Origin of the sequence: Streptomyces atroolivaceus (genome assembly GCF_000717025.1) — a bacterium.
Taxonomy (GTDB): Bacteria; Actinomycetota; Actinomycetes; order Streptomycetales; family Streptomycetaceae; genus Streptomyces; species Streptomyces atroolivaceus.
Genome location: NZ_JNXG01000010.1, coordinates 1 through 54,758, shown reverse-complemented (window position 1 = coordinate 54,758; position 54,758 = coordinate 1). Strand labels below are relative to the sequence as shown.

Annotated in this window: 56 protein-coding genes and 5 pseudogenes; 40 read left to right on the top strand and 21 right to left on the bottom strand. The window is 70.0% G+C overall.

Going from position 1 to position 54,758, the window contains the following annotated elements; all coding sequences use genetic code 11:
• Window positions 1-399: 399 nt before the first annotated feature.
• Window positions 400-1,701: an alpha/beta fold hydrolase gene (locus OO67_RS20170; protein ID WP_033302391.1), complete on the top strand. Its 1,302-nt coding sequence runs from the start codon at window positions 400-402 to the stop codon at window positions 1,699-1,701.
• Between the two features lie 10 nt (window positions 1,702-1,711).
• Here the strand turns inward: OO67_RS20170 and OO67_RS20165 are convergent, their stop codons facing one another.
• Entirely contained in the window at window positions 1,712-2,284 is a 573-nt protein-coding gene (locus tag OO67_RS20165) for a rhodanese-like domain-containing protein (RefSeq protein WP_033302389.1), read from the bottom strand.
• Between the two features lie 212 nt (window positions 2,285-2,496).
• On the opposite strand from OO67_RS20165, the gene OO67_RS20160 reads away from it, so the two are divergent.
• The 8 genes from OO67_RS20160 to OO67_RS20125 all read left to right on the top strand — a co-directional run bounded on the left by OO67_RS20160 (window position 2,497) and on the right by OO67_RS20125 (window position 9,668).
• A complete protein-coding gene (locus OO67_RS20160) occupies window positions 2,497-3,228 on the top strand; it encodes a PIG-L deacetylase family protein (protein ID WP_033302387.1) in 732 nt (243 codons plus the stop codon).
• Between the two features lie 107 nt (window positions 3,229-3,335).
• Entirely contained in the window at window positions 3,336-3,944 is a 609-nt protein-coding gene (locus OO67_RS20155; protein ID WP_382055895.1) for a helix-turn-helix domain-containing protein, read from the top strand.
• 101 nt (window positions 3,945-4,045) lie between these two features.
• Window positions 4,046-5,014: an NADPH:quinone oxidoreductase family protein gene (locus tag OO67_RS20150; protein ID WP_033302385.1), complete on the top strand. Its 969-nt coding sequence runs from the start codon at window positions 4,046-4,048 to the stop codon at window positions 5,012-5,014.
• Entirely contained in the window at window positions 5,011-6,204 is a 1,194-nt protein-coding gene (locus OO67_RS20145; protein WP_033302384.1) for an acyl-CoA dehydrogenase family protein, read from the top strand. The genes OO67_RS20150 and OO67_RS20145 overlap by 4 nt, the downstream gene beginning before the upstream one ends.
• Window positions 6,201-7,322, top strand: coding sequence for an acyl-CoA dehydrogenase family protein (locus OO67_RS20140; RefSeq protein ID WP_033302382.1), 1,122 nt, complete (start codon window positions 6,201-6,203; stop codon window positions 7,320-7,322). The genes OO67_RS20145 and OO67_RS20140 overlap by 4 nt, the downstream gene beginning before the upstream one ends.
• 214 nt (window positions 7,323-7,536) lie before the next feature.
• Entirely contained in the window at window positions 7,537-8,427 is an 891-nt protein-coding gene (locus OO67_RS20135; RefSeq protein WP_033302381.1) for a phosphatidylinositol-specific phospholipase C/glycerophosphodiester phosphodiesterase family protein, read from the top strand.
• A 135-nt stretch (window positions 8,428-8,562) separates the two neighbouring features.
• Window positions 8,563-8,757 carry a hypothetical protein gene (locus OO67_RS20130; protein WP_033302380.1) on the top strand — a complete coding sequence of 65 codons (195 nt, stop codon included), beginning with the start codon at window positions 8,563-8,565 and terminating at the stop codon, window positions 8,755-8,757.
• A 161-nt stretch (window positions 8,758-8,918) separates the two neighbouring features.
• The gene (locus OO67_RS20125; RefSeq protein WP_033302378.1) at window positions 8,919-9,668 is read left to right on the top strand and encodes a hypothetical protein; all 750 of its coding nucleotides are present in this window, start codon (window positions 8,919-8,921) and stop codon (window positions 9,666-9,668) included.
• A gap of 6 nt (window positions 9,669-9,674) precedes the next feature.
• Here OO67_RS20125 and OO67_RS20120 read toward each other — a convergent pair whose 3' ends face one another.
• Window positions 9,675-10,289, bottom strand: coding sequence for a hypothetical protein (locus tag OO67_RS20120; RefSeq protein WP_033302377.1), 615 nt, complete (start codon window positions 10,287-10,289; stop codon window positions 9,675-9,677).
• Window positions 10,286-10,468, bottom strand: coding sequence for a DUF6480 family protein (locus OO67_RS20115; RefSeq protein ID WP_033302375.1), 183 nt, complete (start codon window positions 10,466-10,468; stop codon window positions 10,286-10,288). Before OO67_RS20115 ends, OO67_RS20120 begins: the two co-directional genes overlap by 4 nt.
• A 127-nt stretch (window positions 10,469-10,595) precedes the next feature.
• On the opposite strand from OO67_RS20115, the gene OO67_RS20110 reads away from it, so the two are divergent.
• On the top strand, window positions 10,596-11,834 hold the full coding sequence (locus tag OO67_RS20110; protein ID WP_033302373.1) for an FUSC family protein: 1,239 nt from the start codon (window positions 10,596-10,598) through the stop codon (window positions 11,832-11,834).
• Between the two features lie 6 nt (window positions 11,835-11,840).
• Here the strand turns inward: OO67_RS20110 and OO67_RS20105 are convergent, their stop codons facing one another.
• The 5 genes from OO67_RS20105 to OO67_RS20085 form a co-directional block, all read right to left on the bottom strand.
• On the bottom strand, window positions 11,841-12,068 hold the full coding sequence (locus OO67_RS20105) for a CDGSH iron-sulfur domain-containing protein (protein ID WP_078598120.1): 228 nt from the start codon (window positions 12,066-12,068) through the stop codon (window positions 11,841-11,843).
• Window positions 12,052-12,735, bottom strand: a complete 684-nt coding sequence (locus OO67_RS20100; protein WP_033302539.1) for a HemK2/MTQ2 family protein methyltransferase — start codon at window positions 12,733-12,735, stop codon at window positions 12,052-12,054. The genes OO67_RS20105 and OO67_RS20100 overlap by 17 nt, the downstream gene beginning before the upstream one ends.
• 50 nt (window positions 12,736-12,785) lie before the next feature.
• A complete protein-coding gene (locus OO67_RS20095; RefSeq protein WP_033302369.1) occupies window positions 12,786-13,748 on the bottom strand; it encodes an iron-containing redox enzyme family protein in 963 nt (320 codons plus the stop codon).
• A 109-nt stretch (window positions 13,749-13,857) separates the two neighbouring features.
• On the bottom strand, window positions 13,858-14,865 hold the full coding sequence (locus OO67_RS20090) for a PHP domain-containing protein (protein WP_033302366.1): 1,008 nt from the start codon (window positions 14,863-14,865) through the stop codon (window positions 13,858-13,860).
• A gap of 2 nt (window positions 14,866-14,867) precedes the next feature.
• The gene (locus OO67_RS20085; RefSeq protein WP_033302363.1) at window positions 14,868-15,311 is read right to left on the bottom strand and encodes a hypothetical protein; all 444 of its coding nucleotides are present in this window, start codon (window positions 15,309-15,311) and stop codon (window positions 14,868-14,870) included.
• 123 nt (window positions 15,312-15,434) lie between these two features.
• Between OO67_RS20085 and OO67_RS20080 the strand changes: the two genes are divergently transcribed.
• The 14 genes from OO67_RS20080 to OO67_RS20020 all read left to right on the top strand — a co-directional run bounded on the left by OO67_RS20080 (window position 15,435) and on the right by OO67_RS20020 (window position 26,006).
• On the top strand, window positions 15,435-15,755 hold the full coding sequence (locus OO67_RS20080; RefSeq protein ID WP_033302362.1) for a gas vesicle protein GvpO: 321 nt from the start codon (window positions 15,435-15,437) through the stop codon (window positions 15,753-15,755).
• Window positions 15,756-15,787: 32 nt separating this feature from the next.
• Window positions 15,788-16,240, top strand: coding sequence for a gas vesicle protein GvpJ (gene gvpJ / locus OO67_RS20075; RefSeq protein WP_033302361.1), 453 nt, complete (start codon window positions 15,788-15,790; stop codon window positions 16,238-16,240).
• Window positions 16,241-16,243: 3 nt separating this feature from the next.
• Entirely contained in the window at window positions 16,244-16,993 is a 750-nt protein-coding gene (locus tag OO67_RS20070) for a GvpL/GvpF family gas vesicle protein (RefSeq protein ID WP_033302360.1), read from the top strand.
• A gap of 1 nt (window position 16,994) precedes the next feature.
• Window positions 16,995-17,249, top strand: coding sequence for a gas vesicle protein GvpG (locus OO67_RS20065; protein WP_033302359.1), 255 nt, complete (start codon window positions 16,995-16,997; stop codon window positions 17,247-17,249).
• Between the two features lie 7 nt (window positions 17,250-17,256).
• Entirely contained in the window at window positions 17,257-18,420 is a 1,164-nt protein-coding gene (locus OO67_RS20060) for a hypothetical protein (protein WP_033302358.1), read from the top strand.
• Window positions 18,421-18,426: 6 nt separating this feature from the next.
• Window positions 18,427-19,527: an SRPBCC family protein gene (locus OO67_RS20055; RefSeq protein WP_033302356.1), complete on the top strand. Its 1,101-nt coding sequence runs from the start codon at window positions 18,427-18,429 to the stop codon at window positions 19,525-19,527.
• Entirely contained in the window at window positions 19,524-19,859 is a 336-nt protein-coding gene (locus OO67_RS20050) for a gas vesicle protein (protein ID WP_033302353.1), read from the top strand. Before OO67_RS20055 ends, OO67_RS20050 begins: the two co-directional genes overlap by 4 nt.
• 19 nt (window positions 19,860-19,878) lie before the next feature.
• Complete coding sequence (locus tag OO67_RS20045) at window positions 19,879-20,694, top strand: GvpL/GvpF family gas vesicle protein (RefSeq protein ID WP_033302350.1); 816 nt, start codon at window positions 19,879-19,881, stop codon at window positions 20,692-20,694.
• A gap of 2 nt (window positions 20,695-20,696) precedes the next feature.
• The gene (locus tag OO67_RS20040; RefSeq protein WP_033302348.1) at window positions 20,697-20,924 is read left to right on the top strand and encodes a gas vesicle protein; all 228 of its coding nucleotides are present in this window, start codon (window positions 20,697-20,699) and stop codon (window positions 20,922-20,924) included.
• Complete coding sequence (locus tag OO67_RS20035; RefSeq protein WP_033302347.1) at window positions 20,921-21,199, top strand: gas vesicle protein K; 279 nt, start codon at window positions 20,921-20,923, stop codon at window positions 21,197-21,199. Before OO67_RS20040 ends, OO67_RS20035 begins: the two co-directional genes overlap by 4 nt.
• A 145-nt stretch (window positions 21,200-21,344) precedes the next feature.
• A complete protein-coding gene (locus OO67_RS39050) occupies window positions 21,345-21,500 on the top strand; it encodes a DUF6131 family protein (RefSeq protein WP_167748664.1) in 156 nt (51 codons plus the stop codon).
• Between the two features lie 107 nt (window positions 21,501-21,607).
• The gene (locus tag OO67_RS20030; protein WP_033302343.1) at window positions 21,608-22,276 is read left to right on the top strand and encodes a lytic polysaccharide monooxygenase auxiliary activity family 9 protein; all 669 of its coding nucleotides are present in this window, start codon (window positions 21,608-21,610) and stop codon (window positions 22,274-22,276) included.
• Between the two features lie 183 nt (window positions 22,277-22,459).
• A complete protein-coding gene (locus OO67_RS20025; protein ID WP_033302341.1) occupies window positions 22,460-24,145 on the top strand; it encodes an MFS transporter in 1,686 nt (561 codons plus the stop codon).
• A gap of 43 nt (window positions 24,146-24,188) precedes the next feature.
• Window positions 24,189-26,006 carry a serine/threonine-protein kinase gene (locus OO67_RS20020; protein ID WP_033302340.1) on the top strand — a complete coding sequence of 606 codons (1,818 nt, stop codon included), beginning with the start codon at window positions 24,189-24,191 and terminating at the stop codon, window positions 26,004-26,006.
• Between the two features lie 63 nt (window positions 26,007-26,069).
• On the opposite strand, the gene OO67_RS20015 is transcribed toward OO67_RS20020, so the two are convergent.
• From OO67_RS20015 to OO67_RS20005, 3 genes are all read right to left on the bottom strand, one after another.
• Window positions 26,070-26,651: an N-acetylmuramoyl-L-alanine amidase gene (locus tag OO67_RS20015; RefSeq protein ID WP_033302339.1), complete on the bottom strand. Its 582-nt coding sequence runs from the start codon at window positions 26,649-26,651 to the stop codon at window positions 26,070-26,072.
• Window positions 26,652-26,760: 109 nt separating this feature from the next.
• Window positions 26,761-28,050, bottom strand: coding sequence for an SWIM zinc finger family protein (locus OO67_RS20010; RefSeq protein ID WP_033302338.1), 1,290 nt, complete (start codon window positions 28,048-28,050; stop codon window positions 26,761-26,763).
• Window positions 28,047-30,938 (bottom strand): DEAD/DEAH box helicase, encoded by a 2,892-nt coding sequence (locus OO67_RS20005; RefSeq protein ID WP_033302335.1) that lies wholly within the window; start codon window positions 30,936-30,938, stop codon window positions 28,047-28,049. Before OO67_RS20005 ends, OO67_RS20010 begins: the two co-directional genes overlap by 4 nt.
• A 258-nt stretch (window positions 30,939-31,196) precedes the next feature.
• On the opposite strand from OO67_RS20005, the gene OO67_RS20000 reads away from it, so the two are divergent.
• The 3 genes from OO67_RS20000 (at window position 31,197) to OO67_RS19990 (ending at window position 33,079) form a co-directional block, all read left to right on the top strand.
• Window positions 31,197-32,261 carry an acyl-CoA desaturase gene (locus tag OO67_RS20000; RefSeq protein ID WP_033302333.1) on the top strand — a complete coding sequence of 355 codons (1,065 nt, stop codon included), beginning with the start codon at window positions 31,197-31,199 and terminating at the stop codon, window positions 32,259-32,261.
• A gap of 96 nt (window positions 32,262-32,357) precedes the next feature.
• Window positions 32,358-32,540: a hypothetical protein gene (locus OO67_RS19995; RefSeq protein WP_028442276.1), complete on the top strand. Its 183-nt coding sequence runs from the start codon at window positions 32,358-32,360 to the stop codon at window positions 32,538-32,540.
• Complete coding sequence (locus tag OO67_RS19990) at window positions 32,537-33,079, top strand: MOSC domain-containing protein (RefSeq protein ID WP_051709605.1); 543 nt, start codon at window positions 32,537-32,539, stop codon at window positions 33,077-33,079. Before OO67_RS19995 ends, OO67_RS19990 begins: the two co-directional genes overlap by 4 nt.
• A gap of 50 nt (window positions 33,080-33,129) precedes the next feature.
• On the opposite strand, the gene OO67_RS19985 is transcribed toward OO67_RS19990, so the two are convergent.
• The gene (locus OO67_RS19985) at window positions 33,130-34,002 is read right to left on the bottom strand and encodes a hypothetical protein (RefSeq protein WP_033302538.1); all 873 of its coding nucleotides are present in this window, start codon (window positions 34,000-34,002) and stop codon (window positions 33,130-33,132) included.
• A gap of 205 nt (window positions 34,003-34,207) precedes the next feature.
• On the opposite strand from OO67_RS19985, the gene OO67_RS19980 reads away from it, so the two are divergent.
• Entirely contained in the window at window positions 34,208-35,113 is a 906-nt protein-coding gene (locus OO67_RS19980; protein ID WP_033302328.1) for an oxygenase MpaB family protein, read from the top strand.
• Window positions 35,114-35,185: 72 nt separating this feature from the next.
• Here OO67_RS19980 and OO67_RS19975 read toward each other — a convergent pair whose 3' ends face one another.
• Entirely contained in the window at window positions 35,186-35,785 is a 600-nt protein-coding gene (locus OO67_RS19975; protein WP_033302326.1) for a class I SAM-dependent methyltransferase, read from the bottom strand.
• 228 nt (window positions 35,786-36,013) lie between these two features.
• On the opposite strand from OO67_RS19975, the pseudogene OO67_RS36870 reads away from it, so the two are divergent.
• From OO67_RS36870 to OO67_RS19950, 5 genes and pseudogenes are all read left to right on the top strand, one after another.
• Window positions 36,014-36,196, top strand: a pseudogene (locus tag OO67_RS36870) (ATP-binding protein); the annotation flags it as partial.
• Between the two features lie 200 nt (window positions 36,197-36,396).
• The gene (locus OO67_RS19965) at window positions 36,397-36,807 is read left to right on the top strand and encodes a roadblock/LC7 domain-containing protein (protein WP_033302537.1); all 411 of its coding nucleotides are present in this window, start codon (window positions 36,397-36,399) and stop codon (window positions 36,805-36,807) included.
• A gap of 108 nt (window positions 36,808-36,915) precedes the next feature.
• Window positions 36,916-37,953, top strand: coding sequence for a DUF6397 family protein (locus OO67_RS19960; RefSeq protein ID WP_033302324.1), 1,038 nt, complete (start codon window positions 36,916-36,918; stop codon window positions 37,951-37,953).
• A 40-nt stretch (window positions 37,954-37,993) separates the two neighbouring features.
• Window positions 37,994-38,482: a GNAT family N-acetyltransferase gene (locus OO67_RS19955; protein WP_033302319.1), complete on the top strand. Its 489-nt coding sequence runs from the start codon at window positions 37,994-37,996 to the stop codon at window positions 38,480-38,482.
• A 203-nt stretch (window positions 38,483-38,685) separates the two neighbouring features.
• Complete coding sequence (locus OO67_RS19950) at window positions 38,686-39,339, top strand: LAETG motif-containing sortase-dependent surface protein (RefSeq protein WP_033302317.1); 654 nt, start codon at window positions 38,686-38,688, stop codon at window positions 39,337-39,339.
• A gap of 186 nt (window positions 39,340-39,525) precedes the next feature.
• Here OO67_RS19950 and OO67_RS19945 read toward each other — a convergent pair whose 3' ends face one another.
• Window positions 39,526-41,619, bottom strand: a complete 2,094-nt coding sequence (locus OO67_RS19945; RefSeq protein ID WP_033302315.1) for a SpoIIE family protein phosphatase — start codon at window positions 41,617-41,619, stop codon at window positions 39,526-39,528.
• Window positions 41,620-41,797: 178 nt separating this feature from the next.
• Here OO67_RS19945 and OO67_RS19940 point away from each other — a divergent pair, with 178 nt between their 5' ends.
• On the top strand, window positions 41,798-42,856 hold the full coding sequence (locus OO67_RS19940) for an enoyl-CoA hydratase/isomerase family protein (protein WP_033302313.1): 1,059 nt from the start codon (window positions 41,798-41,800) through the stop codon (window positions 42,854-42,856).
• Window positions 42,857-42,929: 73 nt separating this feature from the next.
• On the opposite strand, the gene OO67_RS19935 is transcribed toward OO67_RS19940, so the two are convergent.
• From OO67_RS19935 to rhaI, 3 genes are all read right to left on the bottom strand, one after another.
• The gene (locus OO67_RS19935; protein ID WP_033302311.1) at window positions 42,930-44,411 is read right to left on the bottom strand and encodes a rhamnulokinase; all 1,482 of its coding nucleotides are present in this window, start codon (window positions 44,409-44,411) and stop codon (window positions 42,930-42,932) included.
• Window positions 44,412-44,492: 81 nt separating this feature from the next.
• On the bottom strand, window positions 44,493-46,538 hold the full coding sequence (locus OO67_RS19930; protein WP_033302309.1) for a bifunctional rhamnulose-1-phosphate aldolase/short-chain dehydrogenase: 2,046 nt from the start codon (window positions 46,536-46,538) through the stop codon (window positions 44,493-44,495).
• A 69-nt stretch (window positions 46,539-46,607) separates the two neighbouring features.
• Window positions 46,608-47,774, bottom strand: a complete 1,167-nt coding sequence (gene rhaI / locus OO67_RS19925) for an L-rhamnose isomerase (protein WP_033302536.1) — start codon at window positions 47,772-47,774, stop codon at window positions 46,608-46,610.
• Between the two features lie 259 nt (window positions 47,775-48,033).
• Here rhaI and OO67_RS19920 point away from each other — a divergent pair, with 259 nt between their 5' ends.
• Window positions 48,034-48,747: an ArsR/SmtB family transcription factor gene (locus OO67_RS19920; protein WP_341864647.1), complete on the top strand. Its 714-nt coding sequence runs from the start codon at window positions 48,034-48,036 to the stop codon at window positions 48,745-48,747.
• Between the two features lie 70 nt (window positions 48,748-48,817).
• Here OO67_RS19920 and OO67_RS19915 read toward each other — a convergent pair whose 3' ends face one another.
• Both OO67_RS19915 and OO67_RS19910 read right to left on the bottom strand, forming a co-directional pair.
• Window positions 48,818-49,045: a hypothetical protein gene (locus tag OO67_RS19915; RefSeq protein ID WP_033302308.1), complete on the bottom strand. Its 228-nt coding sequence runs from the start codon at window positions 49,043-49,045 to the stop codon at window positions 48,818-48,820.
• Between the two features lie 86 nt (window positions 49,046-49,131).
• A complete protein-coding gene (locus OO67_RS19910; protein WP_033302306.1) occupies window positions 49,132-49,611 on the bottom strand; it encodes a hypothetical protein in 480 nt (159 codons plus the stop codon).
• A gap of 395 nt (window positions 49,612-50,006) precedes the next feature.
• On the opposite strand from OO67_RS19910, the gene OO67_RS19905 reads away from it, so the two are divergent.
• Entirely contained in the window at window positions 50,007-50,858 is an 852-nt protein-coding gene (locus tag OO67_RS19905; RefSeq protein WP_033302304.1) for a rhamnogalacturonan acetylesterase, read from the top strand.
• Window positions 50,859-50,990: 132 nt separating this feature from the next.
• On the opposite strand, the gene OO67_RS19900 is transcribed toward OO67_RS19905, so the two are convergent.
• Window positions 50,991-51,536, bottom strand: a complete 546-nt coding sequence (locus OO67_RS19900; protein WP_033302301.1) for an SRPBCC family protein — start codon at window positions 51,534-51,536, stop codon at window positions 50,991-50,993.
• Window positions 51,537-51,689: 153 nt separating this feature from the next.
• Here OO67_RS19900 and OO67_RS40865 point away from each other — a divergent pair.
• A pseudogene (locus OO67_RS40865) lies at window positions 51,690-51,875 on the top strand (radical SAM protein); the annotation flags it as partial.
• Between the two features lie 68 nt (window positions 51,876-51,943).
• Window positions 51,944-52,152: pseudogene (locus OO67_RS39935) on the top strand (radical SAM protein); the annotation flags it as partial.
• 142 nt (window positions 52,153-52,294) lie between these two features.
• Here the strand turns inward: OO67_RS39935 and OO67_RS19895 are convergent.
• A pseudogene (locus tag OO67_RS19895) lies at window positions 52,295-52,969 on the bottom strand (NADPH-dependent F420 reductase); the annotation flags it as partial.
• A 173-nt stretch (window positions 52,970-53,142) separates the two neighbouring features.
• Between OO67_RS19895 and OO67_RS19890 the strand changes: the two are divergent.
• Window positions 53,143-53,694 (top strand): glycoside hydrolase family 25 protein, encoded by a 552-nt coding sequence (locus OO67_RS19890; protein ID WP_033302535.1) that lies wholly within the window; start codon window positions 53,143-53,145, stop codon window positions 53,692-53,694.
• 165 nt (window positions 53,695-53,859) lie between these two features.
• Window positions 53,860-54,758: pseudogene (locus OO67_RS19885) on the top strand (cbb3-type cytochrome c oxidase subunit I); the annotation flags it as partial.

Sequence of the window (54,758 nt, the reverse complement as noted above, 5' to 3'; positions counted from 1 at the left end):
GCAAACGCAGGTCAAATCTGCCGCTCCTTCCGCGTCGGTTCCGTCGGGGCCGGGACGCCGGGGAACCTCGCCCCGCCCCCTACGGCGGTACCCGCGTCGTGCTGCGGGTCGCCGGGAGGCTGCTTCGGCAGAGGTCCGACATGCGCATGTGCGCCGGCCCCGGCACGCGGCGCCGTCCTCCCGGCGCCCCGCACGGCGTGCGCTGCCGGCCGGCCGCGCAGGTGCGCTGGGCGGGCCGGCCCTCGCGTCGTGGCGGCCGGACGGACCTCGGCCGACCTGCTCGAACCGGGTCATGACTGCACCGTAGGAGCTGCCGGGGTGAGGCGCACACGGGCCGCGACCGGCCGGGGCATCGGGATGTGCTGGACTGTCCGGGAAACACCGGACACAGGAGTTCCCTTGCACAGCTATCGCCAGCCCGGCCTCGTCCTCACCGACCGACGGTTCACGGTCCCCCTCGACCACGACGATCCGGGCGGCGAGACGATCGAGATCTTCGGCCGCGAAGCCGTGGCGAGCGGTAAGGCCGCCGAGGGCCTGCCCTGGCTGGTCTACCTCGAAGGAGGCCCCGGCTTCGGAGCCCGCCGCTTCGTCGGCGCGGAGGCCTGGCTGGAGCGGGCGGTGCGGGAGTTCCGTGTGCTGCTCCTGGACCAGCGTGGCACCGGCCTGTCCACCCCCGCCAACCGTCAGACCCTGCCGATGCGCGGCGGTGCGCGCGAGCAGGCCGACTATCTCGCCCACTTCCGCTCCGACAGCATCGTCCGCGACTGCGAACTGATCCGCCCCCGGCTCACGGGCGGCGCGCCCTGGACCGTCCTGGGGCAGTCCTTCGGCGGCTTCTGTGCCGTCCGCTATCTGTCGGCCGCGCCGGAGGGACTCGAAGCCGTCCTGATCACCGGTGGACTGCCCTCGCTGGACGCGCATGCCGACGACGTCTACCGGGCCGGGTACCCGCGGATCGAGCGGAAGGTCGCCGCGCACTACTCCCGCTACCCGCAGGACGTCGCCCGTGCCCGCGCGATCGCGGCGTACCTGGCCGAGCACCGGCCGGACAGTGCGGGGCACACGCTGACAGCCGAGGGGTTCCAGTCCCTCGGCATCATGCTGGGCGCCGGCAACGGCAGTCACCAGCTGCACTACCTTCTGGAGAACGCGTTCGTCGAAGGCCCGCACGGCACCGAGCTGTCCGACGCCTTCCAGGAGGCCATGCGCGCCGCCACCTCGTTCGCCGGCCACCCGCTGTACGCCCTGATGCACGAGGCGATCTACGGCCAGGGCGCGCGGCCCACCGACTGGGCGGCGGAGCGGGTCCGCGCCGAGTTCCCCCAGTTCGACGCCGCAGCCGCGCTGGCGGGCGACGGCCCCGTGCTCTTCACCGGGGAGAGCATCCATCCCTGGCACTTCGACGTCGACCCCGCGTTGCGCCCCCTGCGCGAGACGGCGGAGCTGCTCGCCGCCCGAACCGACTGGCCCGTCCTGTACGACGCCGAGCGGCTCGAGGCGAACGAGGTTCCGGTGGCCGCCGCCGTCTATCGCGACGACATGTACGTGGACACCGCCCACGCGCTGCGCACCGCCTCCGCGATCAGAGGGCTGCGCACCTGGGTGACCAGCGAGTACGAGCACGACGGCGTGCGGGCCGGCGGCCCCCACGTGCTGGACCGGCTGCTCGCTCTCGTACGCGGCGAGAGCGACCGCTAGCGTTTCGCGGTCACCCCTGGAGGGCGTCCAGCGTGGCGTCCAGGCCGGCCGCCGAATGCGACGCGCGGTTGTACGGGAGCTTCGCGAGGACAGCGGCCATGCCGCAGGTGTTGCTCACCGCGGAGTAGACGAGACCGGCACCGACGCCTGCGGACAGCCAGCGTGCCGCCGGGAAGCGTCGGCCGGCCACCAGTCCGGCCACCACCAGCGAACCGGCGGCGAGGCGCACCTGGCGCTCCATCGGCCAGGTCGCGCGGGCGCCCACCGGCCGGTCCAGTTCGTGCCCGTCGCCCTCCCACGCGGAGGTACCGCCGGTCAGGGTGACGGCGGCTATGTCGGCGTCGGCGAGGATCTCGCACGCCCTGGTGGACCGCACGCCGGAGGCGCACACCACCAGCAGTGAGCCTCGTGCGGAGGCGGACTTCAGGGCGGGCACCGCTTGGGGCAGCCGGTCGAGCGGAACGTTCAGAGCACCGGGCACGTGCCCGGAGGCGTATTCGCCGGGGGCCCGCACGTCGATGACCGTGAACTCCTCCAGCCGGGTCGCGGCCTCGGAGGGGGAGAGGGAGGCGGGGCTTATCATGAGCGGTTTTTCCTTTCGGTCGCCGGAGCGGAGGCGGTCGGGGTCGTGCGCACTCCGGCACCCCGGACGGTGATGATACCCCCGGGGGTATGGTCTCCGGTTGGACGTGGCGGGTCTCCGGCACGTCCGACCGGAGCAACTCCTTGCCCCCTGCCCCGAACCGCTTCCGGAATTCACCCGTCCGCCCTCGTCGGCTGGATAGCCTGCCGCGTATGACGCAGCAGCTGGAGCCCATGCCCACGGACTGGCGCCGTGCGCTGGCGGTGGTCGCACACCCCGATGACCTGGAGTACGGCTGTGCCGCGGCCGTGGCCGGCTGGACCGACGAAGGGCGTGAGGTCACCTATCTCCTGGCGAGCCGAGGCGAGGCCGGGATCGACACGATCGCCCCTGAGGAGTGCGCGCCGCTGCGGGAGCGGGAACAGCGGGCGAGCGCGGCGGCCGTAGGCGTCGCCGCCGTGGAGTTCCTCGATCACCGGGACGGTGTCATCGAGTACGGCACGGCCCTGCGACGCGACATCGCCGCCGCCATCCGCCGTCACCGGCCCGAACTGCTCATCACCCTCAACCATCGCGACACCTGGGGCGGCGTGGCGTGGAACACCCCGGACCATCGCGCGGTCGGCCGGGCCACCCTGGACGCCGCGGGCGATGCGGGAAACCGCTGGATCTTCCCCGAGCTGGGTGAGCAGGGACTCGAGCCGTGGGACGGGGTGCGCTGGGTCGCCGTGGCGGGCACGGACCGGCCCACCCACGCGGTCGACGCGACCCCGGGGTTCGAGCGTTCCGTCCGGTCGCTGCTGGCGCACCGTACCTATATCGAGGTGCTGACGGACGAGGACCCGGAGGCGTACTGCCGTACGTTCCTCGCCGGCACCACCGAGGCGGCCGCCGAGCGCTTCGGCGGCCGCCCGGCCGTCACCTTCGAGGTCTTCGCCCGCTGACCGTCCGGAAGCGTAGCCCGGATCCCCGGCCGTCGGCTGCGTCCGGTTGGTGGGTCCAGGCACCTCGGGTGGGCATCCGATTGACAAACAGGATTGCTGATTCTGCAATGGACGGCATGAAGGAACAGAACGAGGGCGCCCCCGCGCTCGACGCCGTACTCACCGGGGTCGGCCCGCGGCTGCGACGGCTGCGCAAGGACCGTGGTGTGACGCTCGCAGGACTCTCCGAGGCCACCGGCATCTCCGTCTCCACCCTCTCCCGCCTGGAATCCGGTGGGAGGCGTCCCAGTCTGGAGCTGCTGCTCCCCATCGCCCGGGCCCATGAGGTGCCGCTCGACGATCTCGTCGGGGCGCCTCCGGTCGGCGACCCGAGGGTCAAGGCGAAGCCGATCGTGCACGGCGCGAAGACCTCTCTGCCGCTCACCGCCCGGCCCGGGGGACTTCAGGCGTACAAGGTCATACAGGAGGCATCCTGCACCGAGGTGCCCGAGCAGCGCACCCACGAGGGGTACGAGTGGCTGTACGTGCTCAACGGCAGGCTGAGGCTCAAGCTCGCCGAGCACGACCTGGTCCTGGCCCCAGGAGAGGCCGCCGAGTTCGACACCAGGCTCCCGCACTGGTTCGGCCCCGCCGACGACGAGCCGGTCGAGTTCCTCAGTCTCTTCGGGCCGCAGGGGGAACGGATGCACGTGAGGGCCAAGCCGAAGCGCTCCTGAACGAGTCCGGGCCGTCCGGCGCGAGGGTTCCCAGACGGGCAAGCGACCGCTTAGTATGCGGCGGAGCAGTGGTAATGCCGACAGTGTTGTGGAGGCCCCTCATGCAGGCATGGCGAGTGCACCGGAACGGCGAGCCCAGCGAGGTGATGGAGCTCGAGGAGACGGATCTGCCGACCCCCGGGGAGGGGCAGGTGCTTCTCAAGGTGCGCGCGGCGAACGTCAACTTCCCCGACGCGCTGCTCTGCCGCGGCCAGTACCAGGTGAGGCCTCCGCTGCCGTTCACCCCCGGAGTGGAGATCTGCGGTGAGACGGAGGACGGACGCCGGGTGCTCGCCACCCCCGCACTTCCGCAGGGCGGTTTCGCCGAGTACGTCGTCGCGGACGAGGCGGCCCTGCTGCCGGCTCCCGACGCCCTGGACGACGCGGAGGCCGCCGCGCTGCACGTCGGTTACCAGACCGGCTGGTTCGGCCTGCACCGCCGTGCCCACCTGCAGGCCGGTGAAACGCTGCTGGTGCACGCGGCCGCGGGCGGCGTCGGCAGTGCGGCCATCCAGCTCGGCAAGGCCGCAGGCGCCACCGTCATCGGGGTCGCCGGCGGCCCCGAGAAGACGGCGATCGCCCGCGAACTGGGCTGCGACGTGGTCATCGACCGCCGGAGCGAGGACATCGTCGCGGCGGTGAAGGAGGCGACGGGCGGACGAGGAGCTGACGTCGTCTACGACCCGGTCGGAGGTGACGCCTACGCCAAGTCCGTCAAGTGCATCGCCTTCGAGGGCCGTGTGCTCGTCGTCGGCTTCGCGAGCGGCGACATCCCCGCGCCCGGCCTCAACCACGCCCTGGTGAAGAACTACTCGATCGTCGGACTCCACTGGGGTCTGTACAACACCAAGGACCCCGCCGCTGTCAGGGCCTGTCACGACGAGCTCACGAAGCTGGCGGCACAAGGAGTGGTCAAGCCGCTGATCAGCGAGCGGGTCCCCATGGCCGACGCGGCGCGAGCCGTCCAGCGCGTCGCCGACGGCACCAGCACCGGCCGAATCGTCGTCCTGCCGTCAGGGGGCGCCCGATGAGCACCGCCATCGACGCGGCGCAGATCCGCCGCCGGACCCAGGAACTGCTGGCCGCTCACCCGCCGGCCACCACCGGCCGCACCGACTTCCTCCAGGCGCGTTTCGACGCCGGCCTGGCATGGGTCCACTACCCCGTCGGCCTCGGCGGACTGGACGCGTCGCGTTCCCTGCAGCCCGTCGTCGACGCCGAACTCGCCGCCGCCGGGGCCCCCGACAACGATCCACGCCGCATCGGCATCGGCCTCGGCATGGCCGCCCCCACGATCCTGGGTTACGGCACCGAGGAGCAGAAGCAGCGCTTCCTGCGGCCCCTGTGGGTGGGCGAGGAGGTGTGGTGCCAGCTCTTCAGCGAGCCCGGCGCCGGATCCGACCTGGCCGCGCTCGGTACGCGTGCCGTCAGGGACGAGGGGGGCGACTGGGTCGTCGACGGGCAGAAGGTCTGGACGTCCAGCGCCCACGTGGCCCGCTGGGCGATCCTGATCGCCCGCACCGACCCTGACGTCCCCAAGCACCAGGGCATCAGCTACTTCATCTGCGACATGACCGATCCCGGTGTCGAGGTGCGGCCGCTGCGCCAGATCACCGGTGAGGCCGAGTTCAACGAGGTCTTCCTCACCGGCGTACGCATCCCGGACAGCAGGCGCCTCGGTCCGGTGGGCGACGGCTGGAAGGTCGCCCAGACCACCTTGATGAACGAACGCGTCTCCATCGGCGGAGCCCGCATTCCCCGCGAGGGCGGAATGATCGGCACCGTGGCCAGGACCTGGCGCGAACAGCCGGCGCTGCGCACCCACGACCTCCACCAGCGGCTGCTCACGTTGTGGGTGGAGGCCGAGGTCGCCAGGCTCACGGGTGAGCGGCTGCGCCAGCAGCTCGTCGCCGGACAGCCCGGCCCCGAGGGCTCCGGCATGAAGCTCGCCTTCGCCCGCCTCAATCAGGAGATCAGCGGGCTCGAGGTCGAACTTCTGGGTGACGAAGGCCTGTTGTACAGCGACTGGACCATGCGCCGCCCGGAGATCGTCGACTTCACCGGCCGCGACGCCGGCTACCGGTATCTGCGGTCCAAGGGCAATTCCATCGAGGGCGGTACGAGCGAGGTCCTGCTCAACATCGTCGCCGAGCGCGTCCTCGGTCTGCCCGTCGAGCCGCGTAACGACAAGGACGTCGCCTGGAAGGATCTTGCCCGATGACCGCACAGACCGAAGCCGCCCAGGCACCCGACCTGCTCTACTCGGAAGCCGAGGAGGACCTGCGGTCCGCCGTGCGTTCACTGCTGGCCGGCCGGGCGGACGCGCCGGCGGTGATCGCCGGGATCGAGTCCGACACGCCGTACGACCTGCGCCTGTGGGAATCGCTCGCCGCAGGGATAGGAGCAGCCGGACTGCTGGTCCCGGAGAAGCTCGGCGGCCAGGGGGCCACCCACCGGGAGGCCGCCGTGGTCCTGGAGGAGCTCGGCCGCAGTGTCGCCCCGGCGCCGTACCTGACGAGCGCCGTCGTCGCGACCGAGATCCTCCTCGCCCTGGGCGCCGGTGACGGCCCGGTCGCCGGGCTCCTCGCCGAGCTGGCGGCGGGCCGCAAGGTCGCCGTACTCGCCCTGCCGTTCTCCACGCCCCCCGCCGACGGAGCCGCGGCGATGACCGGCACCCTGGAGCGGACCGTGACCGGCGTCGCCGAGGCGGAGGCGGCGGACGTCCTGCTGGTGCCCACCGCGGACGGCCTGTACGCGGTGGAGACCGGCGGGGACGGTGTCGCCGTACAGGCGCTCGTCCCGCTGGACCTGACCCGCCCGCTCGCCACGGTCACCCTGAGCGGAGCCGCCGGTACCCTGCTCGCGGACGCCGGTCCCGCTGCCGCGGCCGTGAGCAAGGGCCTGCTGGCCGGTGCCGGACTGCTCGCGTCCGAGCAGCTCGGGCTGGCCGAGTGGTGCCTGACCGAGACCGTCCGGCACACCCGCGAACGCCACCAGTTCAACAGGCCGGTGGGCTCGTTCCAGTCGCTCAAGCACCGGATGGCCCAGCTCTGGCTGGAGGTCGTGTCGGCGCGTGCGGCCGCCCGGAACGCCGCGGACGCGCTCGCGACGGGCAGCCCGGACGCCCCCCTCGCGGTGGCCGTGGCGCAGGCCTACTGCTCCAGGGTCGCGGTGAACGCGGCGGAGGAATGTGTCCAGCTGCACGGCGGGATCGGAATGACCTGGGAGCACCCCGCGCACCTGTATCTGAAGCGGGCCAAGGCCGACTCGATCGCGTACGGCACCGCGGGACGCCACCGCGAGACCGTGGCCGGGCTGGTGGAGCTCCCCGCTCCGTGAGGCACCTGCGGGGGCGCGTGAGAACGCGCCCCCGCACGTCGTGTCCGGCTCTCCGGAGCGGTGGGCGGGGGAACAGCAGACGCAGCGCAGCCGACGCGCGGACGACAGCCGTTCCAACTCTTGGCAGGTACCTGCCTTTCTGTGGATCAGCGCCTCCATAATCGTCGCGTCCCCCCGCCCGCTCTGCCCGTCCGACCGCTTCAGGGAGACCCCCATGGCACACCTGACCCGTCGCAGAGTCGTCACCACCGCCCTCGCCACCGCCGCCGCAGGCGCTCTCATCCCCGCCCAGGCAGCCGCCGCGGGACCCACCGCGACCGGTCGCCCCAGCGGCCCTCGCCCGCTGGCCAGGGCCCACGCGCACAACGACTACCTGCATCCGCGTCCTCTGCGCGATGCGCTCGGGCACGGCTTCACCAGCGTCGAGGCGGACATCTTCCTCGTCGACGGCGAACTGCTCGTCGCCCATGAGGCCGAGACCCTCGACCCCACCCGCACCCTCGTCTCGCTGTACCTCGACCCCTTGCTCGCCCGGGTCCGCGCCAACCACGGCTCCGTCCACGGCGGACACCCCGCGCCGCTGCAACTACTGATCGACATCAAGGCCGACGGCGCCGCCGCCTACCTCGCGCTCGACCGGGTACTCCGCCGCTACCGCCACATCCTCACCCGCTCCGTCCACGGCCGGGTCCGTACCGGCGCGGTCACCCCGGTCATCTCGGGAGACCGGGCCGCCCGCGTCCCGATGGAGGCGCAGACCACTCGGTACGCCTTCTACGACGGACGGCCGGAGGACCTCGGCACCGCGGCTCCCGCCTCCTTCATCCCGCTCGTCAGCGCCAACTGGGCCACGAACTTCAGCTGGAGGGGGGCCGGGCCCTTCCCCGCAGCCGAGAGGGACAGACTGCGCACCCTGGTCTCGGCCGCCCACGCGGGCGGACAACGGGTCCGCTTCTGGGGCACGCCCGACGTCGCGGGCCCGGAACGCGACGCCGTCTGGAACGAGCTCGTCGCCGCGGACGTCGACCACCTCAACACCGACGATCTGGCGGGGCTCGAGACATTCCTCCGCCGACGCGGCCCCAGGAGCCGCCGAAGCGGCTGACCGGCGTCCGCACCGTCTCCGGTCACCGTGCGTGAACACCCGTTCGGCGGACACGCCAGTGCGCCGAACGGCCTTCCCGCTGCGCCACACTGGCGGCCGAATGCCGCAAATCCGGCGCGGCGGAGGAGGTTGGCCATGGCCATTTCGATCTCAGTGGTGCTGCTCCTGCTGATCCTGGCAACGATCTTCCTGCGGAACGGCGGACTCAAGATCTCGCACGCGATTGTCTGCGCCCTGCTGGGATTCCTTCTCGCGAGTACGAGCATGGCTCCCACCATCCACGAAGGGATCACGGCCACCGCCGACGTCGTCAGCGGCCTGAGGCCCTGATCCCACCCACCCTCCGGGTGCGGGACAATGTCGACCCGAACGTGGCAGAGCGCCGCATGGGCCCGCACGAGGCGATACCGTCGTGCGAGGGCCCTTGCGCGCGCTTCGTCGACATGGCTCGGACCTCACCGGCCCCGGCCACGCACCTGGAGAACGCACCAATGTCATTCCCGCCCCCCGGACGACACTCGGGCGCCGCTCACCACGAGTACTGCAACAACTCCCTGTGCTGCCGCTGCCAGCAGCGGCAGTGGACGACGAAGCTCGGCGACGAGCGGCTCTGCGGCCCCTGCGCCGCCTGCTGCCGTGACTGCGGCCGGGCCCCCGCACCCCACGTGGACGGGCTCGACGACGGGCTCTGCGCGGAATGCCGGGGCCGGTGCGGCCGCTGTCAGCGGGCGCTGCCGGCCGAGGGCCCCTGCCCCTGCCGCAGGTGGCGCGAGCGCGCGGGCGGCGACCCGGTCTCGTACATCCTTCAGGCCCTTCCGCAGCCGCTGGTCCAGGCACTCGGTCACCGCCACCCCCGCACGGTGCACGACCTGATCCACCGGGAACTCGTCCGCCGCACCCCCGACCAGCTCCTGGAGCGTCTCGAACGCCGGTGGAACGTCCGCTGGTCGCACGCTCTCCACGAGAAGGACGAGGACGGCCGGCGCCGCTGGGCGCCCCAGGAGATCGCCGAAGCGCTCGTGAGCCCCGGCCACTGCGCGAACCCCCAGTGCGAGGACGGCTACCTGATCACCACGGACACGCCGTGCGGCCAGTGTCTGCGCCCGACCCACCGCTTCGTCACGTCGGTGGCCGACCGTACGGCGACCTCGGGTCACGCCCGAGCCGCCGCGGCACAGATCAGGCGCGCGCTCGTGGAAGGCCGCTCCGTCAAGCCGGGCAAGCGCCGGCCCACCGGCTGAGCGGGCTCAGCCCTTGTCCAGCGCACCCCGGACCAGGGCCGCGGCGAGCACGGCCGGGTCCAGGTCCTCCGCCAGCCGGGAGAGTGCGTCCGGCGTGGTGGGGAGGCCGAGCCGCTCGGCGCCCTGCAGCGCTTTGGCGTCGAGGTACGGCGCCGTTTCGGGCCACACCGTCTGCACCTCGCGGAGGAAGATGTCGGCGCCCGCCGGCCCTATCCCGGGAAACCGGCGAAGCCCCGCGCGGATGGACTCCGTATCACCGTCGGCCTCTCCCCGCAGGCGTCGCAGGTCCCCGCCGAACGCGTCGAGCAGCAGCAGGGCGCCATCACCCAGCTGGGTCGCCGTCCGCTCGTCGTACCGGCGGTAGCCGCCCTCGCCCAGCGCGTCGACGCGTTCCTGCCACGTGGCGTCGGCCATACGGCGCGGAGTGCGCAGCCCGTGCGAGAAGAGAGCCCGCGCCGCGGCCACCGCCACCTGCGCGCGGATCCGCGCGCTCAGAAGATGGCTCAGGACGAGGAGCTGGTACAAGGGCTGGGGAGTGTCGCGCAGCCGGATGCCCGCCTCGGCCGCGAACGTGCTGCCGTGCCGCTCAAGCAACGAGTCCAGGGTTTTGCGCGCGCTCACGTGAATCCGAAGATGCGCGCGATGAAGTACCCGGCGACGACAAGTGAACCGAGCAGGATCATGGCCGCCCAGAAGACGGGGTGTTCCCAGATCCCCCCGTCGGCGCGCTCGACGTGTGCTTCGCTTATGCAGCCCTCGGCGGGAGGCGTCTCCCCAGGGGGCGTAAGTGAGATAGCCATGACTCCACCTTCTCTCCAACCGGCCGGGACCGCGAGACCGATGCCCATGGGCGCACGCGTACGTCCGTAAGGAGTCCGGCCGGTCCTCGAAGCGCTGAGGGACCGATATTCGGGGCACCGTCAAGGAATGCCTGCAGTTTCCACGCCCGAGCCCGTCGTCAAACTCGTCCAGCGCACCACCGAGCCGGCCGCGGCCCAGACGCTGCGGTCGACGGCGGCGGCGGTCATCGCGTTCGCTGTGGCCCAGACGGTCCTGCCCGCACCACACCCCGCCCCCCTCACGGCCCCCCTCACCGCTCTTCTCGTGGTGCAGGTGACGCTCTACGCCACGCTCACCACCGGCATCCGGCGTGTGAACGCCGTCGTCGTCGGGGTCCTGATCGCCAGCGGATTCAGCTCGCTGGTAGGTCTGAGCTGGTGGAGCCTCGGGCTCACGATCTTCACCTCCCTGTTGATCGGACGGCTGGTACGGGTCAACGAATTCGTGCCCGAGGTGGCCATCAGCGCGATGCTGGTCCTCGGCGTCGCGCAGGTCGCCACCACCGCCTGGGAGCGAGTGCTGGAAACCCTGATCGGTGCGGGGGTGGGCCTGCTCTTCAACCTCCTGCTGGCACCGCCCGTCTGGGTCGAGTCGGCGGGCGCTTCCATCGGCGGCCTGGGAGACCGGATGGGCAAGATGTTCCGGGCCCTGGGCGAGGAGATCGGCGGAAACCACCCCGTACGGGAGGCCGCCGCGCGCCTCCACGAGGCCCGCCGCCTTGACCACGACATCGTGGAGGTCGACGCGTCCCTGCGGCAGGCCGAGGAGAGCCTGATGCTCAACCCCCGCGTCAGGCAGGGGCTGCTCCACCGTGTCGTCCTGCGGACCGGGCTCGACACGCTGGAGATCTGTGCCGTGGTGCTGCGGGTCCTGACCCGGACCCTCACCGACCTTGCCAAGGCGCGCACCGAGGAAACACTCTTCCCCGAGGACGTGGCCACGGATCTCAGAGAACTGTTCGGACACATGTCCGACGCCATCGAGGGCTTCGCGCTGATGATCACCACACCGATGGCCGAGAGCGGCGAGGAGGCGGAGGAGCGCCTGGCCGACGCACTCGCCCGCAGCCGCACCACGCGCGACCGGGTGGCGGATCTCCTGCTCGAAGACGTCCAGGAACATCCCAGACAGTGGCAGTTGCACGGTGCACTGCTCGCGGAGGTGGACCGCATCCTCGACGAACTCGACATCGACAAGCGCACGGAGCGCCTGGCCGAAGAGCTGGACCGCAGTTCGGCCGAGGCCCACGAACGCCACCCCCGGCTGCGGGCCATGGCCCGCCGACTGCGCGGGGCGACGCCGACGCGGCTCCGGGACGGCGGGTGAACGGCATCATTCCGCCGAGCGGCGGGGCTCCTCGCCGGGCCGCGTACGGCGTCGGTGGCTGGTGTCGCACCACGGATACATCCGGCTGCGCCGGCACATGCAGACGGCTACGACGAACCGGTCGGAGACCGCCACGCTGCCGTCCGCGCAGGTGACTTCCACGGGCCCTTCGACCAGAAGGGGGCCCTCGTCTCCGAGGGTGATCCTGCAAGGCTGCTCAGGCATGTTCGGCACGGATGACCACCAGCTCCTCCGTCATGTCTCCCTCGTCCAACAGCCCCGTCTCACGCAGCCAGCGCAGTCTGGACCGCATGACAGGCCCGAGTGGCACGAAGGCGCGGTCGGTGACACGGGCCTGCAGCCCGGCGTCCGAGAGCCGCCGCACGGTTACGTCGCTGTCGCACAGGCCGGAGTGCACCAGGAGGAGACGGCCCCCGGGCCGCAGCGCGGCCGGGGCGGTCCCACAGACCCGGTCGAGGACCGCCCTGCCGTCCCGCCCGGCCTCCCAGGCCCGGGCGGCACCACGCACGGGGAGTCCGGCCACGGGCGACGGCACATAGGGCGGGTTGCAGATCACCAGGTCGTAGGACCGGCCCGGCAGCGCGGAGAGCAGATCGCTCCGCTGCACGGTGATGCGCCGGCGGTGCAGCAGCGCGTTGAGCTGGGCGGTCATCAGGGCCCGCCACGCGACGTCCACGGCCGTGACCCGTGCACCCAGCTGCGCCGCGTGCAGAGCGAGGGCGCCGCTGCCCGTGCCGACATCCAGGACCTCGGTGCCCGGGCCGATGGCCTCCCGGTTCAGCGCGGCCATGAGCAGGCGGGTGTCGTGTTGGGGGGCGTACACCCCGGGAAGGGTCATCAAACGGGCGGTGCGGGTGTTTTCGGCCATGTCTGCGGACATCTGCGACTCCATTTCGTTGCTGCGCCGGCGGTGCGGACGAGGACGGCGCCTCAGGCCCGCCAGTCCGCCAGCAGCCGGTCTCCGAGCCGGTCCTCGAGACACGAGGTAGCCGTGATGCCGAACGCGATGTCGGCCGCCAGTTCCGGTTCGTCCTCGAGCAGACCGCCGATCACGTCGCGGCGCACCACCTGCTCGTGCACCGCGTCCGCTTCGACGTGCTCGGTGTAGAAGAACTCCGCCGCGGGACCCGCGCCGGTTCGCTTCATGGCCTGGGCGAGGCGCCGCGAAGCGGGGGAGGACGTGATCTCGACTGCGGCGAAGTGACCCACCAGCGCTCCGCGCAGCCGACGGTGCAGGCCGAAAAGGGACATCTGGTTCACCAGGGCCAGCATGGGCGCACAGCCCTCGTCCAGATACCGGCCGTACGTGGTGTCGAGGCCCAGATCGGTCATGAGGTCGGCGAACAGCTGGGCGTGGACACGGTCCGCGCGTCCCGCACCGAACTCGTCGTACTCGATCGCCGCCATGCCGGCCTTGGCGCGCCCGCTGAGCCGGGGGAGCACCCAGGCATGAGGGTCGGCCTCCTTGAGGTGGTACAGCGAACGCTGCACGGCGTAGTCGCGCAGGTGACGGAGCTCGCCCCGGTCCTGCAGGAACCAGGAGAGGCCGGTACCGCGCACCGGTTCCAGGAGGAGTCCGTCCAGGATGTCGTCCAGGCTCGCCGTCTCCGTGGCCTCGTCCCGGAGAGCCGAGAGGAAGCGGTCCTCGAGCGCGGCGCGGACGGCCAGCAGGGGGGGATCCCACTCCAGTTCGGGGCGTACACCCGCGAATCCCCGGTAGTGAAGCTCGTAGCAGACGTACAGGGCGAGCTGCAGATCGTCGCCGTGGGGCTCGGCAGCCCGGGCGGCGCCCGGATCCGGCAGCGCGCCGTGGCCCTGCAGATAATCGATCACCCCTGCGGAGAGCGCTCCGCGGGCTCGCGGAAGAGAGGGGTCTGTGCGGTGACGTGACATGGATTTCCTCCTGCCCCGGCATGCCCCGGAGTCACATGGACAACCGTGATCGACTGTACGCCGAACGCTCGCGACCGGCCCGTCCTCGCCGACGGCCCCCGGTCCGGGCCTACTCGCCCGTCCAGTCCAGGAGCCGCTCGACCGGCCATGTGGTGACCACCCGATCCGCGGGGACACCGCATTCCTCGGCCCGTGCGCAGCCGTAGGGCTGCCAGTCCAGCTGCCCCGGCGCGTGCGCGTCGGTGTCGATCGAGAGCAGAGCACCCGACGCGACCGCCCGCCGCAGCAGATCGCGTGGCGGATCGAGCCGCTCCGGGCGGCAGTTGATCTCCACCGCCGTCCCTGCCTCGGCACACGCCGCGAAGACCCGATCGGCGTCGAACTGTGACTCCGGCCGCTTCTTTCCGCCGAGGAGCCGTCCGGTGCAGTGCCCGAGGACATCCGCATGCGGATTGCGAACGGCGGCGAGCATCCGCTCCGTCATCGTCGCGGCGTCCATGCGCAGCTTCGAATGGACCGAGACGACCACCACGTCGAGCCGCTCCAGCACGTCTGGGTCCTGGTCCAGCGACCCGTCGGCGAGAATGTCGCACTCGATTCCGGTGAGGAGACGGAAGGGCGCCCACCTCTCGTTGAGTTCCGCCACGACGGACAGCTGATCGAGAAGGCGCTCGGTCGAGAGACCGTTGGCCACGGTCAGCCTGGGGGAGTGGTCCGTGAGCACCGCCCACTCGTGGCCCAGCTCGATCGCGGTCCGGCCCATCTCCGCGATCGGGCTGCCGCCGTCGGACCAGTCCGAGTGCATGTGGCAGTCCCCCCGGAGGGCGGCGAGAAGGGACTCACCGCCCGAGGCCAACGGGCCCGAGGCCTCTTCCTCCAGCACTTCGAGATAGCCGGGCGTCGCGCCTTCCACGGCCTCACGGATCACCTTCGCCGTCTTCGGCCCGATCCCGCGCACCGTCTCCAGCGAACCGCGGGCCACCCGCTCGGCGAGCTCCTTCCCCTCCATGGAACTGATCGCGTCCGCCGCCGTGCGGAAGGCCTTCACCCGGTATGTGGCTGCCTGGGACCGCTCCAGCAGGAAGGCGATCCTTCGCAGGGCGTCTGCCGGATCCATCGTCAGGGCCGCGCGGTGTGATGAGGATGCCCGTGCGTACGGCGGGCTTCCTTCATCTCCGCCTCGAAGAGGTGCCGTCGGCCTCCCACGAGTTCCTGGCGCACCCGCTCCTCGACCGCGACGAACGGCCGGTAGTACGTGTCGTCGTACGCCTCGACGACCTGGAAGGTCCAGCAGCCGGGAATGACGTTGCGGCCGAGGATCTCACGCTGGACCAGATCGGCCTGCTCCGGATGGCCACCCATCCGGAGCAGCTCGACCGCCCGGTCCAGCGTCAGGTCCGCGCCGCCCGTGAGCTGGTGGAATCCGTAGAGCTGCCCACGGGCACGCTCCACCTTCTCCAGCGCCTCCGTCAGCGCTCCGAGTGCCTCGACGGTGGTGTCGCCGGCCCCGGACGGCCGTACGTGCTCTTCATCGGGCCTGCGGGGGTCATGGCTCTCACTCATGCCTACGACTCTGCACGCGTCCGGTGCGATGCGTCCCGCCGGAACGCCGAAAGGGTGAGTGCCTCCGATCGCCTTTCGATCCGTCGAGATGCGCCGAAGCCGATCCTGATGAGACTGAGTTCCATGGCAGAGACTCGTCGAGCCCGATCCGGGCAGACAACGAAAACGGCAGCCCCCCGCTCCTCGTCCCGACGCGGCCCCGAGGATGCTGCGCGTGCTGCCTGCGAGAGCCTCGAAAGACTGATCTGCCACCCCGCGGAGGGGGTGTCGGCCGTGCGGCGCAAAGACGACGGATGGTGCGTCGTCGTCGACGTACTCGAAGTGCCCCGCATCCCGGACACCACGAGCCTGTTGGCCTCCTACGAGGTGCAGATCGATGAGCGGGGCGAACTCAAGGAGTACAGCAGGGTCCGCCGCTACCGGCGCGGCTCCGCCGACGAATGAACCGCTTCGCCTCACACCCGGAAGGACGCTCCATGACCACAACCATGTACGCCGACGAAGTCGCCCCGTGCCCGCCCAGGGCCGGCACGCTCTACGACGTTCTGGAACTCATCCTCGACCGGGGCATGGTCATCGACGTGTTCGTCCGTGTGTCGCTCGTGGGCATCGAGATCCTCAAGATAGACGCGCGCATCGTCATCGCGAGTGTGGACACCTACCTGCGCTTCGCCGAGGCGTGCAACCGGCTGGACCTCGAACGTGACTCGGGCAGCACCACCATCCCCGAGCTGCTCGGCGGGCGCGCCGCCAAGTCGGTCGGCAAGCGCAAGGTGCGCAAGGCGGCGGAGTCCGTCGGCGACAGCGTCCGCAAGGCGGTGGGCGGCGGCGACGACGAGAACGACGACGAGGAGCAGGAAGAGCGTCCGAAGAAGCGCCGTGCGCCCGCGCGCGACGGGGCGAGCCGGCGCCGGCACGCGGAGGCGTGAGCCGTGACCGAGAGCGGTGTGTACGTGTACGCGATCATTCCTGAGGGCGGGGCGCTGCCGGCCGGCGCGGTCGGCGTGGGAAGTCCTCCGGCGGCCCTGAGACTGGTCGGCGACGGGCAGGTCACCGCCGTCGTGAGCGACGCCCCACTACAACTACGGGCACGACGCCGCGATTTGATGGCGCACCAGGAGCTGCTCCTGAGCCTCTCCGACCGGGGGCCCGTGCTGCCCATGCGGTTCGGAGTGGTCGCATCGGACGAGGCGTCGGTATGTGCACAGCTTGCCGGATCACAGGCCGAGCACCTGGCAACTCTCCGCCACCTCGACCGGGGGGTCGAGATCAACGTCAAGGCACTCCCCGCCCAGGACGCGCTCGCGGCCGTGGTCGCCGAGGAGAAGGACGTACGACGACTGCGCGAGGCGGTCCGCAGGCGTCCTGATTACGAAGCCAACGTCCGGCTCGGAGAGGCCGTGGCCACAGCTCTGTCCCGCAGAGCGGCCGAGGCCGGGAAGAAACTGCTGCACAAACTGACGCCCTTGGCTCGTGCGGTGGCTGCCGGGCCGGAGGTCCAGGGGTGCGCGCTCAATGTGTCGTTCCTCGTCGACAGGAGCGAGAGCGACGCCTTCCGGGCCACGGCGCGCCGGTTCGCCGACGCGCACCGGGAACGCGCCGAGCTTCGCGTCGCAGGTCCACTGCCCTGCTACAGCTTCGTCTCCTCCCGTGGTCTGCGGCCGACCGTCGCAGGCGTCTGACATGGGACTGTTCACCGGCCTGCTCCTGCTGCCCCTCGCGCCGGTCCGCGGCGTGATCTGGGTCGCCGACAAGGTGAACGAAGCGGCTGATCGTGAGCTGCACGACCCAGGCGTGATCAGGGCCCAGCTCGCAGCTCTGAATCAGGAGCTCGAGGACGGCAACGTCAGCCTGGAGGAGTTCGAACGGGAAGAGGAGGAGCTGCTCGACCGGCTCTACGCCGCCCGAGTACGCCCCGCGCCGAACCATCGAAGGTGACTCACTCATGGAAGATCAGACAAAGGCCACGCTCGCAGCAGCTCTGGTGGGCGGATACGTACTCGGCCGCACCAAGAAGGGCCGGCTGGCGCTCTCTGTCGCCACTTATCTCGCGGGCAGGCGCTTCGGCCTGGAACCGCGCCAGCTCGCCGCCGAAGGCGTGCGCAGACTGGGTGAAATGCCGCAATTCGCGGAACTCCAGAACCAACTGAAGGGCGAGGTCCTCGAATCCGGCAAGAAAGCTCTGACGGCTGCCGCGGACCGCGGCATGAATTCACTGGCCGACGCGATCAGTAGCCGGACGGCGCGGCTGAGCGAGTCCGACGAGAAAGACGATGAAGACGGAGAAGACGAGGAGTACGAGGGCGAACACGACGAGGGCGAGGAAGTAGAGGACGAGGAAGAGGAGCCGGAGGAGGAGGAAGAGCCGGACGAGGAAGAGGAGCCGGAGGAAGAGGAAGAGCCGGACGAGGAAGAGGAGCCGGACGAGGAGGAAGAGCCGGACGAGGAAGAGGAGCCGGACGAGGAAGAGGAGCCGGACGAGGAAGAGGAGCCGGACGAGGAGGAAGAGCCGGACGAGGAAGAGGAGCCGGACGAGGAGGAAGAGCCGGACGAGGAAGAGGAGCCGGAGGAAGAGGACGAGCCGGAAGAGGAAGAGCCGGACGAGGAGGAAGAGCCGGACGAGGAAGAGGACGAGCCGGAGGAGCCGCGGCCGAGTGCTCGGCGGGGCAAGTCCTCCGACGAAGATGCAGGGAGCAGGGCCGGCAAGAAGGCGGCGGCGAGGAACCGGCCGCCGGCGAAGAAGCAGCCGGCTGCGAAGAAGGCTGCCGCCAAGAAGGCACCTGAGAAGAAGCCCGCAGCGAAGAAGACCACGGCCAAAAAGGCCGCAGCGAAGAAGCCGGCTCCGGCCAAGAAGGCGGCTGCGAAGAAGTCGGCTCCGGCCAAGAAGAGTGCTTCAGCCAAGAAGTCGGCACCGGCCAGGAAGGCGGCTGCGAAGAAGTCGGCTCCGGCCAAGAAGAGTGCTTCAGCCAAAAAGTCGGCACCGGCGAAGAAGTCCGCGGCCCGGAAGGCGCCTGCCAAGAAATCGGCTCCGGCCAAGAAGAGTGCTTCAGCCAAGAAGACGACGTCATCGAAGCGAGCCGCGTCCAAGCGCGGCGAACGGCGGAGGTAGGCAGTCATGGCCAAGACGGACAAGGACGAGCCCGAGGCGAAAAGCTCGGGTATGGACCGCATCCGCGAGGAGCTTTCGAACTTCGTCGGTGCACAGACCGGGAAGCTCGCACAGAAGGCCGGCGACAAGCTGACCGGCCTCACGGGACAGCTCACCGACATCGCCGACAACGGCGGTTCGTTGCCGTCGATCGCTTCTCGCGTCATGCAGGGCGACTCCCCGGTGAAGGCCTTCGTCTCGGAGAAGGCCGGGAACGTCAAGGACAAGGTCGTGGACAAGGCCAAGGAGGCGTTCGGGGGCGGGAAGGGAAAGAGCAAGTCCGGCGGCGGCAAGTCCATGAACATCATCGAAGTTCTCGATGTAGGCGTGCCCCTGCGTGACGCGTACGACCACTGGACGCGCTACGACAAGTTCGGCAGCTTCGCGAAGGGCGTGCAGAGCGTCTCGATGGACGAGGAGATGTCGAGCGACTGGAAGGTCAAGATCGGCCCCTCCTCGCGTAGTTTCAAAGCGACGGTCCAGGAGCAGGTGCCCGACGACCGAATCGTGTGGACCTCCGAGGGGGCCAAAGGCTCAACACGTGGTTGCGTCAGCTTCCACGAACTGGCGCCGAGCCTCACCCGGGTCGTCCTGGTGATCGAGTACTTCCCTTCCGGATTCTTCGAGAAGACGGGCAACCTGTGGCGGGTGCAGGGTCGCCGCATGCGACTCGACTTCAAACTGTTCCAGAAGTTCGTCACGCTCACCGACGAAGAGGCCGAGGGCTGGCGCGGTGAAATCCGCGACGGTGAAGTGGTCCTGAGTCACGAAGACGCTATGGAGAAGGAGGAAGCCGAGGGCGAGGAGTCAGAGGACTCCGAGGACTCCGAGGACTCCGACTACGAGGACGAAGAGGAGCCGGAGGGCGAGGAGGACGAGGAGGACGAAGGGGAGCCCGAGGAGGAGTACGAGGACGAAGAGGAACCGGAAGACGGAGAAGAGGAGGAAGAGGAGGAGCCCGAAGAGGAAGAGGAGGAAGAGGAAGAGGAAGAGGAAGAGGAGGAGCCCGAAGAGGAGGAAGAGGAACCCGCCCCGAAGAAGCGACGCGGGCGGAGGGCCTCAAGGTGACGGAGCTCGACCTGGGGCAGGACACGTATCCCATCCCAGGGCCGCAGAACACCAACCTCGCCGACATTCTCGAACGTGTTCTCGACAAGGGGATCGTCATCGCGGGTGACATCAAGATCGACCTCCTCGACATCGAACTGCTCACCATCCGGCTGCGCCTGTTCGTAGCATCCGTGGACACTGCGAAAAAGGCCGGCATCGACTGGTGGGAGACGGATCCCGCGCTGAGTTCGCGCGCCGCACGTAATTCCCTCCAGGACGAGAACCGTGAACTGCGCGAGCGCATTGACGCGCTTGAGTCGAAGACGGACCAGATGTCGGACGACCGATGAGCGAGGAGAATCCAGCCACATGACGGAGCGGGGACTCGAACAGGATGCGGGTGGAAGCGCCCTATACGTATTCGCCGTGTGCAATGCACCGGATCCGGCGGTGTTCGCCCGCCTGCCGGGTGTCGCGGCGGGCGTACCGTTGCGCCGGCTGCGGTTCGGTGAGCTGACCGCGATCGTTCAGACCGTCCGAGCGGCGGACTTCACGGATGAGGTGTTGCAGATCCGTATGTCCGACCGGGACGAGCTCGAACGCTATGCGCGGGCGCACCACGACGTGGTGTCGGCAGCCGCGTGGTCGTGCCCCACCGTGCCTCTGCCGCTCGCCACTCTGTACCACGGCGAGGAGCGGGCCCGGCAGGCGCTGCTCGAGGAGACCGGACGGTTCGTCGCCGCCCTCCGGCGCACCGCGGGGCACTCCGAATGGGGCGTGAAGGTCTACGCGGCCGAATCCCGGGTGCCGGAGCCGAGCCCCGAGCCCCCGTCGGGGACGCAGGCCGTGCGCTCGAGGCCGGCTCCCGGAGCCGGCCTCGCCTACCTGGAGCGCAAGCGAGGGGTGCAGGCGCAACGCGAGCGGCGCCACGAAGACGCCCTCCAGCTCGCCGAAACGGTGGACGCCGCGTTCCAGAACCTCGCCGCCGCAGGGCGCAGGCTGCGGCTGCACGCTCCGGAGCGCGGAGGCAAGGGCCACGTACAAGTGCTCAACGCCACCTATCTGGTGGCAGACCGTCGCGCAACCGAGTTCGAGGCGCTCGCCCGGAGGCTACGGGACGCGACCGGTGCCCGGATCGACATGTCGGGGCCCTGGGTGCCGTACTCCTTCGTCGGGGAGGTGTAGCGATGGAGCGCGAGGTGGTGCCCTGGGACAACCCCGAGCCACTGAGCGGCCCCATCGGGGTGCCGTTGGTCGACCTGCTGGACCGGGTCCTTGCGACGGGCGTGGTGATCAGTGGTGATCTGGTGATCGCGATCGCGGACGTTCCGCTGGTGCGCCTGTCCCTCCACGCTCTGCTCTCCTCCGTCAACGAACGCGTGCCGGCGCCCTGGGCGGACGGAGGCCCGCTGTGACGACCTCACGACTCGACGTCGACTCGGACCAGCTGGGGCGCGACCTCGTGGCCCTCGTGCTGACAGTGGTGGAACTGCTGCGGCAGCTGATGGAGCGGCAGGCCATTCGCCGCATCGATCAGGGAGACCTCACCGACAGCCAGGTGGACGAGATCGGGACGACGCTCATGCTGCTCGACCAGCGGATGACGGAACTCTGCGAACAGCACGGGGTGCGTCCCGAGGACCTCAATCTGGACCTCGGCCCGCTGGGAACCCTTCTGCCCCGCGATTGACCTGCCCCGGTCCCGGATTGACCTGACCCGGTCCTCCCGGACGTTCGCACCAGCACAGGGCCACTGCTCTGGGCATGGCGACTCGTGAGTCATATGCTCATATATACACACGCTCTTCGTGCGGGTGCTGTGACCGGAGGCAGTCATGATCATCATCGGAGCCATCCTTCTGATTCTGGGCCTCGTGACGGGTGTCGGCGTTCTGTGGACCATCGGGATCATCCTGCTCGTGATCGGGCTCGCTCTGTGGCTCCTGGGAGCTGTGGGGCACGCGGTCGGAGGGCGCCGCCACTACTGGTGATGTCGCCCGAGAATGTTTGAGGGGAGGGTGGCGGGGCAGAGCGCAAGTGGCGCGGGAGCGCTCCCACGCCGGTGGATCCCCCCACCTCCCTGAATGGAGATCGCACCATGACATGTCATGATCGCGTCAACTTAGGCGGCTGGGTACTGCGGCTCGGCGGCGTATTCGTCGCTGCCGTCCTCTGTCTTCTCCCATGGACAGGCACTGCGAGCGCCCACGGCTCCGTCGTCGACCCGGCCTCCCGCAACTACGGCTGCTGGCTGCGCTGGGGCGGCGACTTCCAGAACCCCGCCATGGCGCAGGAAGACCCCATGTGCTGGCAGGCGTGGCAGGCCGATCCCAACGCCATGTGGAACTGGAACGGGCTGTACCGCAACGGCTCCGGCGGCAATTTCCCTGCCGTCGTACCCGACGGCCAGCTGTGCAGCGGCGGTCGGGCCGAGAGCGGGCGGTACAACTCGCTGGACACGGTGGGTGCGTGGAAGACCACGGACGTCACGGATGACTTCACGGTGAAGCTGTACGACCAGGCCAGCCACGGTGCCGACTACTTCAAGGTCTATGTCTCGCGGCAGGGTTTCGACCCCGCCACCGAGGCTCTGACCTGGGGTGACCTCCAGCTGGTCGCCGAGACCGGCGGTTACGCCCCCAGCCAGAACTACGAGATCCCGGTGAGCACCTCGGGCCTCAGCGGCCGGCATGTGGTCTACACGATCTGGCAGGCCTCGCACATGGACCAGACGTACTTCCTGTGCAGTGACGTGAACTTCACCTGACCCCGGCCCTTCCCTCCCCCCACGGCCCCGCCGGCCATGCGTGTCCGGCGGGGTCCTCGGACGAGCGTGCGGACGAGCGTCCGTGCGTCTGCCGCGTGATCGATTGGCGGTCCCGTTCGGCCCGTCCTAACGTCGATGAGTGAACGTTTCCGTTCACTGCCGACTCGCATGGCACGTATCGCAATGACCGATTCCCGAGCGAAGTCCTCGCCGATTGCCGAAGCCCCGGAGCGGGGCCGCGGCAAGGGGATCGCTCTGCTCATCATCGCCTCGTGCCAGCTGATGGTGGTTCTCGACATCACCATCGTGAACATCGCCCTGCCGCACATCCAGACCTCCCTCGGCTTCTCGACCGAGAGTCTGTCGTGGGTGATCAACGCCTACACCCTGACCTTCGGCGGGCTGCTTCTGCTCGGCGGGCGGCTGGGTGACATTCTCGGGCGTCGCAGGGTCTTCGTCTTCGGCGTGCTGCTCTTCGTGCTGGCCTCGCTGCTGGGCGGCCTCTCGCAGGAGTCCTGGCAACTCCTCGCAGCGCGTGCCCTGCAGGGCGTCGGCGGTGCCATCGCCTCACCGACCGCGCTCTCGCTCATCACCACGACCTTCCGCGAAGGACCCGAGCGCAACCGGGCGTTCGGCGTGTTCGCCGCGGTGTCCGCGGGCGGAAGCGCGATCGGACTGCTCGCGGGCGGCCTCCTGGTCGAGTGGCTCGACTGGCGATGGGTGCTCTTCGTCAACGTGCCGATCGGCCTGCTGATCGCCCTCGCGACGCCCCGTTACATCAGGGAATCCGAACGCCACCCCGGCCACTTCGACCTTCTCGGCGCGCTCACCTCCACGCTCGGCATGGTGCTGCTCGTCTACGGTTTCATCCGGGCCTCCGAGGACGGCTGGACCGACGCCCTGACCGTCGGGGCGTTCGTGGGCGCCGTGGTCTTCCTCGCGCTCTTCCTGGCCGTCGAACGCCGGTCGCGGCAGCCCATCACGCCCCTGCGCATGTTCCGGGACCGCAATCGTGCCGGCGCCTACGGGATGATGCTGAGCCTGGCCGCGGCGATGTTCGGCATGTTCTTCTTCCTGACCCTCTTCGTGCAGAACATCCTCGACTTCAGCCCGTTGCGGGCCGGCCTGGCCTTCCTGCCGGTGAGCGCGATCATCGCGGTCAGTGCGGGACTCGCCTCGCAGCTGCTGCCCAGGTGGGGCCCCAAACCCTTCATGGTGGTGGGCGCGATCCTGGCGGCGGCGGGACTCGGCTGGCTCACACTGACCGATGTCAACAGCACCTACCTGGGCAGTATTCTCGGGCCCATCCTGGTCTTCGGCTTCGGCATGGGCATGCAGTTCGTGTCCTTGACGCTGATGGCGGTGTCGGGCGTGGCTCCCAGAGAGGCGGGAGCCGCCTCCGGAGTCCTCAACGCCACCCAGCAGGTCGGGGGCTCGCTGGGACTGTCCATCCTGGTCACGGTGTTCGGCACGGCCAGCCGCGACGAGGCGACAAGCCAGGTGCCCCGCTTCCTCGCCGAGGCGACCCCCGCCCAGCAGTCGGAGTTCCGCAGGACGGGTGAACTCCCCGCACCGTGGGGTGATCAGGTGCTCGCGTCGGGTGTCTCCAGCGCTTTCGTCGTAGCCGCCGTGTTCTCCGTCGTCGCGGCGCTGATCGCTCTGCTGGTCGTCCAGGTCCGGTCCTCCGACCTGGAACGCCTGCGCGGCGGAGGCGCCATGGGGCCCTCGACGGTGGACGAGGAGAGCACTGCGGAGGGAACCGACTCACAGGAACGCCCGGGTGAGGACGGCCGCGGGGCGGACACGCACGACGCCGGGGTTCGGATACGGAAACCAGGCGGAGGCGAAGGTTCCCCTCCACTTGGATAGGGTGCCGTTCGCCATCAGCGTCCTTCGGGGGAGTACCAAGTCAATGAGCGGTCAGCAGCAGGACCCGGGCAGCAGTTCCCAGATCTTCCAGCCCCTGGCGGGGGACGACCCGGCCACGATCGCCGGGTACCGGATCGCCGCCAAGCTCGGCGCGGGCGGGATGGGCAAGGTCTATCTGTCGTACACACCGGGCGGGCGGCCCGTGGCGATCAAGGTGATCCGCCCCGAGTTCGGTGAGGACCCGGAATTCCGGCGCCGCTTCGCCCAGGAGGTGCAGTCGGCCCAGCGGGTGCAGGGTCTGTTCACCGCCCCCGTGATCGACGCCGACGCCGACGGTTCCCAGCCGTGGCTGGCGACCGCCTATGTACCCGGCCCCTCGCTCGCGGACGCGGTGGTCGCGCACGGAGCGCTGCCCGTGCAGGCCGTGCTGCTGCTGATCGCCGGCATGGCGGAGGCGCTCCACGTCATTCACGGCGCGGGCATCGTCCACCGGGACCTGAAGCCGTCCAACGTGCTGCTCGCCGCCGACGGCCCGCGGGTCATCGACTTCGGGATCGCCTACGCGGCCGACGCGACCTCTCTCACCGGCAGTGGCGTGACCATCGGCACGCCCTCGTTCATGGCACCCGAACAGGCCGCCGGGCGCAAGGTGACACCGGCTACCGACATCTTCGCCCTGGGGCAGGTGGCGGCGTACGCGGCCACGGGCGCCCCGGCTTTCGGCGAGGGTACGTCCCATGGAGTGCTCTACCGGATCGTGCACGAAGAGCCCGACCTCACGGCGGTTCCGGCCCGGCTGACGGATCTCGTCACCCGCTGCCTCACGAAGGATCCCGCGGGCAGGCCGTCGATCGCCGAGATCATCGAACTGTGCCGGACGGCGAACGCGGAGACGGTACTGCGCCGCCCCGAGGACTGGCTTCCCGCCCCGGTGGCCGCCGACATCACCGTACGCGCGGCGGCCCCCGCTCCCGTCCGGACGCCGCCGCCCCCGGCCGCTGCCCCCGCCAGCGCCCCGAGCGCGGGTTACTCAGCCACCGCGCCCGTCTCCCCGGCCCCGACCTCCCAGGCTCCGGCCACTCCGCCCCCGGGATTCGGCCCGCCGCAGCCCTACCGCCCCCACCAGCCGCATCACCCCACACAGCCGGCGGGCGCTCGGAGTCGTGCCTACGGGCCCACGCAATACCCCGCGCAGGCCTATCCCGGGGCCGGGCACCCCATGCCCGCCACCATGAACCAGCCTCCCGTGCCGAAGGAGAGTGCGGGGCGGCGCGGCCTGTTCATCGTTCTCGCGGCCGCCTTGGTCTTCGGAATCGCGGGCGGCGCCACGGCGTACCTGCTCGGCAAGGACGACGAGAAGCAGACGCAGGGCGGCAGTGCGCCCCAGGGCGGGCAGGAGAAGGGCACGGGCGGGACGCCGGAGCCGGACGCGAAGCCTGCGGACACCTCGGTCGACGAGGCGGGGGACAAGCCCGCCCCGGAGCCCGCCGAGTACAACGGCATCAACCTCACCGCGGGCTACCACCTGACGCTCGCGGATGAGGACGTACGCCCTCAGGAAGGCGAGGACGCCGGGTACGAACTCTCCTACGACACGGGTGGTTACCTCGACGCGGAGAGCACGGACGGAAAGCTCGTGCTGCTCGACCCGTCGCAGGTGGGGTCGCTCGAGGCGTGCCGTGCGGACACCAGGTTCGCGGAGAACATCGCCACCGAGAAGCTGTCGAAGGGCCGCCAGGTCTGCGTGTTCACGGGCACGGGCCACATCGGCCTCGTGACGGTCCAGGGCTTCTCGGCCGAGGACTCGCCGAGCAAGTACATGACCCTGGACCTGACGGTCTGGCGCAACGCGGCGGGCTGACCGATCTCACCAGGCCCGGCGGGTGGCGGGGGAATCGCTCCACCGCCACCCGCCGGCCGGGTATCAGGCCAGGTTGACGAGGCGGATGTAGCGCACCCAGTCCCAGTGGACCCCGGGGTCGGTGTGGTCGCTGCCCGGGACCTCGTGATGGCCGATGATGTGCGCGCGGTCCTTGGGCACGCCGTAGCGGTCACAGATGTCCGCCGTCAGCTTCGCCGACCGCGCGTACATCGTGTGGGTGAAGTACGACGGCTGGTCGACCCAGCCTTCGTGCTCGATGCCGATGCTCCGGGTGTTGTTGTCCCAGTTCCCCGCGTGCCAGGCGATGTCCTGTTCCCGCACGCACTGGGCCACGAAGCCGTCGCCCGAACGCACCACGTAGTGGGCGGACACCTGCTTGGCCGGATTCTGGAAGATGCCGATCGTCTGGGTGAACGTCTGCTGTGCGACATGGATGATGACCTGGTCCACCCGGTGTGCCGAAGGGCGGCTCGAGGGCGTGTAGTTGGACGCGGAAGCCGGATGCCATTGCGCTCGGGGGTGATCCGTCTCAGCCGTGGGGGCGGCCACGGCCCGGACGGACGCCGGAAGGAGCGCCGCGGCGGCCGTGACCGCGGCCCCCTGAAGAATCCGTCTGCGCTGCATCAGCACTCCTGTGCGTGGTACGTGGTTCCGGTCTACGGCTCTACACGCGCCGCCCCACCGTACGGTTCCGCCCGGACGGAGACCGTACGCGACGAGCAACCCCCGGGCCTCAGGGGCCCGACAGCACCCCGGCCAGGGCGGCCGCCGGATCGTCCTCCGCCGGGCCGGCCGGCACCCACCGGCCCCGCTCCTTGGCATACGGCCACCATCGCCCGTCGCGCCCGTACCGCAGCTGGACACCCGAACCGACCACGGTCCAGCGGTTCCCGGCCGCACGGAGCTGCGGGCTCTCGCCCTCGTCCCAAGCCGCGGCGAGCTGCGCCCGGGCGCGGGCGAGCTCTTCCTGGCCCGGTAGCCACTCCTCGTCGTACACCGTCAGCGCGGCCGGCCCGCCGTAACGCCAGGCCCGCACCGCGGCATCGAGCCCGGCCGGCCCGCGTCCCGCCACCGTGCCGAGGCGCGCCGTGATCCGGTCGTCGGGCCTGCCGTCGGCAGCCAGCCGCACCGCATCCTGTTCCGCGGTCAAGCCGGCCTCCAGGGGCTGCTGTTCGTGACCCACGGCCAGAGCTTCCGCCAGCATCGCGAACGCCCGTGCGGCGCTGTCCGCCGCCAGGAACTCCAGAGCCGCGGAGTCGATGCCCGTATGCGGTTCCGCCTCCACGTCGAGCGAAGGCGGCACGCCCGGTTCCGCAGGCAGGGGCGGGGGAGGAGGCAGCGGCGGCAGGATGTCGCGCGCCGCGTACGCCTCGTCGGCCCGTACTCCCTGCGACCCCGGCCCGCCGGCCGGATCCTCCGCCGGCGGCCCACCACCCGTCCGGACCGCACGCGCGGCGCTGCGGTCCTGCAACTCGTCGAGCAGCCGTCGCTCGTCGCGCCCCCGCAACAACAGCAGCACGAAGGGGTCCTGGTCGAGCAACCGTGCCACCTGGTAGCACAAGGCCCCCGAATGCGGGCAGTGGTCCCACGCCTCGCAGCTGCACTCGGGCTCCAGGTCGCCGATCCCCGGCAGCAGATCGAGGCCGGCGGCAGCCGCGTCCTCCACCAGATGCGGTGGCATCTCACGGTCGAGCAGTGCGGCGATGTGCCCCGACCGTTCGGACGCCATGTCCAGGAAACGGTCCCACTCCTCCTCGCTCAGCTCCTGGAGCAGCACGTCACTGCGGTACGCCGTCGAGTCGCGGTCCTGCACGACCGCGGTGAGCCGGCCGGGCCGGACGGACACCGCGCCGACCCTGCCCTCGCGGGCCAGCTTCCGTCCCCTCTTGAGCTGTGCACCGTCGAGTGCCGTGTCCTCCAGTGCCTTCAGCCACGCCCGCCCCCACCAGGAGGAGGCGAATCCGAGGCCCTGAGTGGGCGGAAGTGCGGCGAAGGTACGTTCCGGCTCGTGACTGTCATTCATCGTGCGCCCCCTCGCAGTTGGACCAGGTCGGCCAGCTCGGCATCGCTCAGTTCAGTGAGTGCGGCCTCGCCGCTGCCCAGTACCGCGTCCGCGAGCCCCTGTTTCCGGGCCAGCATCGCGGCGATCCGGTCCTCGATGGTGCCCTCGGCGATCAGCCGGTGCACCTGCACCGGCTGCGTCTGCCCGATCCGGTAGGCACGGTCCGTGGCCTGTGCCTCCACGGCCGGATTCCACCAGCGGTCGAAGTGCACGACATGACCGGCCCGGGTGAGGTTGAGTCCCGTGCCCGCGGCCTTGAGCGACAGCAGGAACACCGGAGCCTCGCCCTCCTGGAAGCGGTTCACCATGGCCTCCCGCTCGGCGACCGGGGTGCCCCCGTGCAGGAACTGGGTGAGGACGCCGCGCGCCGCCAGATGCTGTTCCAGCAGCCGAGCCATCCGCACGTACTGGGTGAACACCAGCACGCTCGCGCCTTCGGCGAGGATCGTGTCGAGGAGTTCGTCCAGCAGCTCCACCTTCCCCGAACGGTCCACGATCCGCGGCCGCTCCTCCTTGAGGTACTGCGCCGGGTGGTTGCAGATCTGCTTGAGCGCCGTCAGCAGCTTCATCACCAGCCCGCGTCGTGCGAAACCGTCGGCGCCGGCGATCTCGTCGAGCGTCTCGCGCACCACCGCCTCGTACAGACCGGTCTGCTCCGCCGTGAGCGACACGGCGCGGTCGGTCTCCGTCTTCGGCGGCAGTTCCGGTGCGATGCCGGGGTCGGACTTGCGGCGCCGCAGAAGGAACGGCCGGACCAGGGAGGCGAGCCGCTCTGCCGCCGCGGGATCGTTGCCTCCCTCCACCGCGCTCGCGTAGCGGGTACGGAACGTGCCGAGCCGCCCGAGCAGCCCCGGGGTCGTCCAGTCGAGGATCGCCCACAGCTCGGAGAGGTTGTTCTCCACCGGGGTGCCGGTGAGGGCGACACGTGCCCGCCCGCCGATGGTGCGCAGTTGCCTGGCGGTCGCCGAGTGCGGGTTCTTGACGTGCTGAGCCTCATCGGCGACGACCATGCCCCAGGACACCTGCGCCAGTCGTGCCGTGTCGAGACGCATCGTGCCGTAGGTGGTGAGTACGAACTCGCCGTCCGCCAGGTCGTCGAGCGAGCGCGTCCCCCCGTGGAAGCGGCACACCGGCGTGCCGGGGGCGAACTTCTCGATCTCCCGCTGCCAGTTGCCCATCAGTGAGGTCGGGCACACCACGAGCGTGGGCCCAGCGGCCGACTCGATGCCCTGCCGGTGCAGATGGAGAGCGATGAGCGTGATCGTCTTGCCCAGACCCATGTCGTCGGCGAGGCAGCAGCCGAGACCGAGCGAGGTCATGGTGTGCAGCCAGTTCAGACCGCGCAACTGGTAGTCGCGCAGACTCGCGTCGAGCGAGCCCGGCTGTCCGACCGCCCGGCGGTCCTCCGACTGCGGGTCGGCGATCCGGGCGCGCAGCTGCTCGAGCCAGCCGGTCGCGGCCACCGCCACCCGGCGGCCGTCGACCTCGGTGGTGCCGGTCAGTACCGCCCGCAGGGCGTCGATGGGGGTGACCTTGCGGTCCCGCGTCTCGCGGGCCCGCCGGGCGTCTTCAGGGTCGATGAGCACCCACTGGTCACGCAGTCTGACCAGCGGTCTGCCCGCCTCGGCCAGCCGGTCGAGTTCCGCCCGGCTCAGTTTCCTGTCGCCGAGAGCGAACAGCCAGTCGAACGTGAGCAGGGCGTCGGCCGACAGGAAGGAGGGTGTGTCCGATCCGCTCCGAGGATCCTGCCCCTCCCCGCCGTCCTGCGGGCCGATCACCGCCTTCGCGGTGAGCTTCCTCGCCAGTTCCCTGGGCCAGTGCACCTGGACGCCCGTCGCGGCGAGCGCCGTGGACGCCGGGCCGAGCAGTTCCGCGATCTCCTCGTCGGCAGGCTCGACCGCGTCCGGCACCGCAGCCGACAGAAGGGGCGTCAGCGGGGGCCAGGCGCGGGCGGCGCGCCGCAGAGCGAGCAGGGCGTCCATGCGCGCGCGGGGACCGAACAGCGACGCGGCGGGGGAGCGGTCGGCCCATACATCCGCCGCGTCGGCGACCACGGCAGGGTCCTGGACGCTGTGGATCTGCAGGACCGCACGGAACGAGGGTGCACGGCCGGCCTTGTCCGCCCCCTCTGTCTCCTCCAAGCCCTCTGCGTCACCGAGCCCCGAGACCTCGATGCGCAGGGAGAGCCGCACGCCCGCGTCGTGACCGGCCGCCACATCGGCCGCCCATGGCCGAAGACCGGGCAGGTGCTGCGCCACCGGGGCGGCGAACGCGGGTGCGCCCGTGACCGACGCGGCCGCCGGTGTGCGTGGCAGTCCGTCCGCCACCGCGTCGAGGAACGAGCGCAGCAACGACTCGGGTTCGGCCAGCAGCACAGGAGAGGCCGCGGCGTCGAGCGGTACGGCGTGTGCATCGGGCGGCATGGAGGCCGCCAGCGTCCGGATCCGCTGGAGGTCGTCCGCGGACAGCGGTCCGGCACGCCAGGCGTCGTGGTCCGCCGGGCTCAGTCCGGGCAGCAGCAGTCCGCGCGCGACGAACTGCAGCGCGAGGACTCCGGCGGCGCCCCAGAAGGCGGCGGAGGGGGAGGCGTGAGCGTTCGTCCGCGCACGTGTCAGGACCGGTAGCGCGTCCCGCACGGGCATCAGCAACGCCGGGACCGCGTACGGTTCGAGGTCGCTTCCGACGACCGTCACCTCCGTCTGACTGCCTGGATCGACGGGAGGGGTGCTACCGTCCGCATTCCAGAACGCGATCAGGCCGGTACGGGCCGGATCCGCGGGGAGGAAGACTGCGGAGCAGCGGGACAGTTCAGAGATCTCGTTGAGCGTTGCCGCAGGGAGCCTGTGCACAGCGATGTCAGATTCCTCAAATTTGACTAGTGAGCCCGGGGTCGCCGAGGGTACTCCATCCACGGCCCGCTCCGGGAGAAATGCCCAGTGATCCACCTCACTCATTTCTGCCTTCTGAAGCTTGGGGTGCAGCCCGCACCACCACCGGACCCGGGGGATTCCCCCCGCACGGCCGGGGTGATGGCGCCATGGCTGCCGCAGGCCCGCTCTCCGTACGTTTGACGAGGTCAGCGCAGATGCCCAGAAACCGGAGACGTCATGCCCCAGGCGGTAGCAGCCACCGTTGCGCAACACCCCCGCGACGGATCGGAGAGTCCGGCGGCCCCTCAGGCCCCCGGAAGTGATTTCGCACCGCTCCTGAAGACCGTCAAGGGCCAAGGTCTCCTGGAGCGGCGCACCGGATGGTACGCGGCGGGGATCGCCGCCAACCTGGCCGCCCTCGGTGCCGTCATCACCGGCATGGTGCTCATCGGCGACACCTGGTGGAACCTGTTCCTCGCTCTGCCGCTTGCCATCCTGTGGACCCGCACGGCCTTCTACGGGCACGACGCCGGCCACGCCCAGATAACCGGCGACCGCAAGGCCGGCCGGGCCGTCGGCTTCGTGCACGCCAACCTGCTCCTCGGTATGAACGAGGCCTGGTGGAACGACAAGCACGTACGCCACCACGCCAACCCGAACCACATAGACAAGGACCCCGACGTCGGTGTCGGCGCCCTCGTGTGGACCCAGAAGCAGGCTGCACAGCGCGAGGGCTTCGCCCGGTGGCTCACCCGCAACCAGGCGCGGCTCTTCTTCCCGATGCTGCTCCTCGAAGGCATAGCCCTCAAGATCTACGGTTTCCAGTTCCTGCGTCGCCAGCCCGTCCGCGAGCGCGCCCTCTCCGGCTTCCTGCTGGTAGGCCACCTCGCGCTGTACGCGACGCTGCTGCTGACCGTCATGTCCCCGGGCAAGGCAGTCGTCTTCGCCCTCCTGCACCACGCGCTGTTCGGTCTTCACCTGGGCATGGCCTTCGCGCCGAACCACAAGGGCATGGAGATGCCCGACCCCGACGGTGACCGCTGGAGTCATCTGCAGCGCCAGGTCCTCACCTCGCGCAACGTTCGCGGCGCCGTCCTCACCGACTGGCTCCTGGGCGGCCTCAACTACCAGATCGAGCACCACCTCTTCCCGAGCATGCCCCGGCCTCACCTGCGGCTGGCACAGCCGCTGGTCAAGGCACACTGCGCGGCGATCGGGATGTCCTACGCGGAGACAGGCATCGTGGAGTCCTACCGGCAGGCGCTGCGTCACATGCACGAGGTCGGCGAGCCGCTCCGGTAGGCCTCTGCGGGGCCTGTGCCGCTCGGCAGGAACCGACAGGGACGCACAGGCGTTCTCTCATCAGGAGCGGCCCCGGCCGCGGAGGAGGCACGGATTATGTCGAACGGTGCAAAGATCGCCATCGGGGGAGTCGTCGCGGCAGTCGTCCTGATTCCGTTCATCGGATTCTGGTGGTCGCTGCTGGTCCTCATCGGCGTACCCACGGTGGGATACCTGATGCTCGATCCGTCACAGAGGCGCAGGCTCCGCAGGATCAGCCGCAAGGAGATAGGGCGCTGAACAGCACGGTCACCGCGGTGAGCCGCAACGCCGTCCATTCCTTCACCAAGCCGAACAGGGAAAGCGTCACGCTGCTGGCCGGACTGGGCGTGGAGGGCGACGCCCATGCCGGGGTCACGGTGAAACACCGCTCCCGGGTCGCCCAGGACCCGACGCAGCCCAATCTGCGTCAGGTCCACCTCATCCACCAGGAGCTCTTCACCGAGCTCCGTGACGCGGGATTCGAGGTCGGTCCGGGCGACCTCGGGGAGAACGTCACCACCAGCGGGATCGATCTTCTCTCCCTCCCCGTGGGCACCCTGCTCCACCTCGGCGACGAGGCCGTCGTCGCGGTGACCGGCCTCCGGAACCCGTGCCTGCAGATCGACGTCTTCCAGGACGGGCTGCTCAAGCAGGTCGTCGGCCGCGCGGGCGACGGCACCGTCATCCGCAAGGCCGGAGTCATGGGAGTCGTCACGGCGGGCGGAGTCGTACGGCCTGGTGACGCGGTCAAGGCCGAGCTGCCGGCCGAGCCCCACCAGCCGCTGGAGCGCGTGTAGCAGGCGGTCGGCTCCGGCCGGGCGGAACGGCCCGCGCGCACCGCACGCGGTCAGGTCGGCCGGACAGCAAGCTCATCGAGCGCCTTCAGCAGTCCCGGCAGTTCACGCCCGCGGCCGACCGTCATGATCTCGCCCGGCTCCTCGTCCAGCAGGATGAAGGCGATGTCGTCGGTCCGGGCAACCAGGGACCAGCCGGGGCCGTCGGCCCGCAGCGTACGGGCCCCGCCAGGGGCGAAGGCGGAACGGATCCTGCCGGGCGGGGGCGGACAGCCGACATACGCGCGGGCCGCTTCGAGCGCCCTCCGCACGCCGGGGTGCTGTCCGGACCCCGACGGCTCCGTCGAGCTCTTCCCGTCCCCGGCCCGAGCCTCGTCGGTCCGGGGCGTGTCGGCCGGAGCGGATTCCCCGGGCCTGCCGAACGCGGTCTCATCGTCCACCTGCTCGCGCCACACGGCCCACTGCAGGGCGATCTCGTCCGCGCCGAGCCGTCGCTGTGGAGGCCCCCAGACCTCGGTGTCCGGCGGCGTCAGCGGGGCAGGGCCCTCACCGTCCGGGTCGGGCGCCGGGTCGTGCGGCTCAGGGACGCCGGGCGCGGCGACCGCCAGTGCGAGCGGCCATCCCGGGAGCGCGCAGACCACCGAGCGGTCGTCGGGAGAGAGGTCGTACTCCATCCCGCAGTCCCAGGAGGCGATGGCGACGGCCACCAGCGAGACGTCCTCGACGACCACCGTCCAGCGGGCGCCGCCGCTGTCCTGGCCGAGCACGAGGCCGTAGCCCTCGGCGAACGGTTCGAGGCCGAGCGCGGCGCACGCGGCCACGTAGTCGTCGCCGAGCACGCTGGGGAACTGCGCGGGGGTGAGCAGCACCGCGGTCAGCACGAACAGCGCGTCCTCGTCGACGGCAGTGTCATCCGTACCGGCCACGGCACCCACCCCTCATCCTCATCGCTTGTTCCGTCGGCGCACCTTAACTACTCGGTAACCCTGTCGTCGAGGCCCTGACAAGGGACGACGGACACGTACCCGAGGGTTCGGCGGCCGCCGGCGCGTGTCAAGGCGTCCCTCGTACCGTGGTGCCGGTCTGCCCGGCGCACGTAGTGTTGTGCCTCCGGCCGACGAGGGGGACAGCATGGTGAAGCGGTTCGAGCGCCTGAAGGAGATCCAGCGCCTGGACCCGGAGCGGGACTTCCTGGAGATCTACCGGCTCACCGTGTCGTACGAATTCCCCTGGGACATCACCCGCGCCCTGGAACTCGCCCTGTACCGCACCTACGCGGTCCCCAGTATCGGCCGGCTGCTGGCGGAGACGGGGGAACTGACGGAACGTGCACAGAAGAGGTACGACGACACCGCACTCCTCCTCGACGCGGTCGTCGAGCACGGCTTCGACAGTGAGGAGGGCCGTACGGCCGTCCGGCGGATCAACCGCATGCACCGCAGCTACGACATCAGCAACGACGACATGCGCTACGTGCTGTGCACGTTCGTCGTCACCCCCAAGCGCTGGCTCGACATGTACGGCTGGCGCAAGCTGTCCGGCCATGAGGCGCGCGCCTTCGCCGCCTACTACCGGGCCCTCGGCGCTCGCATGGGCATCCAGGACGTGCCTCGGACGTACGAGGACTTCGAGCGCGCGCTCGACTCCTACGAGGAGGAGCACTTCGCCTGGGACGAGGGCGCACGCGCGGTCTCCGACGCCACTCTGGCCCTGATGGGCTCCTGGTATCCCCGCCCGCTTGCTCCCATGGTCCGTAAGGCGAGCCTGGCCCTGCTGGACGACACACTGCTGCGGGCGTTCCGGTACGAGCGGCCCGGAGCCGTCGTCCGCGGGCTGACCCACGGTGCTCTGCGCCTGAGGGCCCGTGCCGTACGGCTGCTGCCGCCGCGCTCCACACCTCATTACGCGCGACAGAACCCGGAGATCAAGGGCTACCCGGACGGTTACGAGGTGGCCCGGCTCGGCACGTTCCCCACGCCGGGCGTGCGTGGCTGCCCCGTGCCGCACGTGCGGACGTCGGACGCGCGGGCCGAGTGAAGGGGAGACGGCCGTCCGGGGCGACAGCGGCCGTTCACCGAGGGGGTGGCGGGCCGGCGCGACGGCGGCCGTTCAGCCGGTTCGTACGGCCAGTGCCAGAAAGCGGCTGTCCTCGTCGGTGTAGGTCTCCAGCCGCCAGCCCGCGTCTGCCAGCAGCGGCGCGAGTCGGGGCTCGGCCCTCAGGTCGTCGTCCGAGAGGGACCGGCCGTGCCGCGCGGCCAGTGCGGCCCGCCCGATGGGGTGGAACAGCGCAAGCCGCCCACCCGTGCGCACCACCCGCGCCAGTTCCGACAGCCCTTGCTCCGGGTGCGGGAGATGCGAGATCAGCCCTGCGGCGAAGACGCCGTCGAGAGCCCCCGCGCGCAGCGGAAGACGTGCGACGTCCGCCAGGAGCAGTGCGCCGCTCGCGCCTCTTCCCGCTCGCAGGGCCGCATCCAGCATCGCGGGCGTCAGGTCGGCCCCGAGCACGGTCCCGCCGGGTCCGACGGCTGTGCGCAGGGCCGGCAGCGCCCGTCCCGTACCGCAGCCGGCGTCGAGCACCGCACCGCCCGCCCGCAGGCCGAGCTCGCCTACGGCGGCGGCATAGGCCGGGCCGTCATCGGGGAAACGGCTGTCCCACGCCGCCGCTCGTACCGAGAAGAAATCCTGGACGTGTGTGTGGTCATCGGCCATGCGGACATGATCGCGCAGCAGGCGCCTGGGCGAAACGACACGAAGCTGTGCCCAGGTTCGAACGGTGCCTGATCACTCGGGAACGTCTCTCTGCCATAGCCCAGCACCTACGGAACGACCCCGGTGGTGCTGTTGCCGACCGCGTTGCTCCGGAACGGACCTCCGCAGGGGACACCACCCCGGCGGGGGCTGCCGAGGCCCGCACGGGGACGGTGGCGAGGGCGACGAGGGACCGGAGCCCGTGACGTGCCCCGCAACCCGGACGACGTCTCGCGCGCACTGGATCTGGACCGGGGTACGCCCGTCGTCCTGTGCGACGCGCGTGACCGTGCTTCCCGAAAGGAAGTCCTCATCCGCATGGTCGAGGACGCCGGGCGCATGCGTACCGCACGGCTCCTCGACTCGGTGGGCCATGCGGCCGACCCGGCGCGAGGCGCGGGTCCCGGCATGGTCATCCGTACCCAGGCGGGGCTCCGGAAGCCAGTCTTCCGCAGCGGGTGGACCGTGGCGCGAAGCAACGCCTCCGGAGTAGGGAGGCGCTTGCCCGCGGGGGAGCCGTACGCAAGGCTTGCGCGGGACGCGGGGAACGAATGAACGGGGAGGACGAGCACATGGCGCTGGACCGGGGACTTGACTGGCTCCTTGACGAGCTCACAGGCCGGGTGGAGCACATCCAGCACGCGCTCGTGCTGTCGAACGACGGGCTCGTGACCGGCGCCAGCACGAGCCTGGCCCGGGAGGACGCCGAGCACCTGGCGGCGGTCTCGTCCGGCCTGCAGAGCCTGGCGCGTGGGTCGGGGCGCCACTTCGGGGCGGGGAGAGCACGCCAGACCATGGTCGAGTTCGACGAGGCGCTGCTCTTCGTGACCGCGGCGGGGGACGGCAGTTGCCTGTGCGTCCTCACCGCCGCCGAGGCGGACGTCGGCCAGGTCGCCTACGAGATGACCCTGCTGGTGAATCGGGTGGGCGAACACCTCGGCGTGACGGCACGACAGGGTGCGGAGAGTATCGACCGTCTCTGAGCTGCACCTTCGCGGCCCGCAGTGAAGTTGTCCACAGGCTCAGCGAGTGAGCCTCCCCCGGTCTACCGTGGTCACACAGAGTATTCGACCTCACGGGGGAGGAAGGCCATGACCCTTACGGAGACCACCGGCAGGCATGCCGCTGTCTCGGCGGTACCGGTGTGCGTATCCGCTGGGCGTGCTGCTCAGGAACTGACGTTGAAGCGCGGCGAATTCGACCTAGCCGTGCACCTGGGGCTGATCGGTACGGAGCCGGCTTCGGGAGGGGCCAGGCCGCGGATCCGTCAGCAGGAGATCGACCGGTTGCGCGCTCTGCCCGGCTTCCCCGAATCGGTTCGGGGTCAGGTCCGTACGGCGGGCACGGCGGAAGGGGCCACGCTGCTCGGCGTCAGCACCGTGCGTTTCACCGGCCTGGCCCGCATCGGGTGCATCTCTCCGGTCGCCTTCTACCTGAACCGCTACCGCGCGGTGGTCTGGCTCTATCTGGTGGACGAGCTACTCGCCTTCGCCGCGAGGGAACCCGACCTGATCGCTGGGAAGAGCCCGGTCGGGATGCGGGTCATGCTGGAGGCCGGGACCGACTGGCGTGCGCGCAACTGGCGTTCACGCAGGATCGACCGGCTGCTGGGCCGCACCGAGGATCCGTGGGCACGCGCGGCTCTGCAGGCGTCCGCTCTGGACCCGGTCCAGCTCGCCGAGGTGGTGGAGGATCCGTACGAGCGCGCCTACCTGGCTCGGGTGCGGCCGGATTCCGCCTTCGGGCGCCCGGGCTCCGTGTCGGGGAGGGAAGTCATGATGAGGCTGATGCTGGCGGACGATCCGGATGAAATCCTCTGGCGCCGGGTTAATCTGACGCTGGAGCTGGATCAGGCGCGTGAGATCCGCCCTGCTCCGCGCCCCGGATACGATCCCGCGTTGCGCGTGGCCCCCGACCGGTTGGCCTCTGACCGCCTGAGCCGCGAACACATGGTCCCCGAGCGACCGATGGCGGTCCGGACGGCGCCGCACCGGACGATGCCGCCCGGTCCGGGACAGAGGGCCGGGCAGACCGGCCGGGCGTCCCGCCGCCCTGCTGGGCGGCCCGGTGCCGGGCAGGGACTGCTCGTCCGGGTCGGACTGCGCAAGCCGTGGCGCAGAGATCGCTAAAGCGATTGTGCGGGGCTGGCCGTCCAGGCATCTTGGCCCCATGTTGATCAGACAAGCCACCAGCAACGACTGGCCCTCGATCTGGCCGTTCTTCCACGCCATCGTCGCAGCGGGCGAGACTTTCACCTACCCTGTGGATCTTGGTGAGGACACGGCCCGGGACTGGTGGCTCCTCTCGGACCCGGACCGCACGGTTGTCGCGGTCGATGACGCAGGGGCCGTCCTCGGTACAGCCAAGATGAACAGAAACCAGATGGGCAACGGCTCGCACGTCGCCAGTGCCAGTTACATGGTCGCCCCGGAGTGCTCCGGCCGCGGCGTGGGCAGAGCCCTGTGTGAATACACCGTGGACTGGGCGCGTACGGCGGGTTATCGCGCCATGCAGTTCAACGCCGTGGTGGAGACGAATACTCACGCCGTGCGGTTGTACCGCTCCCTCGGCTTCGAGGTCATCGGGACCCTGCCGGAAGGATTCAAGCACCCCGAACAAGGCTATGTGGGCCTGCACATCATGTACAAGCCCCTCTGAAACCACCCTCACAGGCCGCCGGATCGTGTGTGAGCACAGCGTCTTCCGGCCATCCTGACGTGTCCGTCATGTCCCAACTAGCGTCGATATGAGCATGGTTGACGCGTCGTTGAGGCATGGGGCGGGTGCGCCCCCTGCGGCAGGGGGCAGTACTGTGCGCCCCACCGCCATCTCAGCGGTGTACTCATATGGAGGAAGAATCCATGACCATACCCAGGAGATCGTGGCGTGGCGCGGGAGCATTCGCGGCCGCTGCGGTAGTCGGCCTGGCGGGCGGGGTCATCACCGCCGGCCCGGCCGCAGCTCACACCCCCACCTGGGCCGTGACCTGCTCCGAAGTCACGCTCAACCTGACGGCCTACTCGGGTGACGCCACCAACGAGGTGACGGTCTCCGTCGTGGGCGGTGAGCAGCTGCTTGCCCCGACCAAGTTCGGCCGGGACTTCAGCACGAAGACGCCGCTGCAGCTCCCGAAGCACGACAAGGAGCTCACGGTTCGCCTCGTCGTCAAGGCCGGGGACGACGACAAGTACTCCGTCGACCAGACGAAGACCGCTCCGGTCTGCGAGGGTGAGACTCCGGAGACACCGTCGCCCACCCCGACCGAGGTGACCCCTTCGGAGGCCCCGAGCACGGAGCCGCCGGCTTCGGAGACGCCCGAGCCCAGCGCGACGCCTAGCGAGACCGCCACCGAGGCCGCGCCTGCGCCGGCTGAGCCGAGCAGCAGCGCACCGGACCTCGCCGAGACCGGTTCGTCGTCCGCCACGCCCGTCATCGGCGGAGCCGCGCTCGCGGTTCTGCTCGCGGGCGGCGGAATCCTGTGGTCCGTCCGCAAGCGCCGCAGCGCGCAGCACTGACGCGTCCTAGCCACCCCGGTCCGACGGTGGGAAATCACCGGCGAGCCGGGCGGGGGCGTATCGCATCACTCCGATGCGATACGCCCTCGCGGTGTTCCATCGCCGAAACATCCGCAGGAGCAGCAGAGGGGTGCAGCGTCAGGAAAGCAGAGGGGTGCGGCGTCACGAAAGCAGAGGGGTGCGGCGTCAGGAAATGGGGCCGATCTCGCACCAGACGGCCTTGCCCTCCCCCCGAGGCTCGATTCCCCAGCGTTCGGCGACCGCGTCGAGAAGCAGCAACCCCCGTCCGGACGTTGACGTCTCTCCCGGGGTGCGCCGCCGCGGCCAGACACTCGAGCGGTCCTGAACCGACAGTCTGATGCGCCGAACGGGCTCCGGCAGTACCTCCAGGGTCAGGACCGCCCCGCCCTCCGTGTGCAGCAGCACGTTCACCAGCAGTTCCCCGGTCACCAGCTCGGCGTCGTCCGCCAGACCGGCGAGGTCCCATTCGGTCAGTGCCTGCCGCACGATCGACCTGGCCTCCGAGAGTCCCTGCGGATCCGCCTGATGGATGTACTGGTGCAGCCGGGGAGCACGCGGAGACCCGAGATCCGGGCTGCGCCGCAGGACAAGCAGCGCCACGTCGTCGCCCGAGCCCCACCGCTCCCACAACCGGTCCGACAGATGGTCGGCCAAAGCCTCGGCACCGTCGGGCCCGCCGCTCACCTCATGGATCAGTGCCGCGACACCCGCGTCGACATCCGCACCCGGTTCCTCGACCAGCCCGTCGGTGTACAGGACGAGGGTCTCGCCCGGGACCAGGTCGAGGCGGGTCTCCGGATACTCCTCGTCATGGAAGTCCGTGGAGATTCCCAGCGGCAGGCCTCCGCGCACCTGAGGAACCCCCACCCGCCCGTCGGTATGCCTGATCAGTGGTCCGAAGTGGCCTGCGCGCGCCACGCGCACCGCTCCCGTGGCCAGGTCCACCTGCGCGTACGTCGACGTCGCGAACCGGTCGGTGTCCAGCTCGGCCAGGAAGCGGGAGGCCCGTGCCAGCACGGTCGCCGGCGGGTGCCCCTCGGCGGCGTACGCGCGCAGGGCGATTCGCAGTTGGCCCATGATCGCCGCGGCGTGAGTGTCGTGTCCCTGCACATCTCCCACCACCACACCGATGCGGCCCCTGGGAAGCGTGATCACGTCGTACCAGTCGCCGCCGACCTCGCGCCCGCTCCACGCCGCGTGATAGCGGACCGCGATCTCGCCCCCCTCGATCTCCTGGATCCGGCGAGGGAGCATGGCCGACTGGAGTCCCGTGGCGAATTCGCGTTCCTCGTCGAAGAGGATCGCCCGCTGCAACGACTGGGCCACGATGGCGGCCAGCCCCAGACACAGGATCCTCTCGTCCGCGCTGAACACCGTCCGCTCGCGGTAGAAGAGAGCGAGCCCGCCCAGGGAGCGGGCCTGTGCTATCAGCGGAAGGTACGCGACGGCGTGGAAGTTCAGTTCGCCGATGTGCGGTTCCAGCACCGGATAACGCCGGATCAGTGATCCGAGTGAGGTGATGAAGCGGGGGCGCCCGCTGAGGATCGTGTCGCCCAGGGGAAGTGTCGCGTCGAGCTCTCCGGAACCCAGACCTTCGAGGACCTCCACCGAGTCACCGCTCAGCGCGATGATCTTGAGCGCGGAGTTCTCCACCAGCCCGAGGGCCAGCCCGTCGGCACCGATCCCTACCAGGCCGCCAGGGCCGGTGAGCGCTGCTGTGACGTCGTCCACGGTCACCGCGCGTGACATCGCGGCAGTGGTGCGTTCGACGATGCTCGTCTGGCGGCGGCGGCGTTTTTCCAGATCCAGCACGAAGGCCGAATGGGTGACCTCGGCCGTCGCGTCCCGCACCACACCGATGACGCGGTGTGCCCGGCCGTCCTCGGACCGCAGGATCCGAGCCTGGACGTGCGTCCACTGGCGGCTCCCGTCCTCCATGGGCACCTGGAAATGGACACTGTAGGAGCTGCTCCCGCCGGAGATCGCCTCATCGATGGTGGTCTCCAGGCGTGCCCGATCAGTCGCATCCAGCCGGTCGATCACGGCCGCCGGCGACGCCTCGAAGGTGGCGGCGTCCAGGCCGAAGACCATCAGCCCGGCCTCGTCGACGTCCACGGTCCGGGCGTCGAGGTCCCACTCGAAGCTGCCGGTCCGGTTCAGGGCGAGGCGCTCATCGGTCCCGGTCTCACCGGCGCGCCGGCGTTCGAGCCGGAGCCGCGACGCTGCTTCGTCGTCTGGTCGCCGTGAAGGGTCGGTCATGCCTCCTCCGGAGGTCGTCCGGCGGGGCTGCTGGACGTCGCGGCCCGTAGGTCTCAATTGTCGAGCCCGCGATGCGGGAGTGCCACAGCGGTTCCGCGGCAGACCCGGCACCTGGCTCCCGCGGTGGCCGTCGCAGAATGGCGGGCAGAGATCGTCCACGGCTGACCGGAGCGCACACATGAACGACGACGAGCCCGTCCTGCTGCACACCGAGGGCCACGTCCTGCACATCACACTCAATCGCCCCCGTGCCCTGAACGCCCTCACGCACAGCATGGTGAGAGGCATCGGCGAAGCGCTCACCCTCGCCGCGGAGGACGACACGGTCACCGCCGTGGTCATCGGCGGGGCAGGTGGGCGGGGCCTCTGTGCGGGCGGCGACATCCGGTCGATCTACGAGGACGCCCGCGCGGGCCGTCGTGCCTCCGTGGACTTCTGGCGTGACGAGTACCGCCTCAACGCCAGGATCGCCAGGTTCCGGAAACCGTATGTAGCCCTCATGGACGGCATCGTCATGGGCGGCGGGGTGGGCATCTCGGCGCACGGTGACGTGCGCATCGTCACCGAGCGCTCTCGCGTGGCGATGCCGGAGACCGGGATCGGCTTCATTCCGGATGTGGGAGGCACCTACCTGCTGGCCGGTGCACCGGGCGAGCTCGGCACCCACCTCGCACTCACCGGCCGGGCCGTCCAGGCGGCCGACGCCATCCTGTGCGGACTGGCCGACCACTTCGTCCCGTCGCAGCACCTCGCCGACCTGACCTCCGCACTCGCCCGGTGCGCCACACCCGGCGAGGTGGTGGACACCGTACGGCGGTACGCGACCGACGCTCCGGAAGGGGAACTCGCGGCGCACCGAGCGTGGATCGACGACTGCTACGCCGCCGAGACCGTCGAGGAGATCATCGGACGGCTGGAGAAGAGCGGGCTGCCCGCCGCGAAGGAGGCCGCCGCCGCGCTCCTCACGGCATCACCCACCGCGCTCAAGGTCACTCTGGCCGCCGTACGCCGTGCCGCGCACCTCAGCAGCCTCGAAGCCGCCCTCGACCAGGAATTCCGTGTCTCCTGCAGGGCCTTCACGGGACATGACCTGGTGGAGGGGGTGCGCGCCCGGATCATCGACAAGGACCGCACCCCGCGATGGCGCCCCGCCGAGCCCGGCGACGTCACCGCTGCGGAGGTCGCCCGCTACTTCGCACCGCTGGGTGACCAGGAACTCGGCCTGGCGGCGACCTGACTCCTCGGCCCACCGCCCGTACGCGATCTCTCCGGACCCGCCGCACGTCGGCGGAGCGGGTCCGGAGAGCCGCTCATCCGACTACCGCCGCCAGGTCCGCGGCCCGGTCCCATGCCCCCGGGTCCCCCCGCGGGGTGTAGTGGCGCAGTTCCTGGGTGCGCGCGACGAGCCTGCGCATGTCCGTCAGCCCGCCCACCAGCCCGTGGGCCCGTGCCTGCAGCAGTACGTTGCCGAGCGCGGTGGCCTCGGCGGGGCCTGCGGTGACCGGCAGGCCGGTTGCGTCGGCGGTCCACTGGCAGAGCAGTTCGTTGCGCGAACCGCCGCCGACGAGGTGGACCCGTGTCAGCTCCCGGCCCGCCAGCTCGGCGGCCTCGCGCAGTGTCCTGCGATGAGCCAGTGCCAGGCTCTCCAGCACGCACCGAACGTAACCGCCAGGGCCGTCCGGTGTCCTCTGTCCGCTCCTGGTGAGAGCGGCGTCGATCCGTGACGGCATGTCACCCGGTGCCAGGAACGCCGGATCATCCGGGTCGATCACGGCGGCGAACGGCCGGGCACGCGCAGCATCCGCGAGGAGACTCGCGAGGCTCGTCGACGTCCCGTCGCGTTCCCACGTGCGACGGCATTCCTCCAGCAGCCACATCCCCATGATGTTGCGGAGATAGCGAACGGTGCCGTCCACTCCGCGTTCGTTGGTGAAATTCGCCGCCCTCGACTGCTCGGTCAGCACCGGTGCGTCCAGTTCGAGGCCCGCCAACGACCACGTACCGCAGGACACATAGGCGAATCCCGGTTCCGTTGCGGGGACCGCGGCCACGGCCGACGCGGTGTCGTGCGAGGCGACGGTCGTCACCGGTGTGTCCGCCGGCAGCCCGGTGAACCCCGCGACATGAGGAAGCAGGGTACCCGCTCGCTCGCCGGGTTCACGCAGGGCCGGGAACAGGGAGGATTCCAGTCCCAGCCGTCCGATCAGAGCATGGGACCAGCCGCCTGAGCGCGCGTCGAACAGTCCGGTCGTCGACGCGTTGGTCACCTCGGCACCCACCGACCCCGTCAGCCAGTACACCAGCAGATCGGGCATCAGCAGCAGTGTCCGGGCGGCCTGCCACTGGGCTGTCGAGCGGTGGGCGGCCAGTTGGAAGACCGTGTTGAACGGCAGATGCTGCAGCCCGCCGACGCCGTACAGCTCCTGCGCGCCGAAGTGTGCCAGGACCTCCTCGGCAGCTGCTGCGTTACGCGTGTCGCGGTAGTGGAACGGAAGGCCGAGGAGCGACCCGTCGGAGTCCAGGAGACCGTAGTCCACGGCCCAGGTGTCGATGCCCACCGAGGCGACGGGGCCACCGCGTGCAGCCACGCGCAGTCCGTCCAGGATGCCCTGGTACAGGGCGAGTACGTCCCAGCGGAGGCCGTCGGGGAGCCGGACCGGCGTGTTGGCGAAGCGGTGCGCCTCGGTCAGTACCAGTTCGTCGGGGCCGACCCTGCCGGTGATCACCCGGCCGCTGGTGGCGCCCAGGTCCACCGCGGCGAACACCGGGTCATGTCGTGAAGTCGCAGGCATGGAGAATCTCATCCGATCCGGACAGCGCCGCGCCCCGGGTGTTCACGGAACATGTCCGGGGCGCGGCGGGGCGGCACATGATCAGCGCAGGAACGCCGCCGCCACACCGGCGTCGACGGGAATGTGGAGGCCGGTGGTGTGGGTGAGGTCCCCGCCGGTCAGGGCGAACACGGCGTTGGCGACATGCTCCGGGAGCACCTCGCGCTTGAGGATCGTGCGCTGGGCGTAGAACTCGCCCAGCTTCTCCTCCTCGATTCCGTAGGTCGCCGCGCGCTGGGCTCCCCAGCCCGCGGCGAAGATGCCGGAGCCACGTACCACCCCGTCCGGGTTGACCCCGTTGACCCGGATGCCGTGCTCGCCGAGCTCGGCCGCCAGCAGCCGAACCTGGTGCGCCTGGTCGGCCTTGGTGGCCGAGTACGCGATGTTGTTGGGGCCCGCGAACACGGCGTTCTTGGACGCGATGTAGACGATGTCGCCGCCGAGCCCCTGCGCGCGCATCACCCGCGCTGCCTCGCGGGACACCAGGAACGAACCGCGGGCCATGATGTCGTGCTGCAGGTCCCAGTCCTGGGCCGTGGTCTCCAGCAGCGGCTTGGAGATGGAGATTCCGGCGTTGTTCACGACCAGGTCCACACCGCCGAAGGCCAGTGCGGCGGCCTTGAACGCGTCGGCGATCTGCTCCTCGGAGGTGACATCCACCGTCACGGCGACGGCCTTGTCCGGGCCGCCGAGCTCCTCGGCGACAGCCGCCGCGTTCACGGCGTTCAGGTCCGCGACGACGACACACGCGCCCTCTGCGACGAGCCGGTGTGCGATGGCCTTGCCGATGCCGGACCCGGCTCCCGTGACCAGCGCGACCCGCGTGGCCAGAGCCTTCGCCTTCGGCATCCGGCGGAGCTTCGCCTCCTCGAGTTCCCAGTACTCGATGCGGAACTTCTCGGACTCCTCGATCGGTGCGTACGCCGAGACGGCTTCCGCGCCGCGCATCACATTGACGGCGTTGAGGTAGAACTCCCCGGCGACCCGGGCGGTCTGCTTGTCCTTGCCGAACGAGAACATGCCGACGCCGGGCACCAGCACGATCGCCGGGTCCGCCCCCCGCATCGCGGGCGAGTCGGGCGCCGCGTGGCGCTCGTAGTACGCGCGGTACGCCTCCCGGTACTCGGCATGGAGCACCCGGAGGCGGGCCACCGCCTCTTCCAGAGGCGCGTCGGCCGGCAGGTCGAGGACCAGCGGGCTGACCTTCGTACGGAGGAAGTGGTCCGGACAGGACGTGCCGAGAGCGGCGAGACGGGGGTGCTCGGCGCGTGAGAGGAAGTCCAGCAGGGGCGGCGTGTCGGTGAAGTGCCCCACCTGGGGCCGGTCGGTGGACGCCAGCCCGCGGAGCACCGGAGCCAGGACCGCGGCCCGCTCCCGTCGCGCTTCCTCGTCCAGGGCCGCCCGGCCCGGGAGTACGGGGCCGAAGGGCTCGGCCTTGCCGTGTTCCTCGAGGAACGTCTCGGCGGTACGGATCATCCAGAGGGCGTTTCGTTCACATTCCTCGGAGGTCTCGCCCCATGCCGTGATGCCGTGACCCCCCAGGATCACACCGACCGCCTGCGGATTGGCCTCCTTGACGGCCGCGATGTCAAGACCCAGCTGGAAGCCGGGCCGACGCCAGTCCACCCAGGCGACCTTGTCACCGAAGCACTCGGCGGTCAGCTTCTCGCCGTCGGCCGCACACGCCAGTGCGATCCCGGAGTCCGGGTGCAGATGGTCGACGTGCGCGGCCTCGACGAGCGCGTGCATCGCGGTGTCGATCGAAGGGGCGGCGCCCCCCTTGCCGTGCAGGCAGTAGTCGAACGCCGATACCATCTCGTCCTCGCGCTCAACCCCCGGGTACACGTCCTTGAGCGCTCGCACCCGGTCCAGCCGGAGCACGGCGAGGCCGGCCTCGGTCAGGGTGCCGAGGTCGCCGCCCGAGCCCTTGACCCAGAGCAGTTCGGCCTCGCCACCGGTGACCGGGTCGGTCTCCGTCGCCTTGGCCGAGGCGTTGCCACCGGCGTAGTTGGTGTTGCGGGGGTCGGAGCCGATCCGGTGGGCGCGCTCCAGGAGCGCGGCGACTTCGGCATGCGTCGCGGACGTCATGAGGGTTCCTTCGGGAAGAGAGGGGGAGGGGCGGTTGCTGCAGGACGTTCCAAGGCGGGGGAGCAGGGCTCAGGCGCCCCAGCCCGCCTGCTCTCCGCCGACGCGGTCGGCGGCGATGCGCTCCTGGTTGCCGGAGGCGAGGTAGGCCGCGAACGGGTCGCGCGCCAGGCCGAGCTCCTCGCGTACCTCGGCGAGCAGCGGCCGTACGTCGGTGTTGAACGCGTCCATCAGCACTCCGTTGGAGGCAAGGACGTCACCGGAGCGCTGAGCCTCGGACAGAGCCTCGGCGTCGATCAGCAGTGCCTTCGCGGTCGCTTCCTGGACATTGGTGACGGAGCGGATGACGGCGGGGATCTTGGCCTCGATGTTGTGGCACTGGTCGAGCATGAAGTTGACGTTGGTCCCGGCCTCGAGACCGCCGTTCTTGACCACCTCGTGCATGATGCGGAACAGCTGGAACGGGTCGGCGGCGCCGGCCATCAGGTCGTCGTCCGCGTAGAAGCGCGAGTTGAAGTCGAATGCGCCGAGCTTCCCCTCGCGCAGCAGGAACGCCACGATGAACTCGATGTTGGTGCCGGGGGCGTGGTGTCCGGTGTCGACGACCACCTGGGCCTTGGGCCCGAGCTTGAGGCAGTGGGCGTACGAGGTGCCCCAGTCCGGCACGTCGGTGGTGTAGAAGGCGGGCTCGAAGAGCTTGTACTCCAGGAGCATCCGCTGGTCGTCGCCGAGCCGCTCGTAGACCTCGGCGAGGGCCTCGGCCAGTCGGTCCTGTCGGCCCGCGATGTCGTCCTGGCCCGGGTAGTTGGTGCCGTCCGAGAACCAAAGTTTGAGGTCGGGTGAGCCCGTGGCGTCCATGATGTCCACGCATTCGAGCAGATGATCGGTGGCCTTGCGGCGGACCTTCGGGTCCGGATGGGTGACCGATCCCAGCTTGAAGTCGTCGTCCTGGAAGACGTTGGAGTTGATTGCGCCGATCCGCAGGCCGAGGTCCCCCGCGTACCGGGTCAGCGCCGCGTAGTCCTCGACCCTGTCCCACGGAATGTGCAGCGACACCTTGGGGGCGACCCCGGTGTGGGCATGTACCTGCGACGCGTCGGCCAGTTTCTCGAACGGGTCGCGGGGGACACCTGGCTGGGCGAAGACCTTGAAACGGGTCCCGGAGTTGCCGTACCCCCAGGAGGGCGTCTCGATGACCTGAGACTTCAGAGCTGCCTTGACGGCCGACACATCAGACATGAACACCTCGTAAGCAGAGTCATCCGGCGACCTGTCAGGATCGTGGATGTGAATCGTTTCATCCGGAACGTACGCTAGGTTTGGGCACTGCTGCTAGTCAAGCGACCAGTCAAGTTTCTTCCTGATTTGAATCAATTCATCGCGTTCGGCGTGAACCATCCGACCCGCTCGGCCGTTGTTGATGTGTGACCGAAAGGTCACATATTCTGACGGTATGGACGCGGTGTTCAAGGCTCTGGCCGAGCCGACGTGACGCGCCCTGCTCGACGAGCTGTTCCGCCACGCCGGGCAGACACTGAGTGCGCTGGAGGCCCGCTTCGACATCACGCGGTTCGCGGTGATGAAGCACCTGAAGCTGCTCGAGGCGGCGGGCCTCGTCGTCACGCGACGGCGGGGACGGGAAAGGCTCCACTTCCTGAATCCGGTGCCCATCCGGCTCGTCCACGACCGGTGGGTGAGCAAGTACGCGGAGCCTTGGGCGGCAGGGCTCAGCGAACTCACGACCCGACTGGAGGATCCCGTGGAGAAGGTCTTCGAGATCTACATCCGTACCGCTCCCGACCGTCTGTGGGAGGCGATAACCGATCCTGAGATCCGAAGCAAGTACAACTTCGGAGCCCGCGTCATCTCGGACTGGACCCAGGGCTCCCGCTTCGAGATGGGAGCCCCCGGCGCTCCCGGCTCGCTGGGTGAGGGGCGGAATCTGGAGGTGGATCCTCCGCGCAAACTGGTCCAGAGCATGGTCGCACTCTGGAGCGACGAGGCGAGGAGCGAGGGACCGACTCGCATCACGTGGGAGATCGAGCCCATCGGCGACTCCTGCAGGCTGACCGTCACCCACGACGAGCTACGCGAGGGTGCCAGTGAGGAGCTGTACGGCGGCTGGCCGATGATCCTCTCCGGCCTGAAGACCTGGCTGGAGACGGGGCAGCTCCTCACCACCCCCGGTTCGCTGCTGTACGGCAGTCAGTAGGCGACGGCCCGCCGCGGTGGTCGCCTCGCCCGGCCCTCGGCTCCGCCGGAGACGCACCAGCCGTGACCGGTCAGCGACCGGAACCCGTCAGGCTCGGCTGAAGCTTTCGCACGAGGGCGAAGAACCTGTCCTCGTTCCCGGTGAGGCCCGCGCTCCGCAGCGCCTCGTCGGCCTCCTCGATCGGCGAGGCGAGCAGCGGCATGTACAGAGGAGCTTCGGCCGGGTCGGCGAGCGCGGCGCGCGTGGCAGCCAGTAAACGGACGTATGCCTGGGCCGCGGCGATTTCGGCTTCGTGCATCTCAGCATCTCCCGTTCAGAGGTGTCGGACCATCAAGCATCCCTCATGGGTCTGACAACGCCCGTGCGGCCACTACGGAGGTCCCCTCACGAGCGGGCCGTCGGCGGCGGTTCGACCTCGATGAAGCGCCGCCTGCGGGGCCCGCGGTAGAGCAGTGCCGTCCAGCCCAGCCGCCGCAGCACCGTGACGCACCGGGCCAGTGCGTCCTCCTCGTCGTGGGCGGCTCCGCTTCCCGGCGGCCCGGCCCACTCGACCCGCACCGCGCCGGGCGCCTCGCCCTCGCACACGCGATATCCGGTGGCGGTCCGTTCTCCGGACGGGCCGACGGCCGACGCGGCTATCCCGGCGGCCTCCAGCGCCAACGCCACCGCGCGTTGAGGCCGGTGCAGTTCCCAGGAGGCGGGCACGGCTTCGGGATTGGCACCCCCCGCACAGGTCAGCCGCCGGATCTGGAGCAAGCCCTCGAAGGCGGTCCGCACCTCCCCGGCACGCACGGCCGCGGCTTCGGAGGCCGCGGGGCCGTCACCGGTCGCGGGTTCGAAGCCTCGCTCCTGCGACGCGCTCATGCCCTGCCCTCCTCGCCGTGCCGACTCTGCGGCCAAGTGTGCGCCCTCCTACTGACAGAGGAGGTCCTACGGCCCGCACACCTGTGAATTCGGCGGGTGACGCCAGGTCGTCCTCGGGCGCCCTCGGACTGCCGGCCCCTGCGCGCGTGCACGCAGACCGATCCTGGCCACGCCCTCGGGACGACCGAACGCCCCGCCCGGCCGACGAGGAGTCCACGGGGCTGGACCTGCCCGCGCACCGGTCAGGACGAACTCACCGACGCGTGCACGGACCACGGTCGGACCAGGTGGACACAGGCCGTGCGCTTGCTCCGGCCCGACTCCCCGACAACCTTTTCGCTGCCTGCTGCCACTGCATTCCGAAGCATCCGGAGAATCCCAGCAGGGAAGGCCAAATGAGTCGTCAAGCCGTGGTCGGTGACACCAGCCGCAGACAGTTCCTCCTCACAGCCGCCGCAGGCGCGCTCGCCGCCGGCGGGACAGCCGTCCTGGGGGTGCCCGACGCCGCCTCCGCCGCCCCCTCCTCCGCCGTCTCCGGCAGCACCGCGCCGGTGACCGGCACCGTGTACATCGCGAGCGACTCCACCGCTCAGACGTACAGCTCCGGCTACCATCCGCAGGCCGGGTGGGGTCAGAAGCTGTCGTCGTACTTCACCTCCAATGTCACCGTCGCCAACCGTGCCATCGGCGGGCGCAGTTCGCGGTCCTTCATCGAGCAGGGGCGGCTGGCCGCGATCCATGAGGTGATCAAGCCCGGCGACTACCTCTTCGTGCAGTTCGGGCACAACGACGCGACGATCGGCAACGCCGAGCGGTACACACCGCCGGCCCACTACAAGGAGTACCTGCGCAACGACTACATCCGCGCTACCCGGAGGCTGGGCGCGACACCGGTTGTGGTGACGCCGGTTTCGCGGCGCTCCTACAACCAGTCCACCGGGAAGTTCAACGTCTCGTTCCCGGAGTACGTGGCCGCCGCGAAGGCGGTGGCTCAGGAGGAGCACGTGGCACTGGTCGATCTTTCGGCGGCCAGCCGCGCCCATCTCGACGCGATAGGGGTGGAGGCGTCCAAGGGGACTTTCCTGTGGTTGGACGCAGGGCGGTACCCGAATTTCCCCGACGGCGTCCAGGACAACACCCACTTCCAGGAGCGGGGCGCTGTGGAAATGGCCCGCCTCGTCTCCCGGGCGGTGGCCGGGCTGGGGCTGCCCCTCTCGGGTGAGGTGATACCGCAGGCCGTGGCCTGACCGCCCGGGAGTCACCCCGGCCCCCGTTCGCGGGCAGGACGCGGTCCGCTCCGGTGCGAGCCGCACCGGAGCAACTCGCCGAGAGCGCCCCGTAGGACCTTGGCAGCCTGACTCGCCCTCCGGTTCTCGCCCTCACCCCTGACGCGGGCTCCCCTCCACGCGGCCGGCCCCTTTCGGTCCGTCCTGCTCCAGGGCCGCCTTGAGACGCTCCAGCGTCGTGCGGATGTTCCCGCGCTGGAACTCTGCGAACGTATGCCCTCGTGTGGCGACCCGGTCGAAGGCGTTGGCGAGAAGATCGGGCCACGCCCGCCGGTTGTCCGTCCAGGTCTCCGTTACGCGGGTGGAGCCGTCGACCTCCTCGAAGCGGTACTCCCACAGCGCGATGGCACCCGGCAGCCGTGGACGCCGCACCCCGATCGCATGCACGCGGAAGGCGAACCGCTCGCCGGGGTCGGCCGCAGTCACCGTGCACCTGGTCGTCCATCGGAAGGCCCCGCGCTTGTTGCGGCCCTCGAAGACCATGCCGACATGCGCTCCCCGGCGCTCCCCGAGTATCCGGGCGCCCTGGTTCTCCGGGCTCCAGCGTCCCATCGCGGTGGGGTCGCTGAGCCTTTCGTACACGGCCGTGGGCGCCGCCCGGATGAGGATGCTGTCCGACACGGACATGGTGCGGGGCATGAGAGGTACTCCTTGTCCTCGGCCGGCCGGGGCATCGCCCCCGAGCCGGGCGGATCATGAGCGAAAGGTTGCCGGCGTTGGCTCGTTGGACAGTGTGGCGTACACGCGACAGCGTCAAGGACACCGGAGCCCAGGAGCCGGCCCGTGCCGAGCATCAGTGAACCCGGCCCCACCGCAGCCACCGGCGACCGGACGCGCCTGGTGGAGGGGCTCATGGAGCAGTTCCCGCATGTGCCGCGAGAGGCCGGCCTCAAGGAGGATCTGCTGCGCGGCGGCGTGGCGTTCGACGACTCCGCGCTCGGCGACAACGAGCACGGGGACATCAAACGTCCGTCATGGAGATGGCTCCCACCATCCAGTGGGCCGATGTCTCGGCCCCGCCATGTGATCCCCGAAGGTTTTCGCTCTTCATGTCGCACGGCATCACCCCGCGTTCACCACCGGGTGCCCCGAGCCCAAGACGCCTCTCGGAAAGACCAATCCCGACAGTGCGTCACTCGAACACCACATCAGGCTGCTCGACGCCTACCGCTCGACGATGGAGGAGTACGGACCGTCCTCCCCGCCCCGATACGGTCCCACCGGAGTCGGCCGTGCCGCCGGGTCGCGCTCCGCCCCGCGGCGTCGCCGGCTTCGTGGCCCCGTCACCCAACACCTGCGGGGCGACCATGCTCCCGTCCGTCCGGCCGGGAGCATGGCGAGCGCAGCGACGCCCGGTCCGGCTGAAGGAGCCCTTCCGGGACGGCAGGCCGACCCGGTCAGGCGCGCCACTCGGCGGTGCGCTCCGGGGAGGCGTCAGCAAGGGCCTTCGCGATGGCGTCGGCGTCGCCCCGGTTCCCGTACACGGGCGTACCCGGCTGCTGGCGCCAGGACTCGTCGATGCCACCTGCGTCGACCGTGTCGAAGCCCAGTTCGTCGATCAGGTTCCGGACCGCCTGCTTGGCCGCCGGATGGTCGCCGGCGACCGGAAGGGCCTGCCGGCCGGGGGCGCCGTGGGGGAGTCCCCTGTCGAGGATGTCCTGGGCGTAGGTGCCGTTGAACGCCTTGACCACCGGATGGCCGATCTGCTGCTCGGTCCACCGGCTCTCGGTCAGGCCCTCCTCGATTGCGGAGATGCGTCCGTCACGCTGCTGCGGGTAGTAGTTGCCGGTGTCGATGACGACGACATCCTCCGCCGCTCCGTCGAGGATGCCCGAGGGCAGGTCCGGGACCGCCTTGAGGGGGACGGTCACCACGACGATCTGCGCTCCTCGCGCTGCTTCCGTTGCCACGACCGGCGTGGCACCGGTCTCCTCGGCCAGTGCCTTGAGCGTCTCGGGTCCCCGGGAGTTGGCGACGGACACGTCGTGCCCCAGCGCGGTGAGCCGACGGGTGAGATTTCCGCCGATGTTGCCTGCCCCGATGATGCCGATCTTCATGAATCCGACCTTCCGATGCCGTAGTGCCTGGAGTGAAAGGGTCCCGCCGGTTCACCAACCCCGGCGGAACGGACCCTATTCCGGGGGCCGAATCGGTTCAGCGTCTGGATGGCGGATGGGGGAGCGCCGGGTGGGCACCTATGGAGGGGAGAAACGGAATCAGAATGCCCCACTTGGAGGTGGTGGCCGTGCTGCACGGCGTCGATGTCAGCGCCTTCCAGAAGGACTTCGACACGGACGGCTTGGACTTCGTCTTCGTCAAGGCGACCGAGGGCCGCTCTTATGTCAATCCGAGACTGAAGAGCCAGGTGAAACGTGCCAGGGACGCTGATTGCGTCGTCGGCTTCTACCACTTCCTGTGGCCTGGAAACGCAAAGGAGCAGGCAAGGTACTTCCTCGACGAAACACCTGCGCGGGAGGGGGACCTCCTCGCCGTCGACTGGGAACAGACGGGCGAGGGGACGCGCGCGAGCAGCACGGACAAGGACCGCTTCATCCGAGAGGTGAAAAGGCTGAGGCCACATCACCGGGTCCTCCTCTACTGCAACCGCTCCTTCTGGCTCAACCACGACACGAGTTCGTACGCCGGCGACGGACTCTGGATCGCCGACTACGGCAAGGCGGCCGCACCCCGGATCGAGGAGGCCTGGCGCATCCACCAGTACACGGATGACCCGCTCGACAAGAACGTTGCCGACTTCTCCTCCAGAGAGGAGATGCGCGCCTGGTCCATCGCCTGAGGGGCCCATGGCGCTCGTCAACACGGACGCCGTGGCCATCGGCCAATGGAGTGTCCTTTACCAGCTACTGGTGCACTGCGCACGGGGATGACCTGCGGGACCGCCGCAGGGAGTCCATCCTGGTCGCCGAGTCCGCAACCGGCCGTCGACCGAAGGAGTGCCGTAGTGACGACGAGGGGTCCCTCGGTATCGGCGGAAGCCGATGCCGCCTACCAGGACGAACTGCCCGTACGGCGCCGGCAGCCGGGGAACGTGGTCATCAGGTGGCTGACCACCACCTGCTGATGTTCGCGACGCCGCTGTTCGCAGGATTCGCGAACTGGATCATGCCGCTGCAGATCGGCGCGCCCGACGTGGCGTTCCCGCGGCTGAACATGCTGGCGTACTGGCTGTACCTCTTCGGCTCGCTGATCGCCGTGGGCGGCTTCCTCACCCCGCAGGGTGCGGCCGACTTCGGCTGGTTCGCCTACACCCCCCTGACCGACTCGGTCCGTACGCCGGGTGTCGGTGCCGACCTGTGGATCATGGGTCTGGCCTTCTCCGGCTTCGGTACCATCCTCGGGTCGGTCAACTTCATCACCACGATCATCTGCATGCGGGCCCCCGGCATGACGATGTTCCGCATGCCGATCTTCACCTGGAACGTCCTGCTGACCGGTGTCCTGGTCCTGCTGGCCTTCCCGGTCCTGGCCTCGGCGCTGCTCGCGCTGGAGGCAGACCGTAAATTCGGCGCACATATCTTCGATGCGTCCAACGGTGGCGCGTTGCTCTGGCAACACCTCTTCTGGTTCTTCGGCCATCCAGAGGTGTACATCATCGCTCTCCCGTTCTTCGGCATCGTTTCCGAGATCATTCCGGTGTTCAGCCGCAAACCGATCTTCGGTTACGTCGGCCTGATCAGTGCGACGATCGCCATCGCCGGCCTTTCGGCGACGGTATGGGCTCACCACATGTACGTCACCGGTGGTGTGCTGTTGCCGTTCTTCTCCTTCATGACGTTCCTCATCGCGGTTCCGACCGGTGTGAAGTTCTTCAACTGGATCGGCACGATGTGGAAGGGGTCG

Coding starts and splice junctions, on each gene's coding strand:
- OO67_RS20135 (WP_033302381.1), top strand. CDS start 7,537: ATGGCACACCTGACCCGTCGCAGAGTCGTCACCACCGCCCTCGCCACC.
- OO67_RS20140 (WP_033302382.1), top strand. CDS start 6,201: ATGACCGCACAGACCGAAGCCGCCCAGGCACCCGACCTGCTCTACTCG.
- OO67_RS39050 (WP_167748664.1), top strand. CDS start 21,345: ATGATCATCATCGGAGCCATCCTTCTGATTCTGGGCCTCGTGACGGGT.
- OO67_RS20000 (WP_033302333.1), top strand. CDS start 31,197: ATGCCCCAGGCGGTAGCAGCCACCGTTGCGCAACACCCCCGCGACGGA.
- OO67_RS19935 (WP_033302311.1), bottom strand. CDS start 44,411: ATGCCTGCGACTTCACGACATGACCCGGTGTTCGCCGCGGTGGACCTG.
- OO67_RS20110 (WP_033302373.1), top strand. CDS start 10,596: ATGCCTGCAGTTTCCACGCCCGAGCCCGTCGTCAAACTCGTCCAGCGC.
- OO67_RS19940 (WP_033302313.1), top strand. CDS start 41,798: ATGAACGACGACGAGCCCGTCCTGCTGCACACCGAGGGCCACGTCCTG.
- OO67_RS19915 (WP_033302308.1), bottom strand. CDS start 49,045: ATGCACGAAGCCGAAATCGCCGCGGCCCAGGCATACGTCCGTTTACTG.
- OO67_RS20160 (WP_033302387.1), top strand. CDS start 2,497: ATGACGCAGCAGCTGGAGCCCATGCCCACGGACTGGCGCCGTGCGCTG.
- OO67_RS20165 (WP_033302389.1), bottom strand. CDS start 2,284: ATGATAAGCCCCGCCTCCCTCTCCCCCTCCGAGGCCGCGACCCGGCTG.
- OO67_RS19975 (WP_033302326.1), bottom strand. CDS start 35,785: ATGGCCGATGACCACACACACGTCCAGGATTTCTTCTCGGTACGAGCG.
- OO67_RS20065 (WP_033302359.1), top strand. CDS start 16,995: ATGGGACTGTTCACCGGCCTGCTCCTGCTGCCCCTCGCGCCGGTCCGC.
- OO67_RS19900 (WP_033302301.1), bottom strand. CDS start 51,536: ATGCCCCGCACCATGTCCGTGTCGGACAGCATCCTCATCCGGGCGGCG.
- OO67_RS19945 (WP_033302315.1), bottom strand. CDS start 41,619: ATGACCGACCCTTCACGGCGACCAGACGACGAAGCAGCGTCGCGGCTC.
- OO67_RS19905 (WP_033302304.1), top strand. CDS start 50,007: ATGAGTCGTCAAGCCGTGGTCGGTGACACCAGCCGCAGACAGTTCCTC.
- OO67_RS20025 (WP_033302341.1), top strand. CDS start 22,460: ATGACCGATTCCCGAGCGAAGTCCTCGCCGATTGCCGAAGCCCCGGAG.
- OO67_RS20090 (WP_033302366.1), bottom strand. CDS start 14,865: ATGGATCCGGCAGACGCCCTGCGAAGGATCGCCTTCCTGCTGGAGCGG.
- rhaI (WP_033302536.1), bottom strand. CDS start 47,774: ATGTCTGATGTGTCGGCCGTCAAGGCAGCTCTGAAGTCTCAGGTCATC.
- OO67_RS20060 (WP_033302358.1), top strand. CDS start 17,257: ATGGAAGATCAGACAAAGGCCACGCTCGCAGCAGCTCTGGTGGGCGGA.
- OO67_RS20020 (WP_033302340.1), top strand. CDS start 24,189: ATGAGCGGTCAGCAGCAGGACCCGGGCAGCAGTTCCCAGATCTTCCAG.
- OO67_RS20080 (WP_033302362.1), top strand. CDS start 15,435: ATGGCAGAGACTCGTCGAGCCCGATCCGGGCAGACAACGAAAACGGCA.
- OO67_RS20130 (WP_033302380.1), top strand. CDS start 8,563: ATGGCCATTTCGATCTCAGTGGTGCTGCTCCTGCTGATCCTGGCAACG.
- OO67_RS19955 (WP_033302319.1), top strand. CDS start 37,994: ATGTTGATCAGACAAGCCACCAGCAACGACTGGCCCTCGATCTGGCCG.
- OO67_RS19930 (WP_033302309.1), bottom strand. CDS start 46,538: ATGACGTCCGCGACGCATGCCGAAGTCGCCGCGCTCCTGGAGCGCGCC.
- OO67_RS20115 (WP_033302375.1), bottom strand. CDS start 10,468: ATGGCTATCTCACTTACGCCCCCTGGGGAGACGCCTCCCGCCGAGGGC.
- gvpJ (WP_033302361.1), top strand. CDS start 15,788: ATGACCACAACCATGTACGCCGACGAAGTCGCCCCGTGCCCGCCCAGG.
- OO67_RS20030 (WP_033302343.1), top strand. CDS start 21,608: ATGACATGTCATGATCGCGTCAACTTAGGCGGCTGGGTACTGCGGCTC.
- OO67_RS19960 (WP_033302324.1), top strand. CDS start 36,916: ATGACCCTTACGGAGACCACCGGCAGGCATGCCGCTGTCTCGGCGGTA.
- OO67_RS20125 (WP_033302378.1), top strand. CDS start 8,919: ATGTCATTCCCGCCCCCCGGACGACACTCGGGCGCCGCTCACCACGAG.
- OO67_RS20155 (WP_382055895.1), top strand. CDS start 3,336: ATGGACGGCATGAAGGAACAGAACGAGGGCGCCCCCGCGCTCGACGCC.
- OO67_RS20095 (WP_033302369.1), bottom strand. CDS start 13,748: ATGTCACGTCACCGCACAGACCCCTCTCTTCCGCGAGCCCGCGGAGCG.
- OO67_RS20085 (WP_033302363.1), bottom strand. CDS start 15,311: ATGAGTGAGAGCCATGACCCCCGCAGGCCCGATGAAGAGCACGTACGG.
- OO67_RS20100 (WP_033302539.1), bottom strand. CDS start 12,735: ATGTCCGCAGACATGGCCGAAAACACCCGCACCGCCCGTTTGATGACC.
- OO67_RS20055 (WP_033302356.1), top strand. CDS start 18,427: ATGGCCAAGACGGACAAGGACGAGCCCGAGGCGAAAAGCTCGGGTATG.
- OO67_RS20040 (WP_033302348.1), top strand. CDS start 20,697: ATGGAGCGCGAGGTGGTGCCCTGGGACAACCCCGAGCCACTGAGCGGC.
- OO67_RS20010 (WP_033302338.1), bottom strand. CDS start 28,050: ATGAATGACAGTCACGAGCCGGAACGTACCTTCGCCGCACTTCCGCCC.
- OO67_RS19980 (WP_033302328.1), top strand. CDS start 34,208: ATGGTGAAGCGGTTCGAGCGCCTGAAGGAGATCCAGCGCCTGGACCCG.
- OO67_RS20150 (WP_033302385.1), top strand. CDS start 4,046: ATGCAGGCATGGCGAGTGCACCGGAACGGCGAGCCCAGCGAGGTGATG.
- OO67_RS19950 (WP_033302317.1), top strand. CDS start 38,686: ATGACCATACCCAGGAGATCGTGGCGTGGCGCGGGAGCATTCGCGGCC.
- OO67_RS20015 (WP_033302339.1), bottom strand. CDS start 26,651: ATGCAGCGCAGACGGATTCTTCAGGGGGCCGCGGTCACGGCCGCCGCG.
- OO67_RS19910 (WP_033302306.1), bottom strand. CDS start 49,611: ATGAGCGCGTCGCAGGAGCGAGGCTTCGAACCCGCGACCGGTGACGGC.
- OO67_RS20045 (WP_033302350.1), top strand. CDS start 19,879: ATGACGGAGCGGGGACTCGAACAGGATGCGGGTGGAAGCGCCCTATAC.
- OO67_RS19995 (WP_028442276.1), top strand. CDS start 32,358: ATGTCGAACGGTGCAAAGATCGCCATCGGGGGAGTCGTCGCGGCAGTC.
- OO67_RS20145 (WP_033302384.1), top strand. CDS start 5,011: ATGAGCACCGCCATCGACGCGGCGCAGATCCGCCGCCGGACCCAGGAA.
- OO67_RS19965 (WP_033302537.1), top strand. CDS start 36,397: ATGGCGCTGGACCGGGGACTTGACTGGCTCCTTGACGAGCTCACAGGC.